This window comes from Pseudomonas sp. MWU12-3103b (assembly GCF_023100615.1).
GTDB lineage: Bacteria > Pseudomonadota > Gammaproteobacteria > Pseudomonadales > Pseudomonadaceae > Aquipseudomonas > Aquipseudomonas putida_A.
The window spans coordinates 172,555-229,674 of sequence record NZ_JALMEY010000009.1; the positions used below are offsets into that span (position 1 = coordinate 172,555).

At 59.4% G+C, this 57,120-nt stretch carries 56 protein-coding genes and 1 tRNA gene (2 of these 57 cut by a window edge); 23 read left to right on the plus strand and 34 right to left on the minus strand.

The window, feature by feature from the left end; translation table 11 throughout:
- The 3 genes from M0808_RS15850 to M0808_RS15860 all read left to right on the plus strand — a co-directional run.
- Positions 1-831, plus strand: partial view of an ATP-binding protein gene (locus M0808_RS15850; RefSeq protein WP_247841810.1) — the final stretch only. Its footprint begins 1,359 nt before the window's first position; the window shows 831 of its 2,190 coding nt (coding positions 1,360-2,190); its start codon lies beyond the left edge, outside the window; the stop codon is at positions 829-831.
- Between the two features lie 59 nt (positions 832-890).
- Positions 891-1,334 (plus strand): TspO/MBR family protein, encoded by a 444-nt coding sequence (locus M0808_RS15855; protein ID WP_247841859.1) that lies wholly within the window; start codon positions 891-893, stop codon positions 1,332-1,334.
- Positions 1,335-1,540: 206 nt separating this feature from the next.
- The gene (locus tag M0808_RS15860) at positions 1,541-3,946 is read left to right on the plus strand and encodes a glucose/quinate/shikimate family membrane-bound PQQ-dependent dehydrogenase (protein ID WP_247841811.1); all 2,406 of its coding nucleotides are present in this window, start codon (positions 1,541-1,543) and stop codon (positions 3,944-3,946) included.
- On the opposite strand, the gene M0808_RS28490 is transcribed toward M0808_RS15860, so the two are convergent.
- Entirely contained in the window at positions 3,931-4,053 is a 123-nt protein-coding gene (locus M0808_RS28490; RefSeq protein ID WP_259699430.1) for a hypothetical protein, read from the minus strand. The genes M0808_RS15860 and M0808_RS28490 overlap by 16 nt on opposite strands.
- Here M0808_RS28490 and M0808_RS15865 point away from each other — a divergent pair.
- Both M0808_RS15865 and M0808_RS15870 read left to right on the plus strand, forming a co-directional pair.
- Entirely contained in the window at positions 4,052-5,338 is a 1,287-nt protein-coding gene (locus M0808_RS15865; RefSeq protein ID WP_139053978.1) for a carbohydrate porin, read from the plus strand. The genes M0808_RS28490 and M0808_RS15865 overlap by 2 nt on opposite strands.
- Positions 5,339-5,502: 164 nt before the next feature.
- Positions 5,503-6,405 carry a bestrophin family ion channel gene (locus tag M0808_RS15870; protein WP_247841812.1) on the plus strand — a complete coding sequence of 301 codons (903 nt, stop codon included), beginning with the start codon at positions 5,503-5,505 and terminating at the stop codon, positions 6,403-6,405.
- Between the two features lie 50 nt (positions 6,406-6,455).
- Here the strand turns inward: M0808_RS15870 and M0808_RS15875 are convergent, their stop codons facing one another.
- Positions 6,456-6,641: a hypothetical protein gene (locus M0808_RS15875; RefSeq protein ID WP_247841813.1), complete on the minus strand. Its 186-nt coding sequence runs from the start codon at positions 6,639-6,641 to the stop codon at positions 6,456-6,458.
- A gap of 349 nt (positions 6,642-6,990) precedes the next feature.
- Between M0808_RS15875 and M0808_RS15880 the strand changes: the two genes are divergently transcribed.
- Entirely contained in the window at positions 6,991-7,260 is a 270-nt protein-coding gene (locus M0808_RS15880) for a hypothetical protein (RefSeq protein ID WP_098964028.1), read from the plus strand.
- Between the two features lie 81 nt (positions 7,261-7,341).
- Here M0808_RS15880 and M0808_RS15885 read toward each other — a convergent pair whose 3' ends face one another.
- The 4 genes from M0808_RS15885 to M0808_RS15900 all read right to left on the minus strand — a co-directional run bounded on the left by M0808_RS15885 (position 7,342) and on the right by M0808_RS15900 (position 11,021).
- Entirely contained in the window at positions 7,342-8,013 is a 672-nt protein-coding gene (locus M0808_RS15885) for a lipopolysaccharide kinase InaA family protein (RefSeq protein ID WP_247841814.1), read from the minus strand.
- Between the two features lie 418 nt (positions 8,014-8,431).
- The gene (locus M0808_RS15890; RefSeq protein ID WP_247841815.1) at positions 8,432-9,499 is read right to left on the minus strand and encodes an alkene reductase; all 1,068 of its coding nucleotides are present in this window, start codon (positions 9,497-9,499) and stop codon (positions 8,432-8,434) included.
- Between the two features lie 576 nt (positions 9,500-10,075).
- Positions 10,076-10,459: a helix-turn-helix domain-containing protein gene (locus tag M0808_RS15895; RefSeq protein WP_027611764.1), complete on the minus strand. Its 384-nt coding sequence runs from the start codon at positions 10,457-10,459 to the stop codon at positions 10,076-10,078.
- Positions 10,460-10,544: 85 nt separating this feature from the next.
- Entirely contained in the window at positions 10,545-11,021 is a 477-nt protein-coding gene (locus M0808_RS15900) for a GNAT family N-acetyltransferase (RefSeq protein WP_247841816.1), read from the minus strand.
- A gap of 412 nt (positions 11,022-11,433) precedes the next feature.
- Between M0808_RS15900 and gabP the strand changes: the two genes are divergently transcribed.
- Together gabP and M0808_RS15910 are read left to right on the plus strand one after the other, a co-directional pair.
- Positions 11,434-12,834 carry a GABA permease gene (gene gabP, locus M0808_RS15905; RefSeq protein ID WP_103367075.1) on the plus strand — a complete coding sequence of 467 codons (1,401 nt, stop codon included), beginning with the start codon at positions 11,434-11,436 and terminating at the stop codon, positions 12,832-12,834.
- An 87-nt stretch (positions 12,835-12,921) separates the two neighbouring features.
- Positions 12,922-14,013 carry a GlxA family transcriptional regulator gene (locus tag M0808_RS15910; protein ID WP_247841817.1) on the plus strand — a complete coding sequence of 364 codons (1,092 nt, stop codon included), beginning with the start codon at positions 12,922-12,924 and terminating at the stop codon, positions 14,011-14,013.
- A 60-nt stretch (positions 14,014-14,073) separates the two neighbouring features.
- On the opposite strand, the gene M0808_RS15915 is transcribed toward M0808_RS15910, so the two are convergent.
- From M0808_RS15915 to M0808_RS15950, 8 genes are all read right to left on the minus strand, one after another.
- On the minus strand, positions 14,074-15,933 hold the full coding sequence (locus M0808_RS15915; RefSeq protein ID WP_115989767.1) for an ABC transporter ATP-binding protein: 1,860 nt from the start codon (positions 15,931-15,933) through the stop codon (positions 14,074-14,076).
- 106 nt (positions 15,934-16,039) lie between these two features.
- Positions 16,040-17,650 carry a gamma-glutamyltransferase family protein gene (locus M0808_RS15920; RefSeq protein WP_247841818.1) on the minus strand — a complete coding sequence of 537 codons (1,611 nt, stop codon included), beginning with the start codon at positions 17,648-17,650 and terminating at the stop codon, positions 16,040-16,042.
- Positions 17,651-17,820: 170 nt separating this feature from the next.
- On the minus strand, positions 17,821-18,600 hold the full coding sequence (locus M0808_RS15925; RefSeq protein ID WP_247841819.1) for an amino acid ABC transporter ATP-binding protein: 780 nt from the start codon (positions 18,598-18,600) through the stop codon (positions 17,821-17,823).
- A gap of 2 nt (positions 18,601-18,602) precedes the next feature.
- Complete coding sequence (locus M0808_RS15930; protein WP_139053970.1) at positions 18,603-19,379, minus strand: amino acid ABC transporter permease; 777 nt, start codon at positions 19,377-19,379, stop codon at positions 18,603-18,605.
- An 11-nt stretch (positions 19,380-19,390) separates the two neighbouring features.
- On the minus strand, positions 19,391-20,197 hold the full coding sequence (locus M0808_RS15935; protein ID WP_247841820.1) for an ABC transporter substrate-binding protein: 807 nt from the start codon (positions 20,195-20,197) through the stop codon (positions 19,391-19,393).
- Positions 20,198-20,276: 79 nt separating this feature from the next.
- On the minus strand, positions 20,277-20,945 hold the full coding sequence (locus M0808_RS15940) for a GntR family transcriptional regulator (RefSeq protein ID WP_098964038.1): 669 nt from the start codon (positions 20,943-20,945) through the stop codon (positions 20,277-20,279).
- 239 nt (positions 20,946-21,184) lie between these two features.
- A complete protein-coding gene (locus M0808_RS15945) occupies positions 21,185-21,493 on the minus strand; it encodes a plastocyanin/azurin family copper-binding protein (RefSeq protein WP_098964039.1) in 309 nt (102 codons plus the stop codon).
- 14 nt (positions 21,494-21,507) lie between these two features.
- Positions 21,508-22,476 carry a metallophosphoesterase gene (locus M0808_RS15950; RefSeq protein ID WP_247841821.1) on the minus strand — a complete coding sequence of 323 codons (969 nt, stop codon included), beginning with the start codon at positions 22,474-22,476 and terminating at the stop codon, positions 21,508-21,510.
- A gap of 153 nt (positions 22,477-22,629) precedes the next feature.
- On the opposite strand from M0808_RS15950, the gene M0808_RS15955 reads away from it, so the two are divergent.
- The 3 genes from M0808_RS15955 (at position 22,630) to M0808_RS15965 (ending at position 26,635) form a co-directional block, all read left to right on the plus strand.
- The gene (locus M0808_RS15955) at positions 22,630-23,142 is read left to right on the plus strand and encodes a sigma-70 family RNA polymerase sigma factor (protein ID WP_247841822.1); all 513 of its coding nucleotides are present in this window, start codon (positions 22,630-22,632) and stop codon (positions 23,140-23,142) included.
- Entirely contained in the window at positions 23,135-23,875 is a 741-nt protein-coding gene (locus M0808_RS15960) for an anti-sigma factor (RefSeq protein ID WP_247841823.1), read from the plus strand. Before M0808_RS15955 ends, M0808_RS15960 begins: the two co-directional genes overlap by 8 nt.
- A gap of 138 nt (positions 23,876-24,013) precedes the next feature.
- On the plus strand, positions 24,014-26,635 hold the full coding sequence (locus M0808_RS15965; RefSeq protein WP_247841824.1) for an EAL domain-containing protein: 2,622 nt from the start codon (positions 24,014-24,016) through the stop codon (positions 26,633-26,635).
- Positions 26,636-26,664: 29 nt separating this feature from the next.
- On the opposite strand, the gene M0808_RS15970 is transcribed toward M0808_RS15965, so the two are convergent.
- On the minus strand, positions 26,665-27,633 hold the full coding sequence (locus tag M0808_RS15970) for an ABC transporter substrate-binding protein (RefSeq protein ID WP_247841825.1): 969 nt from the start codon (positions 27,631-27,633) through the stop codon (positions 26,665-26,667).
- Between the two features lie 86 nt (positions 27,634-27,719).
- Positions 27,720-28,532 carry a phytanoyl-CoA dioxygenase family protein gene (locus tag M0808_RS15975; RefSeq protein ID WP_134786415.1) on the minus strand — a complete coding sequence of 271 codons (813 nt, stop codon included), beginning with the start codon at positions 28,530-28,532 and terminating at the stop codon, positions 27,720-27,722.
- A 109-nt stretch (positions 28,533-28,641) separates the two neighbouring features.
- On the opposite strand from M0808_RS15975, the gene M0808_RS15980 reads away from it, so the two are divergent.
- On the plus strand, positions 28,642-29,556 hold the full coding sequence (locus M0808_RS15980; protein WP_134786416.1) for a LysR family transcriptional regulator: 915 nt from the start codon (positions 28,642-28,644) through the stop codon (positions 29,554-29,556).
- Between the two features lie 379 nt (positions 29,557-29,935).
- Positions 29,936-31,246, plus strand: coding sequence for a glycosyltransferase family 39 protein (locus M0808_RS15985; RefSeq protein WP_348773046.1), 1,311 nt, complete (start codon positions 29,936-29,938; stop codon positions 31,244-31,246).
- A 190-nt stretch (positions 31,247-31,436) separates the two neighbouring features.
- On the opposite strand, the gene M0808_RS15990 is transcribed toward M0808_RS15985, so the two are convergent.
- Complete coding sequence (locus tag M0808_RS15990; RefSeq protein ID WP_204894616.1) at positions 31,437-32,084, minus strand: hydrolase; 648 nt, start codon at positions 32,082-32,084, stop codon at positions 31,437-31,439.
- 179 nt (positions 32,085-32,263) lie between these two features.
- Here M0808_RS15990 and M0808_RS15995 point away from each other — a divergent pair, with 179 nt between their 5' ends.
- Complete coding sequence (locus tag M0808_RS15995) at positions 32,264-33,181, plus strand: LysR family transcriptional regulator (RefSeq protein WP_139053964.1); 918 nt, start codon at positions 32,264-32,266, stop codon at positions 33,179-33,181.
- A gap of 221 nt (positions 33,182-33,402) precedes the next feature.
- On the plus strand, positions 33,403-33,621 hold the full coding sequence (locus tag M0808_RS16000; protein ID WP_098964050.1) for a hypothetical protein: 219 nt from the start codon (positions 33,403-33,405) through the stop codon (positions 33,619-33,621).
- Positions 33,622-33,931: 310 nt separating this feature from the next.
- Here M0808_RS16000 and M0808_RS16005 read toward each other — a convergent pair whose 3' ends face one another.
- From M0808_RS16005 to M0808_RS16040, 8 genes are all read right to left on the minus strand, one after another.
- Positions 33,932-35,179, minus strand: coding sequence for an MFS transporter (locus M0808_RS16005; RefSeq protein ID WP_247841827.1), 1,248 nt, complete (start codon positions 35,177-35,179; stop codon positions 33,932-33,934).
- A gap of 63 nt (positions 35,180-35,242) precedes the next feature.
- Positions 35,243-35,602, minus strand: coding sequence for a hypothetical protein (locus M0808_RS16010; RefSeq protein ID WP_166495709.1), 360 nt, complete (start codon positions 35,600-35,602; stop codon positions 35,243-35,245).
- A 734-nt stretch (positions 35,603-36,336) separates the two neighbouring features.
- Positions 36,337-37,683, minus strand: a complete 1,347-nt coding sequence (locus M0808_RS16015; RefSeq protein WP_247841828.1) for a glutamine synthetase family protein — start codon at positions 37,681-37,683, stop codon at positions 36,337-36,339.
- Between the two features lie 21 nt (positions 37,684-37,704).
- On the minus strand, positions 37,705-38,262 hold the full coding sequence (locus tag M0808_RS16020) for a cupin domain-containing protein (protein WP_247841829.1): 558 nt from the start codon (positions 38,260-38,262) through the stop codon (positions 37,705-37,707).
- Between the two features lie 13 nt (positions 38,263-38,275).
- Positions 38,276-39,565 (minus strand): FAD-binding oxidoreductase, encoded by a 1,290-nt coding sequence (locus tag M0808_RS16025; protein WP_247841830.1) that lies wholly within the window; start codon positions 39,563-39,565, stop codon positions 38,276-38,278.
- A 93-nt stretch (positions 39,566-39,658) separates the two neighbouring features.
- Positions 39,659-40,843 (minus strand): DUF2252 family protein, encoded by a 1,185-nt coding sequence (locus tag M0808_RS16030; protein ID WP_247841831.1) that lies wholly within the window; start codon positions 40,841-40,843, stop codon positions 39,659-39,661.
- A gap of 62 nt (positions 40,844-40,905) precedes the next feature.
- Positions 40,906-42,234 (minus strand): ATP-binding protein, encoded by a 1,329-nt coding sequence (locus M0808_RS16035; RefSeq protein ID WP_247841832.1) that lies wholly within the window; start codon positions 42,232-42,234, stop codon positions 40,906-40,908.
- Positions 42,231-42,974: a response regulator gene (locus M0808_RS16040; RefSeq protein WP_247841833.1), complete on the minus strand. Its 744-nt coding sequence runs from the start codon at positions 42,972-42,974 to the stop codon at positions 42,231-42,233. Before M0808_RS16040 ends, M0808_RS16035 begins: the two co-directional genes overlap by 4 nt.
- A 131-nt stretch (positions 42,975-43,105) precedes the next feature.
- Here M0808_RS16040 and M0808_RS16045 point away from each other — a divergent pair, with 131 nt between their 5' ends.
- Positions 43,106-43,429, plus strand: a complete 324-nt coding sequence (locus M0808_RS16045; protein ID WP_247841834.1) for a hypothetical protein — start codon at positions 43,106-43,108, stop codon at positions 43,427-43,429.
- 35 nt (positions 43,430-43,464) lie between these two features.
- The gene (locus M0808_RS16050) at positions 43,465-44,136 is read left to right on the plus strand and encodes a DUF3313 domain-containing protein (RefSeq protein WP_247841835.1); all 672 of its coding nucleotides are present in this window, start codon (positions 43,465-43,467) and stop codon (positions 44,134-44,136) included.
- Between the two features lie 85 nt (positions 44,137-44,221).
- Here the strand turns inward: M0808_RS16050 and M0808_RS16055 are convergent, their stop codons facing one another.
- Both M0808_RS16055 and M0808_RS16060 read right to left on the minus strand, forming a co-directional pair.
- Positions 44,222-44,818 (minus strand): amino acid transporter, encoded by a 597-nt coding sequence (locus tag M0808_RS16055; RefSeq protein ID WP_247841836.1) that lies wholly within the window; start codon positions 44,816-44,818, stop codon positions 44,222-44,224.
- A 15-nt stretch (positions 44,819-44,833) separates the two neighbouring features.
- Positions 44,834-45,460, minus strand: a complete 627-nt coding sequence (locus M0808_RS16060) for a TetR/AcrR family transcriptional regulator (RefSeq protein ID WP_247841837.1) — start codon at positions 45,458-45,460, stop codon at positions 44,834-44,836.
- A 159-nt stretch (positions 45,461-45,619) separates the two neighbouring features.
- Between M0808_RS16060 and M0808_RS16065 the strand changes: the two genes are divergently transcribed.
- The 6 genes from M0808_RS16065 to M0808_RS16090 all read left to right on the plus strand — a co-directional run bounded on the left by M0808_RS16065 (position 45,620) and on the right by M0808_RS16090 (position 50,640).
- A complete protein-coding gene (locus tag M0808_RS16065) occupies positions 45,620-47,002 on the plus strand; it encodes an aspartate aminotransferase family protein (protein WP_247841838.1) in 1,383 nt (460 codons plus the stop codon).
- Between the two features lie 201 nt (positions 47,003-47,203).
- Complete coding sequence (locus tag M0808_RS16070; RefSeq protein ID WP_247841839.1) at positions 47,204-48,496, plus strand: OprD family porin; 1,293 nt, start codon at positions 47,204-47,206, stop codon at positions 48,494-48,496.
- Between the two features lie 6 nt (positions 48,497-48,502).
- Positions 48,503-48,667 carry a hypothetical protein gene (locus tag M0808_RS16075; protein ID WP_247841862.1) on the plus strand — a complete coding sequence of 55 codons (165 nt, stop codon included), beginning with the start codon at positions 48,503-48,505 and terminating at the stop codon, positions 48,665-48,667.
- 277 nt (positions 48,668-48,944) lie between these two features.
- Positions 48,945-49,604: a hypothetical protein gene (locus tag M0808_RS16080; protein WP_247841840.1), complete on the plus strand. Its 660-nt coding sequence runs from the start codon at positions 48,945-48,947 to the stop codon at positions 49,602-49,604.
- Positions 49,601-50,122, plus strand: a complete 522-nt coding sequence (locus tag M0808_RS16085) for a hypothetical protein (protein WP_247841841.1) — start codon at positions 49,601-49,603, stop codon at positions 50,120-50,122. The genes M0808_RS16080 and M0808_RS16085 overlap by 4 nt, the downstream gene beginning before the upstream one ends.
- Entirely contained in the window at positions 50,119-50,640 is a 522-nt protein-coding gene (locus M0808_RS16090) for a hypothetical protein (protein WP_247841842.1), read from the plus strand. The genes M0808_RS16085 and M0808_RS16090 overlap by 4 nt, the downstream gene beginning before the upstream one ends.
- 49 nt (positions 50,641-50,689) lie before the next feature.
- Here the strand turns inward: M0808_RS16090 and M0808_RS16095 are convergent.
- From M0808_RS16095 to fdnG, 7 genes are all read right to left on the minus strand, one after another.
- Positions 50,690-50,785: transfer RNA gene (locus M0808_RS16095), tRNA-Sec, on the minus strand.
- Positions 50,786-50,792: 7 nt separating this feature from the next.
- A complete protein-coding gene (gene selB, locus M0808_RS16100; protein ID WP_247841860.1) occupies positions 50,793-52,709 on the minus strand; it encodes a selenocysteine-specific translation elongation factor in 1,917 nt (638 codons plus the stop codon).
- Positions 52,706-54,118 (minus strand): L-seryl-tRNA(Sec) selenium transferase, encoded by a 1,413-nt coding sequence (gene selA, locus M0808_RS16105; RefSeq protein ID WP_247841843.1) that lies wholly within the window; start codon positions 54,116-54,118, stop codon positions 52,706-52,708. The genes selB and selA overlap by 4 nt, the downstream gene beginning before the upstream one ends.
- Positions 54,119-54,308: 190 nt before the next feature.
- Entirely contained in the window at positions 54,309-55,235 is a 927-nt protein-coding gene (gene fdhE, locus M0808_RS16110; protein WP_247841844.1) for a formate dehydrogenase accessory protein FdhE, read from the minus strand.
- A gap of 3 nt (positions 55,236-55,238) precedes the next feature.
- Complete coding sequence (locus M0808_RS16115; RefSeq protein WP_003224974.1) at positions 55,239-55,904, minus strand: formate dehydrogenase subunit gamma; 666 nt, start codon at positions 55,902-55,904, stop codon at positions 55,239-55,241.
- On the minus strand, positions 55,901-56,836 hold the full coding sequence (fdxH, locus tag M0808_RS16120) for a formate dehydrogenase subunit beta (protein WP_247841845.1): 936 nt from the start codon (positions 56,834-56,836) through the stop codon (positions 55,901-55,903). Before fdxH ends, M0808_RS16115 begins: the two co-directional genes overlap by 4 nt.
- Positions 56,837-57,120, minus strand: the end of a protein-coding gene (gene fdnG, locus M0808_RS16125) for a formate dehydrogenase-N subunit alpha (protein ID WP_247841846.1). Its footprint extends 2,782 nt past the window's final position; the window shows 284 of its 3,066 coding nt (coding positions 2,783-3,066); its start codon lies off the right edge, out of view; the stop codon is at positions 56,837-56,839. It lies immediately after the preceding gene.

Consider the following 57,120-nt stretch of genomic DNA (forward strand, 5'->3'; position numbering starts at 1 on the left):
GCCGCACCGGGGCTCTGGCCAACGCTGGTGGACGCCAGCCAATTGGAGAATGCCCTGCTCAACCTGTGCATCAACGCGCGCGATGCGATGCCGGACGGCGGGCGCATCACCATCGAAACGGCCAACCGTGCGCTGGACTGCGAGACGGCGCGCACCCTGGACATGCCCGAGGGCGAATACCTGTGCCTGTGCGTGACCGATACCGGCACCGGCATGACCGCCGATGTCATCGCCAAGGCCTTCGATCCGTTCTTCACCACCAAACCGCTGGGCCAGGGCACCGGGTTGGGGCTGTCGATGATCTACGGTTTCGCCAAGCAGTCCGGTGGCCAGGTGCGCGTGCATTCGCAGGTTGGCAAGGGCACGGAGATGTGCATTTATCTGCCGCGCTACCATGGCGAGCCTGTGCCGAATCAGGATCACAAGGACAACACGCCGGCAGCCTTGCCCAAGTCTGGCGAGACGATTCTGGTGGTGGACGACGAGCCTACGGTGCGTGCGCTGCTGACTGACGTGCTCGGCGATCTCGGCTACACCTTGATAGAGGCCGCTGACAGTGTGGTCGGGCTGAAGATGTTGCGCTCGGACATACACATCGACTTGCTGATCACCGACGTGGGCTTGCCGGGTGGCATGAATGGTCGGCAACTGGCCGATGCCGGCCGGGAAATCCGCCAGAATCTGAAGACCCTGTTCATTACCGGGTACGCAGAAAACGCGGTGATTGGTGCCGGTCAATTGGGCCCGGACATGCAGGTGCTGACCAAGCCGTTTGCCGTCGACACGCTGGTGGCGCGGGTCAGCGACCTGATGGCGATGAAATCCGAATGAGCGACCGTTGCGGCGCTGTAATCCCAGAGAGAGTGGCTGCGGCCAAGGAGTGATAAATGGTGACGTTTCTGATTTTTCTGATCGCGTGCGGCGCTGCGGCGACTACCGGGGTGATTTTCAAACCCGGGCCATGGTACGAAGGGCTCAATAAACCCGGATTTACTCCACCCAATTGGGCGTTTCCGCTGGCCTGGACAATAATCTATCTGTTGCTGGCCTGGGCCGGTTATCGCTTGAGCCTGATTCCTGGCAGTCAGACGGTACTGGCGCTGTGGGCGGCGCAGATTGCCTTGAACACGTTGTGGACGCCGGTGTTCTTCGGCGCGCATCAGGTGGCCGCCGCCATGGTGATTCTGCTGGTGTTGTGGCTGGTGGTCGCGGCGATGGTGTTTCTGGCGTTGCGCCTGGATTTGATCACCGGGTTGATCCTGTTTCCGTATCTGGCCTGGCTGTGTGTGGCGGCGGCGTTGAATTTCTCGATTCTGCGCAATAACCGCGGCTGATGGCGACAGCTGTCATAACTCCCATTTTTTCTGACAAAAAGGCGCTTTTTCAGGCATTCAGAATATCTATCCAGCCCCTTGAAAGCGCAGGTCCCCGCTCAGGACGGGGATTTCGCAATGAACAACAGTTCATTACTGAATTAGTGATTTAACTAGGTAGTTACCTATCTATATAATGCACGCCTCATTTCAACGGGACATTCAACGTGAAGCAGAGTCAACGCCTCTCGGGCATATCAAAATTCATTCTGGTCGGGCTGGGGGTGATTATCGCCCTGCTCGGCCTGGCACTTGCGGCTGGCGGAGTGAAGCTGGTCAGCCTGGGAGGGTCGTGGTACTTCCTCGTGGGCGGTCTGGTGATGGCCGTTTCCGGTCTGCTGATCGCTCGCTTCAAGACGGCCGGCGCCTGGCTGTTTGCAGCGTTTCTGGTGGGCACAGCGATCTGGGCAGTGAGCGATGCCGGGCTGGTGTTCTGGCCGGTGTTCTCGCGTCTGTTCATGTTCAGCGCCGTGGGTCTGGCGGTGACGCTGGTCTATCCGCTGCTCAAGCGTGCCAACGGTGGTGTTCCGGGTCGTGGCGCTTACGCCGTTGCCGCTGTCCTGGCCGTGGGACTGGCGGTGGCTGCCGGCAACATGTTCGTTGCGCACCCGACTGTCGCCGCGACCGGCACTGGTCCGGGCCTGACCCCGGTTGAGCCAGACAAGGCGCAAAAAGACTGGGCGCACTACGGTAATACCGAGGGCGGCAGCCGCTTTGCTGCGCTGGACCAGATCAACCGCAACAACGTCGACAAGCTGAAAGTAGCCTGGACTTACCACACCGGTGACGTCGCCGAGAGCGATGGCAACGGTGCCGAAGACCAGCTCACTCCGCTGCAGATCGGCAACAAAGTGTTCATCTGCACCCCGCACAACAACCTGATCGCGCTGGATGCCGACACCGGCAAAGAGCTGTGGAAGAACGCGATCAACGCCAAATCCAAAGTCTGGCAGCGTTGCCGTGGCATGGCCTATTTCGATGCGACCAAAAGCATCGCTCAGCCAAGCAATTCGAGCATCATCGAAGCCAAACCGGCGCCGGCCGCCAATTGCCAGCGCCGTCTGCTGACCAACACCATCGACGCCCGCCTGATCGCGGTCGATGCCGACACCGGCGAGTTCTGCCAGGGCTTCGGCAACAACGGCCAGGTTGATCTGAAGGCCGGTCTCGGTGACGTGCCGGACAGCTACTACCAGCTCTCCTCCGCTCCGCTGATGGCCGGCACCACTGTGGTGGTCGGTGGTCGTGTAGCCGACAACGTACAGACCGACATGCCGGGCGGCGTGATCCGTGGTTTCGACGTGATCACTGGCGCCATGCGCTGGGCCTTCGACCCGGGCAACCCGCAGGACAAACAGGCCCCGGCCGACGGCAGCACGTATGTGCGCAGCACGCCGAACAGCTGGGCGCCGATGTCCTACGATCCGGCGACTAACACCGTGTTCCTGCCGATGGGCAGCTCGTCCACCGACATCTATGGTGTCGAGCGCAGCAAACTCGATCACACCTACGGCGCCTCGATCCTCGCGCTGGACGCCACCACCGGTGATGAACGCTGGGTATTCCAGACCGTGCACAACGATCTCTGGGACTTCGACCTGCCGATGCAGCCGAGCCTGATCGACTTCACCAAGGACGGCAAAAGCGTTCCGGCGCTGGTCATCGGCACCAAGGCCGGACAGATCTACGTGCTCGATCGTGCCACCGGTAAACCGTTGACCGAGGTTAAAGAAGTCCCGGTCAAAGCCGCGAACATCCCGAACGAACCGTACTCGCCAACCCAGCCGAAATCGGTGGGCATGCCACAGATCGGTGCCCAGCATCTGACTGAGTCGGACATGTGGGGCGCCACCCCGTACGACCAGTTGCTGTGCCGGATCGATTTCAAATCGATGCGTTACGACGGCCTGTACACCGCGCCGGGTACCGATAAATCCCTGAGCTTCCCGGGTTCGCTGGGCGGCATGAACTGGGGCAGCATCTCCACTGACCCGGTGCACGGCTTCATCTTCGTCAACGACATGCGCCTGGGTCTGTGGATTCAGATGATCCCGTCGCAGAACAAGGCGCAGGCCTCGTCCGGTGGTGAAGCGCTGAACACCGGCATGGGCGCGGTACCGCTCAAAGGCACGCCGTATGCGGTAAACAAAAACCGCTTCCTGTCGGTGGCCGGCATTCCGTGCCAGGCTCCGCCGTTCGGCACTCTGACCGCGATCGATATGAAGACCCAGAAAGTCGCGTGGCAGGTTCCGGTCGGCACCGTTGAAGACACAGGTCCCTTGGGCATTCGCATGCACCTGCCGATCAAGATCGGTCTGCCGACCCTCGGCGGCACCCTGTCGACCCAAGGTGGCCTGATCTTTATCGCCGGCACCCAGGACTTCTACCTGCGCGCCTTCAACAGCGCCAATGGCGAAGAAGTGTGGAAAGCGCGTCTGCCGGTTGGCAGTCAGGGTGGCCCGATGACCTTCGTTTCGCCGAAGACCGGCAAGCAGTACATCGTCGTCACCGCCGGTGGTGCACGTCAGTCGACCGATCGCGGCGACTACGTGATGGCTTACGCCTTGCCGTAAACCGCAGCGTCCGTGTTGAACACGGGCGCTTTCTTTTTGCGCGCGGCACCTGAGGGTGCCGCGCCGCTTTCCGATATCGCTACCGCTTTGAGCAGGAAGATCTCCATGTTTGGTTTTACTCGTAACGGCTGGGTCAACGGCGTGCTGTTGGGCCTGACCTGCACCACCCTGCCCGCCTTCGCCGATACCGATTCGAACCTGTTGACCCGCAACACCCTGACCGGTGACTGGGGTGGCCTGCGCCACCAGATGGAACAAGACGGGATCAAGTTCACCGGCGATTACACCGGCGAAATGGCTTACAACGCCGATGGCGGCCTGCATCGCTCCGGCCGTTACTCGCAGAACATCAAGCTTGGCGCGCAGTTCGACCTGAGCAAGTTGTATGGCGTAGAGAACGCCGGCAAGGTTCAGCTGACCATCAACGACCGCCGCGGCAACAGCGCCTCCGAAGATCTGGTTGGCAACCGTCTGCCGATCCAGGAAAACTACGGCGGCCTCTACACCCGCCTGACCGAACTGAGCTATGAGCGCAGTCTGTTCACCCCGGCGCTCAACGTGAAGCTGGGTTACATGGCCATGGGCAACGACCTCGGCGGCCTCGACAGCGGCATTCTGTGCAACTTCATGAACGCCGGTTTCTGCGGCCATCCGCTGAACATGTCCGGCGGCAGCGGCTGGACCAATTACCCGAACGCACACCTGGGCGTGCGGGTGAAATACGACTTGTCGCCATCGTGGCAACTGCGCGTGGCCGCGTTCAACGTCGATCCGGAAAGCAACGGCAACTCCAGCCGCGCCTGGCATCTGGGCCCGAAACACACCACCGGCACCGTGGTGCCGATCGAACTGGTGTACAAGCACGCGGGCCAATTGCCTGGCGAATACAAGCTCGGTTACTACTACGACAGCTCCGACGTGAAACGCATCGGCAGCGACAAGGAAGTCTCCGGCCGTGGCGGTCACTACCTGCTGATCGATCAGGCCGTATGGAGTTCGCCAACGTCCGAGGGCCGCAGCCTGCATGCGTTCGGCCAATACTCGGCGGCCAGCGAAGCGGCTTCGCCGTTCAGCAAGTGGTACGGCACCGGTCTGGTGCTGTACAAACCGTTCGAAGGTCGCCCGCGTGACACCGTCGCTCTGGGCTACGGCCGCGCCGTGCCTAACCCGCGCAGCCGCGACGTACAGCAGGACGCCGCCATGGCCAACGGCACGCAGTTTCCGAACCTGGACAGTGGCGAGCAGTTGATCGAACTCGGCTACGGCTATCAGGCCACGCCGTGGCTGACGCTGCGCCCGAACATGCAATACATCATCGAACCGGGCGCGTTTTCCGGGCAGGACATCGACAATGCGTTGGTGTTTGGCTTGCAGGTGAAAGCTTCGCTCTGACTTCTGGCAGAACTGCAGGCAATAAAAAACCCGGCGTAATGACCGGGTTTTTTATTGCCTGACAATTGTCGTAACCAAGATGCTCAGTCAACACCGAACCTTTACCCCCAAACCTGCGTCGGAGCTAGGGCGTTAACGCTTACCGCTCGCCACGAGGTTTCCGTTTGAAAGCAGCCATCGTCAAAAAATACCGTTTGATCATCAAGACCATGGGCTACGTGGGCTGGTCGCTGTTCTGGTTGTTGCTCTGGGACATCGCCGTCACCGTCGACTTCATGTTGTTCCTCAACGCCAAGATCAACCTGCCGCTGATGCCGCTGACGCTGCTCGGTTCGGCGCTGGTGGTGCTGATCAGTTTCCGCAACAGCAGCGCCTACAACCGTTGGTGGGAAGCGCGAACCCTGTGGGGCATGATGATCAACAGCTCGCGCAGCTTTGCCCGGCAGGTGCTGACGCTGCTGGATGATCCCGACAACGAAGTGAACCCGGTGAAGGCGACGCTGTTGCGCCGCCATGTGGCGTACGTCAATTGCCTCGCCGCGCATCTGCAAGGTCAGCCCTGCCCGGAGGAAGTCCGCGCGTTCATCCCGGCCGATGAATTCGCCCGCAGCGGCACCACCAACAACTTTGCCAACGACATACTCACCGGTTCCGCAGCGCTGCTCGCCCGGGAATACAAAGCCGGGCGCCTGGACAGCATTCGTCTGGCACGGCTGGAATCGACGATGGTCGAGCTGTCCAACAGCCAGGGCGGAATGGAACGGATCGCCAATACCCCGCTGCCCTACCCTTACGTTTACTTCCCGCGCCTGTTTATCTCGCTGTTCTGCCTGATCGTACCGGTGGGGTTGGTGGAATCGCTGGGCTGGTTCACCCCGCTCGCCTCGACCGTGGTGGGCTTCATGCTGCTGGCCATCGAACGCATCGGCACCGATCTGCAAAGCCCGTTTCGCCACAGCGAGCACCAGATCCAGATGGAAGCCCTGTGCGAAACCATCGAGAAAAACCTGCAGTCGATGCAGCGTGATTCGCTGGGGGACGCACGCAGGGTTGAAGAAACGGCTTGAAGAACGATCTGAGGGATGCCAGGGTGTAAAGCCCTGGCGAGTCGCAGGTATTACTTGTTCTTTTTCGCCGGCTTGTCAGCCTTCTTAGCATCCTTGGCCTTTTCCGGCTTGCTATCGGCTTTTTTCGCAGACTTTTTCGGTTCGGCGTCTTTCTTCTTGTCTTTCTTGTCGGAGGACTTGGAAAGCGCCGAAGCTGCCGCTGATTTCTTTTCCGGCGAAGACTTTTTGTCTTTCAAGTCCTTGCTGGCTTTCGAAGCATCGTCTTTTTTGCTTTTTTCTCGTCTTTAGCCACGTTGACCACCTCTCGGAATGTGCCGGTATTGGCACCGGGCCTGTGCGAATGAACACAAGCTGATCGTTAGGCGTGGGCGTTCGGGCGGGGTTCAGATTATTTGACTCGATCCAGCGCCCATGGCGAAGACCGGCCGTTCAACAAGTTGTCAATAGCACAGTTGTGCGACTGTTCTGGAGATAGCGCAGTGATAGGCTTTTCTGGCGTGACATTACGCGAATGCCCGATCTGTTCAGAAGGCAGGTCGGGGCCTATGTATAAGCCCGCTGTCAGCTAACTGAAAGGATTCGAACATGAAAAAGTCCATGACTACTCTGGCCATCGCGGCGACGCTCGCTCTCGCCGCAACGGCCACAAACGCTGCCGTGCATCCAACCACCATCACTGCTCCACAGACGGTCAAGCAGGTGACCGCCTCGATCAACACGCCTTTCGCAACACATAGCAAAGCCGGAGAAATCCAGACGGCCAGCCTGGCCAGAAGTTGCTCTGATGAGCGCTATTCCTGGTGGGAATTCAGTGGCTGGGAAATAATCGCCTGCCTCGGAAGCGGTCAGTGGTAATTATTCAGAGGAGGCTGGTGCGTGACTTATGTGCTGAGCACGCACCACAGCCTGTTCTAACCAATGGCTTTGCACACCTGCTTAAAGGGTTCTACCACTGGCTTGCTCATAACTCGAAAGAAAATGCCGCCACTGCGACTCATCCCAGAAAGAATGCCGTCTGAGCTGCGGAATATCGTGACGCGCCGCGCCCATTGCCGTAGCACGTCCGCGAGATTTCTCCAGGTCAAGCAGCGCCAGTTCGAAATCGAAGTCTGTGTCGGTAATCGACGCCTTGATAAAGATGTGTTTGGAGCGCATGCAACCGTGCTGCCATTTGCCCGAATGCATCCGCGCCAGCATTTGCGCCAAACGTTCAAGAAGTCGCAGATGCTGCGGGGTGGTCAACAGACTTGCAGCGCCCTGGCTATACCAGGTATCCAGATCGATGAAGCCGCCCAGGTCTTTGGTAACCAAGACACCCTGCCATACGCCGTCGACTTTTCTCGCGCCATAAAATACCGGTCTTGGCGCATTCACACCCAGCTCTTCGAGTCTTGAAAGGGCAACGCCTTCACGCAATGCGGTGGGCCTGCCAGTGGGGTAACGGAGACTGCGGAACAAATGGCCGGTCTGGCGCTTTACGAAAAACGTCTTGTCATCCTGAACAACCAACTGGACACCGCTGGTGCCGCTGCGGCGCACATTCGGCGGTTCCACCCACGACCCGGAAGTACCCCACCAGAAATCAAATTCATCGCCTGCCCTGCCCATTGTGCGCTCCATTTATTGTAGAAATCGTTTCGTGCGACGTTTGCATGAGGGTCGCAACAGCAGCTCAGTCTGTTGGTGGACGTTAATAGTTCCCTCGGTTTTCGAGGATTTTAGGGCCAGCTTGGGGCTTTTACGCAACTACGTGAAGAAAATTGGCTAGATATGTTGCAGGCAGACCAGCCTGAAACATCAACAGTAAAATGCAGGCCGGCGAGATTCGCTACGCGGCAATCGTCAATATGGAATTTGGCATGTCTGCTGACGGGCCGGTCATGCCCAAGAAGTTCTCTTTGCAGGCATCGGCAGGTTTGACGGTCGGGTGCCAGAACGAAAATCGCGCTCCGACACCCGTGATAGCGCCATGCTCGGTATCGACCTGATGGTTCACCGCTATTGCCCAGCTAAACGTCGACGCCCCCTAGGCCAGCGGCGGGTAGTCGGTATAGCCCTCTTGCGAACCACTGTAAAAAGTGGAGGCATCCGCAGTAGCCAGCGGCGCATCAAGGAAGAAGCGTTCCGGCAGATCAGGGTTGCTGATGAACAGTGTGCCAAATGTGACTGCATCGGCCAGGCCGGTTTGCAGGGCCTGTTCCGCAGACTTCCGGTCATAACCAACATTCAACACGAAAATCCCTGTGAACCGCTGGCGAGCCCCGGGCGCCAAGGGTTTCGCGCCTTCCGGCAGAGTCCCAGGTTCCATGAAATGCAGAATTCCAACGTTTCTACTTTCCAGCGCTTCTACCGCGTACATGTAGGTCTGCTCGAGATTGGAGTCGCCCATGTCATTGTACGGAATGCGCGGCGACAGCCTGACCGAGATACGGGCCGGCCCGAAGACTCTGATCGCGGCGTCCGTGGCTTCAAGCAAGAACCTCGCCCGCTTCTCAATGGTACCGCCGTATTCGTCGGTGCGTTTGTTTGAGCCGTCTTCCAGAAACTGCGCTGGCAGATAACCATTGGCACCGTGTATCTCTACACCATCAAAGCCCGCATCTTTCGCGGCCTGTGCAGCTTTTTCGTAGTCCGCAATGGTGGACTTGATTTCATCAATGGTCAGTTCGCGTGGGGTCACCGAGGGTTTGATGCCTTCTGGCGTGAACGCTTGGCTATTGAAGGGGACTGACGATGGCGCGACCGGGAGTTCTCCACCATGAAAATCAGGATGAGATGCTCTACCGGTGTGCCAAAGCTGGGCGAAAATGAGGCCGCCGGCTTCATGAACTGCCTGAGTTACCTTCTTCCAGCCCGCAATCTGTTCAGGCGTATAGATCCCTGGGGTATTCGTCCAGCCGACGGCCTGGGCGCTGATCTGGGTGCCTTCGGTAAAAATAAGGCCCGCCGATGCGCGCTGTGCGTAATAGGTCGCAGTCAATTCGTTGGCCACCTGATCCTTGGATCGACCTCTTGTCATTGGCGCCATGAACACCCGATTTCTGAAAGTGAGCTCTTCGTTGTTCAAGGGGGTTAGAAGCTTAAAATTTCCCATACTTTCCTCAGAATAAATTTTATTGAATGTCCGCCCGTGCCTGACGATTTCTCAAGTGCGGCTCGACCAAAGAAATGCTTCTGTCGGATGCTCGATTGGCTGGCTGCAAGCCGCCGGCAAGAGTGGCGAACGAAGGGTCCGGTTCGGACCGCTTCCCTCAAATGAGGACAGTCGACAAGGTATCAATAATAAACCTGGCGTCAATTAGGCACCGTTCGTACACCTGGTAGGTCTGAGGATACCTACCGTCAGGAAATGGTCGGCGGCGTATGGGCTGGCGAGCCTATACAGTGGCCTCGCGCGCAAGAGCAGGACGCTCCGCGTTCATGATCGAACGGCCTGAGCAATCGATGTGAAGGTTCGTTTGAAGCAGGTATCGAGATTGATTGCCCGCGGTTGAAAGGCAAAAACCAGCGCACTGCCAACAACAAAAAGTGTTGGCAGAGTTTCATGCTTACATGATCGCGCTGGTTCGATTGAGATCTTCGGTGTTTTTCAAGCCATCGGATGACAAGTCCCGAAGCGCAGCATGAGCGGCCGACAACGCGTTCAAGTAATCCAGTGAAGCAACCTTCCCTACGTACTTGTCGGTCCGATTGCAGCGGCGTCGAACTTCTGCCGGGCAGCATCAACCTCCGGCAACTTGGCGAGCGTCCATTCATGCAGTGCTCGAAAAGGTTGTTGCAGCGTGCGGCCCAGCGGCGTGATTTGGTACTGCACCGCGACTGGCGAAAGCGAAATCACCTCGCGCGATACCAGGCCGTTGCGCTCCAGCCGGCGGAGACATTGCGTGAGCGCTTTTTGGGTGACGCCTTGCAGGCGACGACGGATCGCGTTGAAGCGTTGCGGACCGTCATCAAGCACGGCTAATACCATCATCGACCATTTATCAGCGATCTGCTCGAATAAAGCTCGGCTAGGGCAATCGGACGAGAAGCACAGCGGTTCGAGTTCAAGCATGGCGGTTTCCTTCTGTATACCCAGGCGCTCTAAGGCGCTAGATTGACGCCAAGTTTACTGGATGTACCGAGCCTGAGAACGCTTTCTACCGTTGTTTCGCCGGAACACTCTGACGCACATAATAATTGTCGAATTCACTGCTTTCGGTGAATTGGAAGCCATGGCGGGTATAAAAGCGATTCGAAGCACTTTCTTTGAGAGCGCCAACTTTAACAGGGAGCGCAGCCGCATCCGCCTCTTTGAAAATCTGAGTGAGAACAGCAGCCCCTACACCTGATCCTTGCGCGCTCGGTCTCACATACAAGTGGTCGAGCAAGAGTTCATTGTGGTGATGCTTGACCACTACAAAACCAACCCTCTCTCCAGATACCTCGATATAGCGTGTGTTGCGAGCGTCAAAACCGCCAAGAAACCGCTCACGCGCACGCACCGGATCAAATCGCCCGACACGCTCCAGACTTTCGCGCATGGCCTCAATTCGAATGGCTACAAGATTGTCCAAGTCGCTTGGTTGAGCCGGGACCAAAATGACTGGGGAATTTTGATTGGGTGCGACGGGCATAGGGTGTGCTCTATTTGCCATCCTGGAGGGCCAGTATAGAGAGCCTGGCTTGTGGGGCCCAGTTTGGCTTCACCGTCGAATTCAGGCCCCCATCTCAAAAACGAACATGACTTGGTCAATCTGGATTTTGATTGCCAGAGCCGTGCGTGACCGACAGGTCTCCAATACGACCTCATGGTATTCACATGTCGATATCAGACACGATCATGGCGCAATCAGGCTATTGAATCGGCAGCAAGGCCGGCTAAGGTGCCGTGTCTTCCTATCAAAACAATCCCGGTCAGATCATGGGGTTGATAAGAACTGCGGCGGTTGGACGGGCTTCTCTCGGGAGTTCAGCAGGCAACGATGGTGACCGATCGTGTGCCCGTTCAATTGCTTAAATGTCGATCAGCAGAGAATAAAAATACCGATGATCAGCCCGAACTCCATGGATTCGAGTAGCCAATTGGCGCAGGGCTTCAAGCCTCGTCACGTCACAATGCTGTCCATCGCCGGGATTATCGGCGCCGGTTTGTTCGTTGGTTCAGGACACGCGATTGCCGCAGCAGGGCCGGCGGTGCTGCTCGCCTATCTGTTTTCCGGTTTGCTCGTCGTGCTGGTCATGCGCATGCTCGGCGAGATGGCGGTGGCCAATCCGGACACCGGTTCGTTCTCCACCTACGCCGACCAGGCCATCGGCCGCTGGGCCGGTTTTACCATCGGTTGGCTGTACTGGTGGTTCTGGGTATTGGTGATTCCCATCGAAGCACTGGCGGCCGGGCATGTGCTGCACCAATGGTTTCCGCAGGTCGATGCCTGGCTGTTCGCGTTGGGATCGATCATTGCGCTGGTGGTGACCAACCTGTTCAGCGTGTCCAAGTATGGTGAGTTCGAATTCTGGTTCGCCATGGCCAAGGTTGTGGCGATCATCGGCTTCATCGGGGTCGGTTTTGCCGTGTTGATGGGCTGGGTGCCCGACCGCGAAGTCAGCGGGTTGAGCGGCCTGATGGCCGAGCACGGCGGATTTGCGCCCAACGGCTTGTCGGCGGTGGTCGGCGCTTTCATCACGATCATGTTCAGCTTCATCGGCACGGAAGCGGTGACCATCGCGGCCGCCGAATCGAATAATCCGGCGCAGAACATTGCCAAGGCCACCCGCTCGGTGATCTGGCGCATCGGCGTGTTCTACCTGCTGTCGATCTTCGTGGTCATCTCCGTAGTGCCGTGGAATGATCCGTTGCTGGCCTCGGTGGGCTCGTATCAGCGCGCCCTGGAAATCATGAACATTCCTAACGCCAAGTTCATGGTCGACGTTGTCGTGCTGATCGCCGTGGCCAGTTGCATGAACTCCTCGATCTACATTGCCTCGCGCATGCTGTACTCGCTTGGCCGTCGCGGCGATGCACCGAAAGCGCTGAAGGCGACTTCCGCGGCCGGCGTGCCACGGGCCGCCGTGATCGCCAGCACCGTGCTGGGTGCGTCGATCACCGTGTGGAGCTACTTCATGCCCGCCGGGCTGTTCGAGTTCCTGCTGGCCAGTTCCGGGGCGATTGCCCTTCTGGTGTACCTCGCCATTGCGGTGTCGCAGCTGCGCATGCGGCGGATATTGCAACAGCGCAAGGTCGAGCTGACCTTCCGCATGTGGCTGTTTCCATGGCTGACGTGGCTGGTGATCGGCTTCATCTGCGCGGCGCTGGCGGTCATGATGATCACCCCGCAGCACCGCACCGAAGTCACCACCACCATTGGCCTGGCGCTGGCAATCTCCTTTATTGGCCTGATCACGTCGCGTCACCCTGCCCCGGCGGCACGCGCAACGTCGGTGGGCTAGGCGTTCACGCCGAAGCCGACATTCCCTTGGCGAAGACCTGGGGAATGACCGACGCCTGCATCTCAGACCGATTCCTGTGAGGACACGATGTCATCGACCCCCTCCGTGGCCGACGGTACGACCCAATCCGTCGGGTTTCTGCTGTTGGATAAATTCACCCTCATGTCGCTGGCATCCGCCGTCGAACCACTGCGCATGGCCAATCAATTGTCGGGGCGAACGCTGTATCGCTGGCATACCTTCAGCGCCAATGGTGCGGCTGTTTGGGCCAGCGACGGGGTCCCGATCACGCCGGATGGCTCGTGGAGTAACCCCGGCGTGGCGGACACGGTGATTGTTTGTGGCGGGGTCGGCATCCAGAGCGTGATTACTCGTGAGCACACATCCTGGCTGCAAGCGCTGGCCCGGCAATCCAGACGTTTGGGCGGTGTGTGCACCGGTAGCTGGGCACTCGCCAAAGCCGGATTGCTCGATGGTTATGAGTGCAGCGTGCATTGGGAATTTCTGGCGGCCATGCAGGAAGCTTTTCCACGCGTCAGGGTCAGCACCAGCCTCTTCACCCTCGACCGCAACCGCTTTACCAGTTCCGGAGGAACAGCGCCGCTGGACATGATGCTGCACCTGATCGCCCGCGATCATGGTCGTGAGTTATCCGCCGCCATCTCCGAGATGTTTGTATACGAGCGCATCCGCAACGAGCAGGACCATCAACGCGTACCGCTCAAGCATGTGGTCGGTACACATCAGCCCAAGCTGCAAGAAGTCGTTGCGTTGATGGAGGCCAATCTTGAGGAACCGATCGAGCTGGACAACCTTGCCGAATACGTCGATCTGTCACGCCGACAGCTGGAGCGGCTGTTTCAGAAATACCTGCAATGCACGCCGTCACGCTACTACTTGAGGTTGCGGCTGATTCGCGCGCGACAACTGCTCAAGCAAACCTCGCTGTCGATCGTGGAACTGGCGTATGTCTGCGGATTTGCCTCCACACCGCATTTCTCAAAATGCTATCGCGAGCAGTTTGGGGTGCCGCCGAGCGACGAGCGCTCTGGTTCTGCAATGAGTCGTAAACGGGCAACGCCGCCGTCATCGATCAACACACTGACAACGCTCGATCAGGCGAGAAACGAATCGACGTTTGCCAGTGTTCGGATGATGGCGAGTGCCGATCTGGCTTGAATGAACCGAGGCAAATCGGCCGGGAACACAAAAGATGCCCCGGCCATGTGCCCTGCCCGTTTACGCCTGATCCAAGGCCTCCACCACGCCTTTGTCTTCTCCAAGAAACCCGCCGCTCTGATGCGCCCACAGCCGCGCATACACGCCGTTCTTCTCCAGCAATTCGGAATGGGTGCCCTGCTCGATGATGCGCCCGTCATCCATGACAATCAGCCGGTCCATCGCTGCAATCGTCGACAGCCGATGCGCGATCGCGATCACGGTCTTGCCCTGCATCATGTCATCGAGGCTTTCCTGAATCGCCACTTCGACTTCCGAGTCCAGTGCACTGGTGGCTTCGTCGAGCAGCAGGATCGGCGCGTTCTTCAGCATCACCCGAGCGATCGCCACCCGTTGCCGCTGGCCGCCGGACAGCTTGATCCCGCGTTCACCTACCAGAGTGTCGTAGCCGGTATGGCCCTGACGGTCGCTGAGTTGGCTGATGAACTCGTCAGCCTGCGCATTGGCAGCGGCGCGGCGGATCTGTGCGTCAGTGGCATCGGGCCGGCCGTAGGCAATGTTGTCGCGAATCGAGCGGTGCAGCAGCGAAGTGTCCTGGGTGACCATACCGATCGCGCTGCGCAGGCTGTCCTGGGTTACGTGCGCAATGTTCTGGCCGTCGATACGAATCTCGCCGCTGTCGACGTCATAGAAACGCAGCAGCAGGTTGATCAGCGTCGATTTGCCCGCACCGGAGCGGCCCACCAGACCGATTTTTTCACCGGGACGAATGCTCAGGCTCAGGCCATCGAGCACCTGACGCTCGCCACCGTAGTTGAACTTCACCTTGTCGAACGTCACCGCGCCGCCGGAGGTCACCAGCACGCCAGCATCCGGCGCATCTTGCACTTTGGTGCCTTGGGTCAACGTCGCCATGCCGTCCTGGACGGTACCGATGCTTTCGAACAGCGAGGTCATTTGCCACATGATCCAGTTCGACATGCCATTGATCCGCAACGCCATGGCGGTGATCGCCGCCACCGCACCGGCGCCGACGTCACCCTGGTGCCACAGCCACAGGGCGTAGCCGCCGGCAGACATGATCAACGCCACCACCAAGGCCTGATTGACGATCTCGAACAGGCTGACCAGACGCATCTGGCGAAAGCCGGTCTGCTTGAAATCTTCCATCGCCGCCCGCGCAAAGTGCGCTTCGCGGTTGGAGTGGGAAAACAGCTTCACCGTGGTGATGTTGGTGTACGCGTCGGCGATACGCCCGGTCATCATCGACCGCGCATTGGCCTGCTCCTGACCGACCTTGCCCAGGCGCGGCACGAAGTACCACATGGCCAGACCGAACAGCACGACCCAAGCGAGAAACGGCAGCATCAGCTTCAGCGCAAAACCGCCGGCCAGGGCAATGATCGCGATGAAGTACACGCCAATCCCCGGCAAGATCTCGATCATGGTGAACAGCACGTCGCGTACAGCAAGCGCCGTCTGCATGACTTTGGTCGTGACCCGGCCGGAGAACTCGTCGGAGAAAAACGAAAGGCTCTGCCGCAGCATCAACCGATGGAAATCCCAGCGCAGGCGCAGCGGCAGGTTAATCGCCAGAATCTGGTGCTGGACCATGGTGCGCAACGCCACCAGCCCGACACTCAAGACCATGACGATGCCCATGCCCCACAACACACGGCTCTCCTGTACCGCCGCTTCGCCGCCGGCCTGCCACGTCGAGAGCAGATCGACGACCTGGCCGAGGAAGGAAAACAGCCAGGCTTCATAGATCGACACAGCAGCGCTGAGCAACGCCAGTGCCAGAATGTAGCCGCGAGCGCCGCGAGTGCAGGCCCAGAGAAATTTAGCCAGACCGTTGGGTGGCGGTGGCACCTCGTCAGGCGGGAAAGGGTCGAGTCTTCGTTCAAACACACGAAGCATGATGTTCTCCTGAACGTTCAAGTCAGGGAGATTCTGCCACCGATTGGATCCCGGGAGGTCTTTGTGAAAAAGTGTGTGCTCCCGACCTGACGAGTGCCTGCCGTCTCTACCAGACTGCGATATGCGAATCCGCCCGCGGCTCAGTCCCGCCACACAGTACGCCCGTCACTGGATCACGCAGAATAATCTGTCCTCTGCCGTAATCCGTCAGGTCACTGGCGATCTGCACCTCATGCCCGCGACGCGCCAACGCGTTGGCCAGATCCCTTGAGGCGCCCTGCTCGATGCCGACCTTCATCCCACCCAGCCACTGCCAGCGCGGCGCGTCCAGTGCCGACTGCGGGTTCAGGCCGAAATCCACCAGGTTCATCACCATCTGCACATGGCCCTGCGGCTGCATGTAGCCGCCCATCACACCGAACGGGCCCAACGCCTGACCGTCTTTGGTGAGGAAGCCGGGAATGATCGTGTGAAAGGTCTTTTTGCCCGGCGCCAACGCGTTGGCATGCTCGGGATCCAGGCTGAATTCCTGCCCACGGTTTTGCAGGGCAATGCCGCTGTCAGGCAGCACCACGCCTGAGCCGAAGCCGTGGTAATTGCTCTGAATGAACGACACCATATTGCCCTGCCCGTCCGCCGTGGCCAGGTACACCGTGCCGCTGGCGTGAGGATCACCCGACTTCGGCGGCTGCGCTTGTTCGCCGATCTGAGCGCGGCGGCGGGCGCTGTACTCGTCACTCAACAGATCGGCGACGGCCACGCGCATGTGCAGCGGATCGGTGATGTAGTGCAGGCCATCGCTGTAGGCCAGCTTCATCGCCTCCAGTTGCCGGTGCCAGGTCTGCTGGCTGTCACGGTGATCGAAGTCGAAGCCTTCAAGAATCTTCAGCGCCATCAGCGCAACCAGACCTTGCCCGCTCGGTGGAATTTCCCAGACATCCACGCCCCGGTAATTGACGTGAATCGGCTCGACCCATTGCGCGCGGTAATGCTCCAGATCCGTGGCGCGCAGATAGCCGCCGGTAGCTCGTGAATGCGCGTCCAGGCGTTGCGCCAACGCGCCGCGATACAAACTCTCGCAACGGGTAGCCGCCAATTCTTCAAGGGTTCGCGCCTGCGCCGGGTTACGGAAAATCTCCCCGGCCTTGGGCGCGCGACCGTCAATCAGAAACGTATCGAACCAGGCCTGTAGCACTTCATCACGATGGGGACTGAACTCATCCAGCGCGATCTGCCACTGATGGGCAACCACCGGCGACAGCGGAAAACCGTCTCTGGCCAGACTGATCGCCGGTTGCAGCAGATCGGCGAACGGCAACACGCCAAAGCGTTGCGACAGCTCGGCCCAGGCCGATGGGCAACCGGGCACCGTCACTGGCGTCCAGCCATACAGCGGCATCTGTTCATGGCCGGTCGCCTTGACCGCTTCGATACTTAGCGACGCCGGGGCATGGCCGTTGGCATTGAGGCCATGCAACTGATCCTTGAACCAGACCAGCGCAAACGCATCACCGCCCAGGCCGCAGCCCGTAGGCTCGACCACGGTCAGTGCCGCCGCCGTGGCGATGGCGGCGTCGATTGCATTTCCACCCTTCTGCAGCATCTCGATGCCGGCCTGCGCGGCGAGTGGCTGAGACGCCGCGACCATGCCACGACGGGCGAAGACGCTTTGGCGTTGCGATGGATAGGGATATTCGTGAGCAGAGAATTTCAACATGGCAAAGGCTCTTCAAATCAGCAATTCATTGGCCGGACTTGATCCGGTTCCATTCGCGGGTGATCAGGCGCTGGATGTTTTTCGGCGATCTTCTCGAAGTTCTTCAACGTGTCGGGGCTGCGGCTCCGCGTACAAGCTCGATAAACGCATCGTCAATATCCTTGTGAAGTTCACAGCACGCGGCTGAGAAAGGCCTGGGTACGGGGATGGGTGGGCCGGCTGAAAATCTGCTCCGGCGGGCCTTGTTCGATCAGTTCACCCTGATCGAGCACCACCACCCGGTCGGCCACCTCGCGGGCAAAACCCATTTCATGGGTGACCACGACCATGGTCATGCCCTCCTCGGCCAACTCCTTCATCACTTGCAGAACCTCGCCGACAGTTTCCGGGTCGAGGGCGCTGGTGGGTTCGTCGAACAGCATCGCCTGAGGCTTCATCGCCAGCGCTCGGGCAATGGCGACGCGTTGCTGCTGACCGCCGGAAAGCATCGAGGGGTAATGACTGGCCTTGTCCGCCAGCCCGACTCGCTTGAGCAGTGCGTGCGCCTGCTCCAGCGCGGCCTGGCGCGGCACACCCAACACCTGAATCGGTGCTTCGATGATGTTTTCCAGCGCGGTCATGTGCGGGAACAGGTTGAAGCGCTGGAACACCATGCCAATGTCCCGGCGTTGACGAGCGATGTTGCGTTCCGAGTCGCGCACCAGACTGCCGTCCGCCCGGGTGCGATAACCCATGGGCCGGCCGCTGACGCGAATTTCCCCGCCCTGAATGTCTTCAAGCAGATTGATGCAGCGAATAAACGTGGTCTTGCCCGAGCCCGAAGCGCCGATCAGCACCACCACTTCACCGCGTCGCACTTGCAGCGAGATGCCTTTGAGAATCTGCAGATCACCGAAGGCCTTGTGAATGTTCAGCGCCTCGATGATCAGCTCGTCACTTTGCTGCGCCATGATTAACGCCCCCTCAGCAGTTTCAAAGTGCTGCGACCGAACATCCGGCTGGAGGCCGGCGGTGGCGCAGAAGGTCGGTCGGACTGGCCGAAACGGTTCTCCAGCCAGCGCTGAAAGAAGCCCCACAGCGTGGTGAGCAACAGGAAATAGATCGCCACCACCAAGTACAACTCGAACACCCGAAAGGTCGCCGAGGTGACCATCTGCGTGCTGAGCAACAGCTCTTGCACGCCGATCACGCTGACCAGCGTGGTGTTTTTCAGCATCACGTTGAACTCGTTGCCCAGCGGCGGCACGATCACCCGGAACGCTTGCGGCAGCACGATGCGACGCATCAGTTTGGCGAAGGTCATGCCCAGTGAACGGCCGGCCTCGTACTGGCCCTTGTCCACGGCGCCGATCCCGGCGCGGATGATCTCGGCCATGTACGCACCTTCGTTGAGGCCCAGAGCAATGATCGCCGCCTGAATGTTGCCGGGGATCACCAGCCCGAACAGCTCAATGTCTTCGAAGCGAAAAATCCCGCCCGCCGCCAGCGCGGTGTAGAGGAAAACGATCTGCACCAGCAACGGTGTGCCGCGCATCAGCCACACATAAAAACGCACCGGCAGATGCAGTAAAGGGTTCTTCGACAAGCGCAGCAGCGCGGCGGCCAGCCCCAGCACACAGCCCAGCAACATCGCCAGCAAACTGATCAGGCACGTCAGCCAGAGGCCGGTGAGGTACACGCCGCTGGGCTGCAACAGGTACTGCCAAAACACATCCCAATTGAAGTTCATCAACGCTTACCTCAATCGAGTGTGTCGCTGGAGACGTGCCACTTGTTCAAGAGCTGGTTGTAGCTGCCATCGCTGCGCATGTCGGTGATGATTTGCTGCACGGCGGCGCTCAGTTGCGCATCATCCTTGCGAATGCCCAGACCGGTGAGGATCCGGCTGAAGGCTGGCACGCCTTCCTCGAACAGGTCCGGCGCCATCGCCGCGTAATAGCCGGCGGTTTCTACGGTGGTGCCGTAAGCGTCGACCTGATTGATGCGCAGGGCCTGGAAGGCATCGGTATCGGTGTTGTAGACCACCAGTTTCATCGGCGGCTTGCCGGTCTTGCTCAGGCTTTCATTCTCGGTGTCGAGCAGGGTCTTGATGGTCGAACCGTTGAGCACCGCGATCTTGTGCCCGCTGAGATCCGCAAGGGTTTTCAGCGCCTTCGGATTGCCCTTGGGCACCACCACCGCCTGACTGGAATACATGTAATTGACGATGTCGATAACCTCGCGGCGCTCAGGCTTGTCGAACAACTGATCGACGATCATGTCGCACTGTTTGGCGAGCAGGGCCGGGAGCAATCCGGAGAATGGAATCACCCGCCAATCGACCTTCTTGTCGCCTAGACGTTTGGCGATTTCCAGGCCGAGGTCGACGGTCAGCCCGTTGGGCTTTTGCACTTCATCGAAGGACACCAGTGGCGGCGAATCCATGCCCGAGCAATAGGTGAGTTTGTCGACCTTGACCAGACGCTCCGGCACCGTGGGTGCGGCAAGCGCCCACTGCGAACAGAGGCCCAGGGAGATTGCAGCCAGTAACAGGCGAGACGTATGCATGACCAGACACTCCAGTTCGGTTAGTAACGGGGCAGTACTCAAAGTCAAAACATCGGCGGACTCGTGTTCCGCTCTGTGGTTATTTTTCCGATTGCAGAAACTTGATCAGTTCGGGCACCGTGCCTTCGATGTGCTCGCGCACCACGGCCTCGGCCTTGCTGGCGTCGCCGGCGCGAATCGCATCGAGGATCATCTGGTGTTCCTGGCGCGCACTCAGGGGCTTTTCGATGTGCTGCAGCCAAAGGCGCATCGGCGCTTCGATCAGCGAATAGAGGGCGCTGATCTGCTTCAGCAGTCGTGGGCGATCGCTGAGGCTGCACAGGTATTCATGGAACTTGCGATGGCGGCTGACCCACGCCGCACTCTCCTCGCGGTAGTCGTCCATTTCATCGAGCAGCCGCTCCAGCGCGGTCAACTGACGCTCGCTGATCTTGGGCACAGCGATGCGAATCGCCAGCCCCTCCAGAGCGCTGCGCATCTCGAACACTTCATGCATTTGCTCGACATCCAGACCGCTGACCACTGCGCCGCGGTTGGGCCGCAGCGTCACCAGGCCCTGCGCATCGAGGCGGCGAAAGGCTTCGCGCACCGGCATGCGGCTCATGCCGATTTCACTGGCGATGTCCTCGGCGATCAACCGGTCGCCCTTGCGATAACGACCACCGCAAATGCCTTCCAACAGAAAGTTGTAGGCCTCTTCCTCGGCGGTCATCGGTTGACGCTGATCGTAGGCGGGAGCGAATTGCATGGCAGCACCTTTTGTCTTTTTGTATCCAATTATCCACGGATACAAAAAAAGCACGATGCATGCCAGATTTCTCCGCACCGTGCCAAGCGCTTGATTTGAATGATTTAACAAAACAACAGCGATCAGATCCTGCAGCGCGAAACTTGAGTAGTGCTACCCGATGGCCCATGGCGAGCCCCGCAAAGGTGCAGATTGGTAGCTGAGTAACACTCAACTCAACGGCACCCGTGCGGTATGTATCACTGCGTCACCACCACCTTGCCGATCATCTGCGGATGCAACACACAAAAATATTCAAACTCCCCCGGCGTATCGAACACCCAGGAAAAGCTGTCATTGGTGTCCAGCGCTCCCGAGCGAAATACCTTGTGGGTTTCTGCCACCGTGTGCGGAATCTGATCGTCATTGACCCACGTCACCTTGGTGCCGACGGCCACGGTCAGGTCCTTGGGGGCGAACATGAATTCCTTGATGTCGATCTTCACTTCCGCGGCCCACAGCGGCATTGCCAGCAACAGGCCCATCAGCGCCAACAGTCGCGTTTTCATCGGTTCGCCCTCCGTCACACCAGTGTCGAATCAATCAGTGCCAGCGGATGATCGCCCTGAGTCGCGCGCACGTCGGTGATCCCCAGGTAATTGCGCAATTGATCGGCTGCCACCGTCATCGGCCCCGGCGACGGTGCGGCACCCGGTGCCGGCTGCGGATAGGCCGTGCCACGGGCGGTGTGAAAGGTGATATTGCCTTCGACTTTCTGGATCACCTGATGGATGTGCCCGTTGAGCACCGTCACTGAACCGTACTTGCGCAGCATCGCTATTGCTTGATCGCCATCCTCGGTGCCCCAGCCCCACGGCTGATAAATGGTCCACAGCGGGATGTGCGTGAACACGACGATGGGCGTGCTGCTGCTGACCGCGCGCAAGTCATCCGCCAGCCAGGCCAGTTGATCGGCGCCGAGGGTGGCTTCGTGGCCGGCCTGGAAATTGAACACATTAATCAGCCCAATGAAGTGCACGCCATGGTCATCGAAACTGTACCAACCGTTTCCTTTGGTGCCCTTGCCGTAGCGTTCCAGATAAAGCTTGCCGCCGCCCTCGTCGAGGGTGTCGTGTTCGCCGGGCACGTAATACACGGTGGATGGCAGGCCTTTGAGCAGCTGTGCGGCGGTGTCGAATTCCTCAGGTTTGGACAGGTGGGTGATGTCGCCGGTGTGCAGGATCAGTGACGGCCGTTTGGGCAGTGCGATGACCTTGTCGATCGCCACTTGCAAGGTCTTGACCGGCTCCGGATTGGCTTCCTTGTTGAAGCCGATGTGCGAGTCGCTGATCTGTACGAAGTGAAAGGTGCTGGCCAGCGCTTTTGGATCATTGACGTTGCCCGCCTCGTCCAGCGCAAAGGCTTTGGGAATCCCGCCGCTCAAGGCCCAGAGTACTCCTGCCCCGGCCCACGCCGAGCATTTGAGCAGGGTTCGCCGGTCCGGGTTGAGCGGGCCGTCGGTACGCAGCGGATGTTTTGCTTGAATGTCCATCGGTATGTCCTCGCGGGCGAACTACAGTGAGGTAGCTGACACGAGGTAAACCTGGCCGCGCGAGGCTTTATTCCACGGTAAAAAATAAATCTTTTGCCGCGAATAAAACCTGCCGCAGCACGGTTATAGGGGTGTGACGGTGCGGAACCGACCATGAAGCGATTTGAGGAACTGATTGCGCCCCATCTGGACGCGGCCTACAACCTTGCGCGCTGGCTCACCGGCAACGACAGCGCTGCGCGCGATGTCGTGCAGGAAAGCGCGCTGCGCGCCTTCCGGTTTTTGCAGCGTTTCGCCGATGGCAACGCCAAGGCGTGGTTTCTGACCATCGTGCGCAACGAAAGCTACACCTGGCTCAAGGCCTCGGCCGGACGCCATTGGGTCGCCATCGATGACGACATGGCGACTGACGACGGCCCCCTGAGCCATAGCCAGACCCCGGAATTGCTGGCCATTCACACGGAAAACGCCGCGTTGCTGCAGCAAGCGCTGTGCGCTCTGCCGCCGGCGTTTCGCGAGGTGATTGTGCTCAAGGAACTCGAAGACCTGCCCTACAAGGACATCGCTCTGGTGGTCGATATTCCCATCGGCACCGTCATGTCCAGGCTGGCCCGGGCACGGGCCCTGCTCAAGCTCGAACTACTGAAGTTGCACGATCATGAATGAACTCGACTGCACGGTTTGCCAGACACAGCTGCACGGCTATCTGGATCAGGAACTTGATCCGGCGACAGCTACGCAGGTGGCAGCGCACTTGAGCGCCTGCGCCGAGTGCGCGCGGCTGCATGATCAAGCGAAGTTGCTCAAGGTCAGCGTGAAGCGCCATGCGCCGTACTACCCCGCCCCCGCCTCATTGGCGGCCAGCGTGTTCGCAGCCGACACACCTGCGCCGGGGGTCATCCGGCGCTGGCAAAAATGGCTGGCTCCGGGCTTTTCCGCCGCAGCGCTGGCCCTGGCGATGGTGCTGTATGTCGCTACTCCGGGCAGCGAGCAACCCTTGATCGACGAGGCCGTGTCCAGCCATGTGCGCTCGTTGATGGGCGAACACCTCAACGACGTGGTGTCCTCCGACCGCCACACCGTAAAACCGTGGTTCACCGGCAAACTCGACTTCTCGCCCCCGGTTTCCGACTACTCGGCGCAGGGCTTTCCCTTGCTCGGCGGGCGCCTGGATTACCTGCAACACCAGACCACCGCTGCCCTGAGCTATGGGCATGGCAAACACATCATCAACGTGTTCATCCTGCCTACGAGCGAGGCTGATAAAGCCGTGCAAAGCCAAAGCTTGCGCGGCTTCAATGTGGTGTCGTGGCAGGCCAGTTATATGCGTTTCGTGCTGGTGTCGGATGCGGAGAAAGCTGAGCTGCAGGCGTTGGGGCAGTTGCTCAGAGCGCAATAGCGTGGCCTCAAAGGCAAAATCCTCGCGCATTCACTACGCTTGAGAAATCCGCCGCAGCGCAATCGTCAGCAACAGATTGAACATTGCGCTCGGGCCGCTGTTCCAGATGAGCAAACCCAAGCTACCAAGGACGAGCATATGGACAGTTTCGCTCCTGCCACGCCGGTTCCGCCTCAGCAAAGCGCAATCACCCGCCGCCTGGCGTTTGCGGTCGGCACGCTGTTTATCGTCGGGGTGATTGCCGCTATCGGCACCCTGCTCGGCATTGCCGCTCGCCTGGATCGCGAGGATGTCGAGCAAAACCGTTTCTACACGGCCCGCGCCCTGGAAAACCGCATCAGCAGCTCAAAGAGCTACATCACCAGTTACGCTGACTGGACCACCGCCTATGAGCACCTGCACACCCAGGTCGATACCGACTGGGCGTACACCCAACAGAACATTGGCAAGACGCTGTTCACCACTGACGGTTATGACGGCGTGTTCGTGCTGGATCGGCAGCGCACCAAATACGCCGTGGTGCAGGGACAGCAGGAAGACGCGGACATCGCGCACTGGCTCGCGGTGCCTGCCGCGTCGTTGATTGATCAGGTGCAAAACCAGTCTGATCTGACTGTGCCTGTCAGCACTTACTCGCTGTTCGACGGCTGGCCGGCGCTGGTCACGGCGGCGGCCATTCTGCCCAACGATGAGCGTCCAGTGGGCGATCCGCAACAGACCTCGGTGCTGGTATTCGTCGACAAGCTGACACCGGCCAAACTGCAAGCGCTTGGCGTGGCCTATGGCCTGAACAACCTGACGCTGATGCCGGATGAACAGCTCAGCGGGGAGCAACCACGCGTGCCGCTGGACAGTACCGGTTTCAGCTTGACGGCAGATCTGAAGCGACCCGGGCAGCAATTGTTGTGGTCATTGCTGCCAACGCTCGGCAGCGTGCTGGCCGTGCTGATGCTGTTGACCGCCTATTTCCTGCGTCACGCCGTGCGATCGTCGACCTACGTCGATCAGAGTTTCAGCACGTTGAAGACCTCGAATCAGGCGCTGGAGGCGGCCAACCACGCGCTGGAAGCCAGTGAAGAACGCTTTCGCGCGGTGGCCGAAGCCGCATCGGACTGGATCTGGGAAGTCGACAATCAGCTGCGCCTGACCTATCTCTCGGCGCGCTTCAGCGAGGTGACCGGTTACCCGCAAACCGAGTGGCTGGGGCCAGGCATCGGGCAACTGGTGTCCTGCGATACCACGCCGCTGGAGCTGTGGCTGAAAAAACTCACCGAAGACAGCAATGTTAGCGACCTGCGTTGCACCTACCGCGATCATGCCGGGCAGCAACGTCATTGCCGGTTGTCGGCACGCCCGATCCTCGACAAGCACGCCGTGAGCGGCTATCGCGGCACCGCCAGCGACATCACCGACGAAGTCGCCGCCCATGCGCAGATCCAGCACCTGTCGATGCACGACGCCTTGACCGGCCTGCCCAATCGCAATCAGTTGTCGCGTTATCTGGATGACGCGCTGCTGCTCAAAGAGCATGCCCCGCCACTGTCGTTGCTGGTGATCGATCTGGACAACTTCAAGCCGATCAACGACTCGCTCGGCCATCCGGCCGGTGATGCGGTGTTGCAGGAAGTCGCCAGTCGCCTGCGCGAACGCACCCGTGAGCACGACATCGTCGCCCGCCTGGGCGGTGACGAATTTGTCGTGGTGCTCAATGGCATGGACACTCGGCAAGAGGTCGACCGCTTTTGTACCCGGCTGGTCGAGAGCCTGCATCAACCGATGGTCTTCGAGCACCATCCGCTGCACGTCGGGGCCAGCATCGGTATCGCTCTGAGCCGCCGCCAGGGCTTCGTGCCCAGCGAGTTGATCCGTTGCGCCGACATCGCGCTGTATCAGGCTAAGTCCGAGGGCAAGAACACCTGGTGCTATTTCGAAGCGCACATGAACGACCAGATCCAGACCCGCCGGCAAATGGAAAGCGATCTGCGTGGCGCGTTGAAGAACGACGAATTCATCCTGCATTACCAGCCGCGCTACACCGTCGACGGCAAGCACATCGTCTCGGTCGAGGCATTGGTGCGCTGGCAACACCCGACCAAGGGCCTGCTGGGGCCGGACGTGTTCATCGGCCTGGCGGAACAGACCGACCTGATCGTGGCGCTGGGGCGCTGGGTATTGCGTGAAGCCTGTGAAACCGCACTGAGCTGGCCGTCGGACATTCTGCTCTCGGTCAATCTGTCGCCGGCGCAGTTTGCCCTCAGCGATGTCGTCGAAGACGTGCGCGAAGCACTGATCCAGACCCGTTTCCCGGCCAGTCGCCTGGAACTGGAAATCACCGAAAACGTGATGCTCGTCGACACCGACGGCGCGCTGGCCACGATGAATGCGCTCAAGCAACTCGGGGTGCGCCTAAACATGGACGACTTCGGCACCGGCTATTCGTCCCTCGGCTACCTGCGCGCCTACCCGTTCGACGGGATCAAGATCGACAAACGCTTCATCGCCTCGATCAGCAACGGCGCCAACGATCGCGCCGTGGTTCAGGCGATCATCGGCCTGGGCAAAGCCATGGGCCTGACCGTGACCGCCGAAGGCGTGGAAACCGAGGAGCAACTGGAGATTCTCGGCAAGGATCAATGCAATGAGGTGCAGGGTTATTTCATGAGTCGACCAATAGACAAAACGGCGTTCGCCCGGTTGTTGCAAACCGCCAGAACCGGGCCGGCCGATCATTCGCCGTCGAAGAAAGGTCGCGTCATCTAGCCAAGCGGGCGTCCCTGCCCGGATTCGAACTAAAGCGTCGCGTCGATCTTTTTCGCCGCTGCATCGCTGACCCAGGTGTGCCAGATTTCCGGGTGTTCCTTGAAGAATATCTTCGCCAGTTTCGGCGAGTCGATGTGCTCGTTGGTCATGCGGGCCAGGTTCTGGTTCAGCAGATCGATGGGCAGATTGACCTTTTCCAGTACCCCGACCAGTTCGGGTGCCTGCGCATGGAACACGCTGGACAGGCCGACCTTGATGCTGATCTGTTTATCGACGCCGGGTTTCTCGCCCAGTTTGATCAGATCAACCTGACCCATCAGCGGGGTTGGCGACCAGTAGTAGAACAGGATCGGCTCGCCGCGCTTGTAGCTCGACAGCACCGCCGCATCGAGGGCCGGGCCGGTGCCGGGGCGGAAGTTGGTGTAGCTGGCTTGCAGGCCGTAGCTCTTGAGCATCTCGCTGTTTTCCAGTTCGCAGGTCCAACCGGCCGGGCAGTTGTAGAAACGGCCCTTGCCCGGTTCTTCCGGATCCTTGAACAGCCCGGCGTACTGCGGCAGATCGGCGATGTTTTTCAGGTTCGGCGCTTTGGGCTTGAGGTTGCGTTTGGCATCGCCCTCGACCAGATACCGCGGCACATACCAGCCTTCGGTGGCGCCAATGATCGGCGCACCGACACCCACGACCTTGCCGCTGCTGGCGGCCTTGTTCCAGACCTCGCTGCGCCCGACCCACTCTTCCGCCAACACTTGGATATCGTTGCTGCCCAAGGCGCTTTCCATGGTGATGGAGTTGCCGGGCAGCGTGTCGACGGCACAGCCGTAACCATCCTTGAGCACGATCTGCAGCACCTCGGTGAGCAACATGCCACTTTCCCAATTGAGCCCGGCGAACTTCACCGGTTTGCCCGACTCGCACCAACCGGCGGCCTGGCTCGACGCACTGACGGCCAACAGGCCGATGGAAAACAGGGGGGCCAACAGGCTGTTTGTTCTTTTCACAATCGCACGCTCCAACACAGTGAACAGGATTACGGCGGTGCAGGTGCTCATCACGACGTGACGGGCACCTGTCAGCAATTCACAACTCAGGCTTGCCGATGAATCGTCGGAAACCAGTCTTCGCGCAGTCGTTGACCGGTTTGCATCGCATGCCCCGGATACGGCGGCGAAGTCCGCCCCGGCCGCTCGAAGTAGCGCATGTCATCGCCGAGCCAGCGCAGCGATAGCACCCGGCGACGCTGCGCCGACGCGTTGCCTCGGGCGCCATGCACGGTGCGAAAATCGAACAGCACCGCATCGCCCGGCTGCATCTCCCACTCCAGCACTTGCATGCCCTCCTCCGAATCCGGATCCGGCGCTTCACGATAGCCATCGGCATCGCGGTAGAAGTCACTCTGATCAGCCCAGTGCACCGGTTTGATGCCTTTCTCCCAACGATGCGACCCGGCCAGCAGGCGCAACGTCGACTCGCGAACCGGGTCGACCGGAATCCAGAAACTCACGCTCTGGCTGCCTTCAACGAAGTAATAGGGAATGTCCTGATGCCAAGGCGTGGCTTTCTGCGCGCCTGGCTCCTTGACCAGCACATGATCATGGAAGAACTGTGCCGAGTTTGAACGCATGATCGCAGCGGCGACCGATGCGGCCGGGGACTGTTCGACCATGTGGCGAAATTCCGGGATCCGTTGCCAGTTGCAGTAGTCGTCGAAAAATCCGCCCGGCTGGTCATCTTTTTCAACGTAGCGGCTCGCATACACGCCCGGTTCAGCGAGGTTGCGCTCGATGCCGGCGGCAATCGTGTCGATCCACCCGGAGAACACTCCGCGCAGGCAAACCGCACCATCGCGCTGGAAGGCTTCGATGTCTTTTTCATTAACGGTGTAAGCGCTGGCTGTCATGACCTGAAACTCCCTCACGCAAGAAATAAAAGTAGGCACAGGGCAAATATTCCATGACACTCAGCCAAGAGAAAATAATATGTCTTGATCTGTCACCGAAGAAAATCTTATGAAGTTCAGCCTGCGACAACTGCGTTACGCACTCGCTGCGGCCAAGCACGGCAACCTGACACTGGCGGCCGAGGAACTGCATGTTTCACAGCCCTCGATCTCCACCGCGATTACCGAACTGGAACAGCTTTTCGGCCAGCCGTTGTTCGTTCGTCAACGAGGCCTCGGGGTCTCGCTGACGCCGTTCGGGCGCACGCTGATGACTCAGGCCAAGCGCGTGTTGAGCGAGGCTCGGGCATTCGCCGACATCGGTGCTGACAGCACGGATTTTTCCGGAGAACTGGTGCTCGGCTGCTACGCGGATCTGGCGCCGTATTGCCTGCCCCAGATCCTGCGACGCTTGCAGCAGGAACACCCGCAGGTCACGGTGGACATGCGCGAAGGCGAGTTCGAATATCTCGGCAAGCGTCTGGCCGAGGGCACGCTGGAGTTGGCGTTGACCTACGATCTGGGCTTGCCGGCCAACACCACATGCGTCGAGCTCTGTCAGCTGCGCGCACACGCCCTGCTGCCGGCCGATCATCCGCTGGCCAGTGCGGCCGAGGTCTGCCTGCAAGCACTAAGCGAATGCCCTCTGGTGGTGACGGATCAGATCCACAGCTGGCAGCACGTGCTGGACTTGTTCAACTTCCATGGCTATGCCCCGGCCAGCGTCCAGCACACCCACAGTTTCGAGTTTCAGCGCAGTCTGGTGGCCAACGGATTTGGCGTGGCGTTGACCTATACCCGGCCCTTCGGCGATCACAGTTACGACGGCCAGCCACTGGTCTGCCGCCCCATTCGCGAGCCATTGCCGGTGCAACGCATCGTGCTCGCCCACGACCAGCGTTATCCACTGACACCGCCGGCCGAGGCGTTCAAACAACAGGCGCTGACGTGGTTCAAGGAGCGGCAGCCGTTTGCTACGAGCTGAGCTTAGCGCTGAGGGATACCACGTAACACCAGAAAAAGCAGCGGCGCTGTGATCTGGTTAATCCCCCACACACTAAAGCCCGATAGCACACTCTTTGTTTATGTTTTTTTTGTTGACGTTAACCCGTCTTGTTCAGGGAATGTTTAGGCACGTCATGCTTGAATAGGCCTTACCGTGAACTAGGCTCAAATTCAATCTCGCGAAAATAACAACTTCACTTGCGGCTTTATCTGGCTTCCAGATTGCGGGCGAAAAGAACAACTGCAGCAAAGGATTAACGATGGATCGATATGATGCTCCGCTTGTTGTAGAGCGCACTTGGCAGGCAGTGTTGTTCAAAGGATTGATTACAAGAAATCCATGCCTGAGCATTTTTTTCATGACACTGGCCGTGTTCATGGCATTGCAGTACAAACCCGCTGTCCTGAACTACACAACACGTTTTGTCGACTTTGCCGAGTACATGTTGCTGCACGGCATCACACTGTTCCCGATTGCCGACGACCTCAAGCCTTATCCCGACTATACGGTTCTCAATACCCTGTTGGTCTATCTGGTTTCCTTGCCGTTCGGCCGGGTGTCCATTCTTTCCATGGGTCTTCCGTCCTGCGTGGCCGCTTCGCTGATGCTGGTATTCATTTATCGGCTGGGCGCGTTGCACAGCAAGAAATGGGGCGCGTATGGCGTTCTTTTCAGCCTGCTCACCTGGGCTTTTCTTGACGGCGTCAACTCGCTGGCACTGGATATCTATCCGGCGCTGTTAACGGTGATGTGCTTCTACTTTGCCTATGCGGCCGATGTAAAAAAGGACCCGCGTCGCCTTGCATTTCTGTACCTCGGGTTGGCACTGGGTTTCGCCTTTCGGGGGCCTATTGGCTTGATCGGACCCGCGACTGTCATTGGCGCCTATTACTTGCTGAGCCGGCAGTGGCGCATGTTGCTGCTGTATTCATTGCTCTCGGGCGTGATTCTGACTGTTGGGGTTGCGCTGCTGGCATGGGCCGCCTACTTGCAAGGTGGGCAAGCGTTCCTTGAGGAAGTGCTGAACATGCAGGGCATCGGACGCTTCGGTTCCGACCACGCGCCACGCTATTACTTCTACTTCTCCGCAGGCTTGTTGACCTACGGCATCACGGTGTTTTACGCCATTAATGTAATTCTCAAGAAGTACAAACTGTTCTTCAGCTCGACCCGCGATAAAGACATCGACCTGCTGTTGTATCTGACCGGGTGGCTGTTGGTGCTGCTGGTGCTGTTTACAATCCCCAGCTCGAAGAAAGCGCGCTACATCCTCGCAATCACCCCGGCCATTTCGCTGCTGGCCGCCTACCTTTTCGTCAGCAAGGAAGCCGCCTTGGTCCGCGCCAAAAAAGGCCTGCTGAACTTCTGCCTGAAGTTGCCTCTGCTTGGGTTGGGGATGCTGGTGGCGGTGCTGGTCTACAACAACTTCGCCGATGTTCCGTTACAGCCCAACTACCTGGGCGTAGTCTTGGGATTGTCTGCGCTGCTGAGCTTCTACCATGGCAAACACCAGTACTTCGCCGAGCATCCCTATCGCGAGTTCATGACGCTGTCGTTTGGCGTAGCGGCATTTCTGATACTGGATATGTTTTTCTTCAACCCGATCACCTACCACCTGGAACTCATGATCGAACCCACACCGAAATTTTTGCCGTATTGGTTTTGGTGAAGGCTCTTCCTGACACATGAGTTAGCGACACTACTGTCCAGCTTCCACATGTTGGTATCTGACAGGGTCATGACGCATCCAAGGTACTGAATCGGCGGCAGGGCCTGCACAAAAGCAGTCGTTTGCAGCAAGAAAAAAATAAAGGTGGCGCCCGCTTTCGCGAGCGACACCTTCATCCACTGCCCGCTAATCAGGCCTTCTTGTCCGCTTCTTCCAGCGCTTTTTCAGCGTTGAACCCGTCGAAGTTCTCGAATACGCCCAGAAAGCCCGGCACGGTCACTTCTCGCGCCCAGTCGCGCTGTAGTTCGCAGTACATTTGCACCCGGCTGATGAGCTTCGCGCCCGCCTGTTCCATTCTGCGCAACGCCGCCTCATGCGCGGCGAGCGATGTGCCGCCGACCGCATCGACTGGCACATAAACGTCATAACCTTCCTGGATCGCGTCGAGCACCGGGAATGTCAGGCACGCTTCGGTCCAGAGTGCAGTCATGATGAGCTTCTTGCGCCCGAGCGCCTTGACTGCCTGTTTGAATTGCGTGTCCTCCCAACTGTTGATCGATGTGCGGTCATAGGTCGGCAGATGGCCGATCACCTTTTGCAACTCCTGAATCGGCGGCTTGTTGCGGCCGGTCGCGACATTGACTGTCGAGTGGATGATCGGAAGGTTGTAGTTGACCGCCGCCTTCGCGACGCTGGTTATGTTGAAGACGAGTTCATCACGCGGCATCGAGCGGATCGAAGAAACCTGAACCGGCTGATAATCGATGATGATCAACGCCGAGTTTTCCGGGGTCAGTAGCTGATCGGTATGGGGGTTGCGGAGAGTCTCGCTTGCCATTGGCAAATCCTTTTCATGGGTGACGCACGTTTGTGAATCAGGCCGGAGCCTGTGCGGGTGATGGATTCCGAGACACGTGCGAATGACGCCATGCCCGGAAAATCCATTGTGCTGTTCCCATGTTTGACGCAGTAGTAGCATTGCGCGACGTGCTGTGTCGCGAAAAGAGGAACGCAAGCGTGGACATCGAAGAACTGCAGACCTTCGTGGAAGTGGCTGATGCCGGGGGCATTTCGCAGGCTGCCCTGCGTCTTGGCGTGTCGAAATCGATCGTCAGCCGCCGCCTGGCTCGGCTTGAAACCGAATTGGGTGTGCAATTGCTGGCACGCTCCACGCGCGGGGCGGCGCTTACCGAGGCCGGTGCGACGTTCCGGGACTACGCCGCCAGGGTTTGCACCGAGATCGACATCGCCAAGGAAACGATCCTGCCCGCCGGCGCCCTCCGCGGCCGCTTGCGCGTGGCCGTGCCGCTGTCGTTCGGCCAGAGTCACTTCGCCCCGATGCTGGCAGAAATGGCGCGTCGGCATCCGCAGCTGCACATCCAGACCTGTTACAGCGATCGCTTCGTTGACCTCATTGCCGAGGGGTACGATTGCGCCATCCGGGTGGGCTATATGCAGGACTCCAATCTGATCGCCAGACGGATTGGCCCGGTCTACACCAAGCTCGTCGCGAGCCCCGCCTACATCAACGCGCATGGAGAACCCCAGACGCCGGATGAACTGATTGCCCATCAGGCGCTCATGCAGGGCACCGAAGCCTGGCAATTCATGGATGGCGACAAAGTCATCACGGTTCGTCCGCAAGGCCGCTTCAAGGCCGACAACGGCATCGCCCTGGTCGCCGCCGCGACCGCAGGCCTGGGTGTCGCCTACCTGCCCGATTGCCTCACCCATGAACACGTGGCATCCGGCGCATTGGTGCCGATCATGACAAACCATCCTCCCCCTCCGGCCGGTGCCTACATCATCCGCCCGCCGGGTCCGCACCCTGCGCGCAAAATTCGTGTGCTCACTGAACTGCTGATCGAGTTCTTCGGCGAAACGCCACACCTGGCGGTGCAGCCGCTGTCACATCAGGATGATGCGCTGGCGTGAGGTTGGGCTAAGCGAGAGCGACAGACTTCCTCTTTATCCGCCGTTCGCGCAGGGCCGCTATGGGAAAGCGGTCACTCGCGAGTGTCGCCTTCTGACCGGAAGTTGCCCGATAAAAACTCCAAAGCCAGCTCGGATGATTAAAAATCGCCCCCAAACACGCATTGCCGCATCTGTCCGGCGTCAGTAGGATTCGGTCATCGCTGACATAAATGGATGTGTATATGGAAAGCATGCCGAGACTGGAAATTGAGCGCGTTGCGTATCAAGAGTTTTTAACTCTTTGGGAACGCGGTGTATTCGATAATCAGCGCTTAGGCCAAGCGTTCTATAACCATTTTCGGCTTCATCGTCTGAGCGACCAAACGCGCCTGTTAGGTCTCTATGAAACTGACGGAGACAAGGCCATAACCGCGATCTCCCGCCTGTTCCAAATCAGATAACTTCGAACCCGCGTTTCGCGAGAGCAGGGTCAGCCTTGAAGACCGAGAGGAGATCTAGCGTTTTTACAGACTCTGGGCCAGAAGCGGACGTATTGGCATTTGTGTAGTATCTGCCTCTCTTCCAACCTATATGAGGTGCCCGACGTCTACTCGACACCCCCATCCCCTACAAGAGCTGTCCTAGACCTGCAATTCGCCCTTTACTCGATGGAGCGCCCATCACGGTAAGGTCATGTTTGTATGACGTACACGAGCAACCACAATCCCTTGATATTTTACAATAAACCCTTCCATTTACCTGAAGCCTATGTCATGTAGCCATAACTGCCGCGAGCTTCGGATGTTTATTTTGATAATACAGCTCCACCTCAGCATCATTCTCCAGGAATTGCCATACCTCTTTTGAACGCATGGAGTATAAAACGATAACTGCAAACACTCCCAGATACAGCCATACCAGACTCGCCGTGCCGAATTTAGACATGATAGCGCCAGTCATCACGAATGAAACCGAGCTTCCCAACTGACTAATAACCAACGTGGACGCCATCAATCTTACGCGTGCACCCGAAGGTATAGACACAACTCTTTTATCCATTCCGATCAAGGTAATACAAGCACTGGCCGCCCCCGCGAAAAATAGCCAAGGAATCAATAGCCAAACTTCATCGCTTTGCGTCGTCGCGCAAAGTGAAAAAGTCAGTAACGACCAACATCCAAGATACTTTTTGCGCTGATTTTGTCTTTTAGCAATAATTGGGCTCAAAATTAACAAGCCTGCAATAGCTCCACTCGCGAAGACAGCATTCAACAGACCTGCACTGCCTTCCGCAAGATTGCGAGTATGTATAAGTGTTGGAACCAGCATCGGCACGATCGCCGTGACGGTCAAACCAAGTAGCAGCCCAGAACAGGTCAAAAATTGTTCTGGCGGAAGAATGCATTTAAGTTTAAGCCCAAGAAATATGTCACTAATACGACGTGATGTTGATCTCGGCATTGTGGGGGCTTCACTTATCGGTAGAGCCATTGCTATTACTAAGGCTACCAGTCCCAGTATTGAAGAAAAAAGTAGCGAAATGTCCAATGAATACACCGCAATTACAATGCCCGCTAACAAAGGCCCCGCAACTCTACCCACGGTAACAACGATACGCCGAATGCGAAATGCAGCACTTGTTTGATGTTTATCAACAGTTTCAGCAGGATAGATGCCAAAAAGAGGCTGGACCACTCCAAATGCTGCTACGGCGATAACGTCGATGAGAATCAGGGCGTCAAGCGAATACCAGTTAGAAGCAAATAAGTACCGCAATGCACTGGCAAACAAGATCACAATACAACCTGCCTTAAGAGCAGTACTACGGCGCATCGACTCAACGCGTGGCGCAAAGCACAACATTGAAATTATCGCTGCGAATGCGAGTGCTGTTTCGTAGACAGCCAGTTCAAACAGGCTGCCCCGCTGTACAATAATCAGAGGCAGCGTTGTGTTCCAACATCCGAGGTAGATCCAGAGCAATAACTCCAGGTATAGATACGTTCGAAATGTACTCAATTCATAATTTCCTTCGTATGGGGGCCGCTATAGCTCCCTGCCATGGCGACCCCTTCACACGAATCAGCCTGCTACAAAATGATTGACTTTAAAGCTTTCTGCGCTCACACCGAACTTAGAAAAGAGGTGACCGTGCATTTTATTCTTGTATATATCTCGATTCTTTTCGAAATACTCTCGATCATACCATCTTACGCCGAAAAACATGGTCAACCCCCTTACCACAGTCGCAAGCTGCCAATCGTAGAAAACGGCCTCAACCGGTCGAGCTCCCAATCGCTCATCAGACTCCATTACCGCGACAATGCATAGATCCAATTCTTCCTTGCTTGAAAAAGCAACCTCACAGTTGGTTAGAGCAACTATTGGCTTATCCAGGTTTCGTTCATTGCCGATGACAACTTCGTATGTTTGAGATTCCATTCTTGCTAGCCTCTACGTATTTGATGGGTGATTAACACGCTTATTTTCAGAAGCTTCCAATCCGAGAAGCGGATTGGTCCAACATGGAAACTCTCGGGAGAGATCACTAGAGATATCGCAAGCAGAACAAATACGAAATCACAGTAGTCCGCGAGAGCTACCCTGTCAAATCTACAATTTTGGGGGAAGAGCGTGAGACGACAACTGCTCAATACGAAGTAGCAACCCTTAAACACGAACCGTAGCAGTGTGTTTCACATTCCAGTTGAGCGCCCTGATAATTAATGTTCAACCGAACTGCGCTGTCAAACTATTTTTTTATGCACCATTATGGCAAATAAACCACGACCAACGGAGCCTTTAATTGTGGAGATGTGGCTGCAACAGCATCAAAAAGGAGCGCATATGAATTATTTGGTGCACCTCCATAAAGCAAAAAAAGTGTGAAGAAATAATGGTTAGAGACTGACAACCATCCTTTGAATGACCCCTTCTGGCCGATAGCTGCCAGCCAAAGTCAACTATTTCCAACTCAGCGCAGACACCGCATGGGATGGCGTTGGATTTTCTCCAGACGTCATTCGAAGCCGCTCTTTCGCCATCGTCACGCCCGGTGTTCAAAATACCTGGTGGCTCCATCATCAGTTTGATGAGCGATGGAATTCACCGGTACTGAATTCCATCCGGTCATCGCGGCCGCTGCACCTGACTCAAGTGTGACGCTGAACCAGTGATCACAAATACCAGCGATACTCCCGCGCACTGATCTCCTGCATGAATGCCAGGTGATCCTGACGTTTGTTCTCGCAATACACGTCGACAAACTCGGCGCCCAGTCCCGCACGCAGTTGCGGCTGGTGTTGCAGAGCCCGCACGGCGTCAAGGATTTCCGTCGGGAAATCGATGCCGCTGTTGCGATCGTCGTTGAGGGGCGGGATCGGTTCCTTGCCTGATGCCAGACCATGTTCCAGGCCCACCAGAATCGCCGCCAGCACCAGATACGGGTTGGCATCGGCGCCGGCCAGTCGGTATTCGATGCGCAGGTTTTTCGTGTCCGATTCGGGGATGCGCAGGCAGGCGTCGCGATCTTCGTAACCCCAGCTCGCCTGGGTCGCGGTGTTCACCGTGCCGCTCAGGCGGCGCATGGCGTTCTGGTTCGGGGCGAAGATCGGCATGCTGTGCGGCAGCAGATCCAGGCAGCCGGCCACCGCATGACGCAGTGCTTGCTGGTGATTGGCCGCCAGCAGGTTGTTGCCGGCCGCGTCATACAGGCTGACATGCACGTGCATGCCGCTGCCCGGATGCTCCACGTAGGGTTTGGCCATGAAACTGGCGCGATAACCATGCTTGAGCGCGACTCCACGGGTACTGCGACAGAACAGCGCCGCCCAGTCCGCAGCGCGCAAACCGTCGTCCAGATGACCGAAATTGATTTCGAACTGCCCCGGCCCCAGCTCGGCGGTGATCACCGTGGCGTCGATGCCCTGCGCCCGCGTTGCTTCAACCATTTCGTCGAGCACCGGAGCGAAACGCGACAGGCGTTCGATGTGCATGTTTGGCTGATCATCGGCGTCGTCGGTCAGCTCGTCGCGAGGGAATTGCGGCAGGCCGTCGCGCAGTTTTTTGTCGAACAGATAGAACTCCAGTTCGAAGGCCACCACCGGGTGAATGCCTTTGCCCGCCAATCGATCCAGCACTTTCGCCAGCACTTCGCGGGGTTCGAATTCGATCGGTTTGGCCGTGCCATCGGAGGTAATCAGCATTTGCCCCAGCGGCTGCGCTTCCCAGGTTACAGGCTTGAGTGTGCCCGGCACCAAGCGGCGCACAGCGTCCGGGTCGCCGTCGTTGAAGCAGTAATCGCCAATCTTGAACAGACCGCCCTGCACGCCGAGCAGCACGCAGTTTTGCGGCAGTTTCAGCGCACTGCCCGCCGCGACTTTTTCGAGCATGTCCACCGGATAGCGCTTGCCGTAAAAATGCCCCGGAATGTCCAGGGAAATCAGGTCGACATAACGCACCTCGGGGTAGCGTTGGCGAAACGCGCGCACTTCGGCGAGCAGATCAGAGCAGACAGCGTCCATCTTGGATTTCCTTTGTTGTTGTCAGGTGTAGACCCAGAGCACGCGGGTGAGCTGCCCGGTGCGGTTGCCGTAGCGGCAATGGGTGTGACTGTCAAATTGAAAGCTGTCACCGGCCTTTAAGGTCACCGGCTCGTCGTCGTTGCCCAGCCACAACGTCAGTTCGCCTTCGAGCACGTAACCGCCCTGCTCCGAGCTGTCGCTCATGTGGCGGTCGCCGCTGCTCGCGCCGGGCTCCAGATGACTTTCGAGCATCGAGAACGAGGCACGCATCTGCGGCGACACCAGAATGTCGGTGATGCCGTTGGCGTAATACAGCGTGCGTCGTTCGTCCGGACGGGTGACCCACGGCACTTGTTTGGCTTTGGGCAGGCTGTAGAAATAGGTGGTCGGCACGCCGAGGGTTTCGCTGATCGCGGTGAGGTCGGCCACGGTCGGGCGCGACAAGCCGCGTTCGACTTGCGAGAGAAAACCCACCGAACGGCCGATCTTGTCGGCCAGATCCTTGAGGGTGTACTTCTTGTGCTTGCGCAGGTCGTGGATCAGGATCGCCAGCGCAGCGATTTCTTCTTGCTTGTTCATGGTCAAAATCTCATCAAATGCTGTCGCGCAGCCGATACCAGGCCTTGCCGATGGCTTCCAGCGGTGCGGCGAAGTGCTTGCCGCCGGGGAAACGGCCATTGCTCAGGCCCTGGTACAACGCCAATTCATCCTCTTTGCCGAGAATCGCGTCGGACACCGCACGGGCGGCGGCCAGCGTCGGCAACACGCCGTGCCCCGAATAACCCTGAAGCCAATAACGATTGCCCTCGCCGCCGACATCCGGCGTACGGTTCATGGTCAGATCGATATGCCCGCCCCAAGCGAATTCCACCTCTACACCTTTAAGCTGCGGAAACACGCGTTCGAGAAACGGCCGAGTCGCCGCCGCAATGTCCTTGGGCATGCCACCCAGATAGGTGCAGCCGCCGCCGAACAACAAGCGGTTGTCCGGTGTGCGGCGGAAGTAGTCGAGGACGAACTGGTTGTCGGTCACGCAGACGTTGCTCGGCAGCAACGCCGCGGCTTGCTCCGGGGTCAGTGGCGCGGTGGCGACCTGGTAGGTGCCGACCGGCAGGATGCGACGGGAGAGTTGCGGATCAAGTTCATCAAGATAGGCGTTGCAAGCCAATACCAGCACGTCGGCCTTCACCGAACCGCGCTCGGTATGGACGCGGAAACCGTTGCCCTCCTGCTGATAACTCAACGCTTTGCTTTGCTCATGAATACGCCCGCCGGCCCGCTCGATGGCGGCGGCCAGCCCCAGCGCGAGTTTCAGCGGATTGAGGTGTGCGCCTTCGGCGTCAAACAGCCCGGCCTGATAACGATCGCTGGCGACCCATTGCGGCAAGTCTTCACGAGGGATGAACTGCAGACCGTGATGGCCCCATTTGTGACTGGCTTCGTGTTGCCATTCAGTCAGCAGGCTGACCCGACGCGGCATCACCGACGTCCACAAATGGCCGGGGCGATAGTCGCAATCGAAACCATGCCGTCCGGGCAATTCACGCAGCTCCTGCGCGGCCCAACGCATGCCGTCCCACAGACGCCTGGCGCGCTCATGGCCGAGCGCAGCCTCCAGCGGCGGCATGTCGCACGACCAGCCCAAAATCGCCTGCCCGCCATTACGCCCGGACGCGGCCCACGCCACGCGACTGGCTTCCAGCACGGTGACGCGCTTGCCGGCCAAAGCCAGACGCAATGCGGTGTGCAGCCCACTGAAACCGGCACCGATGATCACCACGTCGGTGTCGTGCGCACCTTCCAGTGCCGGCCGTGTGCTGAGAATATCGGCGCAACTGTGAGCGTAATAACTGGCGACATGCTGCTGGGATTGCTGAAACATTCGGCGCCTCATGAAATTTATTTCTTATAATTTCATGAAAATCTACAGAACAAATTTCATATCGGCAACCGACAACTGTTTCACTCACACGGATCAGTGCTCCAGCGCATAACGCCGGCAATGCTCCAGATAACCTTTCTCATGTTTGCCAACCAACTGCACAACACTGGTCCACAGCCACGACGGTGCATCCAGCGTCTTCGTGCGGCACGCCTGCAGCTCACGCATCCATGAAGCCCGGGTGCTCATGTCCATCTGCCGGGCATGGGCCAGCCCCACGACGCGGGCCAGATAGCCGGCGGCGAGCGTCGCGTCGGTCTGGCTCAACTGATCCAGTTCCAGCTTCATGTCTTGAGGCAGCAGTTCGCGGATGAAGAAGCCATGGTCGAGCACCCGTGTGGCGATCATCCGATTGCCCAGGCCCGGCGAGAGAAAACGCGCACCTTCGACCACACGTTTGCCGTTGTCGCGCGGCATCGCGGCTCGCGCCACTCGTGGTGCGGCGGCAGCAACTGCCTCTTTGATATCCAGCAGGCAATATTCCTGATCGTCGCCCTCGCCCACCCCCAGCAACACCGCATAACGCTTGAGCCCCAGCGAACTGCAGCCTTTGACCCAATAGGCCGAGTCGAGCATTTTCACCCGATCGTCCTTGTTGCGGCCCTTCAATGAGGTCACCAGCGTGTGCAGGTCTGGCGTGGCGCAAAGGGTCTTCAGCGCGCTGCGCTCTTCCCGTGACAGCGACCAGAAATGCTTGCCCAGCGGAATGGTCGGCTTGGTGTTCTCGATGCGTTCCTGCGCCAGATGCTTCCACGTGCGCTGTACGGCGCTGCGCATCCCGGCCTTTACTTGTGCGGGTCTTGGCGGCTCTTTATCGACGTCGTCTTCAAAGGCCTGCTCGTAGCCGCGCATCATCTCTTCCAACATGCGCGCGGTGGCGACGCCGGGCAGGTCCGAGCCTCGGGCGGCAGTGGCCAGGGACAGCGCCAGGCGTACCAGATCATGCGCCGGATTGCCGATCACCGTTTGATCAAGGTCGCGGATGTGAATGTCGATGCGCCCTTTCAGGTCGCCGGTCGGTCCGAGATTGCCGGCGTGACAATCGCCGCAGATCCACACCGCCGGCCCCTTCGGTAAGTTGCGGCCCGGTTGGCTGTGCAGCCACTCATAAAACTGCACCGTACTGCCACGGACATAGGCGTGGGCGGAGCGGGCCATTTTCAGATTGCGCAGTTGTGACAGCGGTTCAAGACGTGCGGAGGGCCGTGGGGTTTTCATGGACGCTTCTTGCAGTGAATGTGTCCTGTTGACCGCCCGTCACGAGCAAATGTTTCAAAGTATTACAAAGGCAACTCAACCCGCGCCAGCAAGCCACCGCTGCTGCGATTGCTCAAACTCAGTTCGCCGCCCTGCTCGCGCACGATGGCCCGCGCCGCCGACAGCCCGAGCCCGACACCACCGGTATCCCGGTTGCGCGAGGTTTCCAGGCGGAAAAACGGGTCGAACACCCGCTGCAACGACGCTTCGGGAATCCCCGGCCCATTGTCGCTGACGTCGATGCACACGCTGTAGCCGTCGCTGCTCAGGGCAATGGCCGGTTGCTGCGCGTACTTTTCGGCGTTTTCCAGCAGATTGACGATCACCCGTTTGATCCCCAGCGGCCGGCCCTCGTAGACCAGATGCGCCGGGCCGTTGAAATCGATGGCAATGTTCTGGTCGCGGTAGTCGTCGATGATCGTCTGCAACAGTTCCGACAGGTCGAACGCGGTGCTTTGCTCCGGCTGAGTGTCTTCCCGAAAGAACGCCAGTGCCGCGTTGATCATCGACTGCATTTCTTCGATGTCGCGGATCAGTTTGCCCTGATGATCAAGGTCTTCCATGAACTCGCTGCGCAGGCGCATCCGGGTCAACGGTGCGCGCAAGTCGTGGGAAATCGACGCGAGCATGTGCGTGCGTTCGCTGATGTAGTGCTGAATCTGCGCCTGCATGGTGTTGAAGGCGATGATCGCCTGGCGGATTTCGTCCGGGCCTTCGACTTTGATTGGCGGTGCGCGCAGATCACCGCCAAAACGCCGGGCGGCGCTGGCAAAGCGTTGCAGTGGCTTGGCCAGTTGCTGCGTGGCCAGCCAGGCCACCAGCACGGTGGCAATCAGGCCCAGAGCGATGATGATCGCGATGCGTGTGCCGATGTCCAGGCCCCAGGAGCGCTCGGGCGAAGAGAACAGCAACCAGCTGGCATCCGGCAATTGAATCAACGCTGCATAGCGTGCCAGCGGACTGCCGCTCGGCCAGTCAGCGGGATTGAACACCCGAATGTCTCGCTCATCGCCCAACAACTGATGCAACCCCGACGTCTTGTTGGCGATGAGCTGCGTACCACCCGCTGGCAATCCGAGTTCGTCGCGTTGCGCACTCCAGGTCACCTCCTGCGTCGGGCCGGTTGCCGCGTGCGCCAGTTTCGGGCGTAAAGGCGCGGGTGCTGCCTCGATGACCTTGACGGTCGCGGCGATCTGCTCCAGCAACCCGGTGCGTTCAATCGGTGGCCGCGCCCAGGTCCCGGCCACCTCCACGAACAGGAAATTGAGTGCCAGCGACGCGAGCATGGCCGCGACGATGGTCAGGGCGATCCGCCGACTCAGCGGATCACGGCGCAGGAATCGACGGATCATGTGCGACTGACCTTGGCGGTGAACATATAACCGCCGTTGCGCACGGTGCGGATCAGGTCCGGGCGCTTACTGTCCGGCTCGATCTTGCGGCGCAAGCGGCTGACCTGCACGTCGATGCTGCGATCAAAGGCGTCGTGGCCCTGACCGCGAGACAGGTCGATCAATTGCTCGCGGGTGAGGATGCGCTGCGGGTGTTCGAGAAACACCACCAGCAGATCGAACTCGCCACCGGACAGCGGAATCATCACGTTTTCCGGGGAGCGCAGCTCGCGACAGGTGATGTCCAGATGCCAACCGGCGAAGGCGATCACCGGCCGTGACGGCTCGCTCGCGGGGCTGACCTGCTCACCGGCGCGGCGCTGCACGGCGCGCAGGCGAGCCAGCAATTCACGCGGGGCGAACGGTTTGGTGACGTAGTCGTCGGCGCCCAGTTCGAGGCCGACAATCCGGTCGCTCAATTCGCCCATGGCGGTCAGCATGATGATCGGAATGCCCATCTGCGCCCGCACTTTCTGGCACAGGCTCAGGCCACCTTCGCCGGGCAGCATCAGGTCGAGAATGATCGTGTCCGGGCGCTGCTGGGCAATTGCCGCCCACATCGCTGCGCCGTCGGCGGCGACATCGACCTCGTAGGCGTGCTGGACGAAGAACTTCTTCAGCAGGGCAAGAATTTCCACGTCATCGTCGACGATCAGCAGTCTGCTCACGGGCACAGGATCCTCAGGCCAAAAAGAACGCATCTAAAACTATTCTGGCCGGCGGGTCATATATTTCAATCGAGCAACATTCCGTCGTCCCGGACATCAAGCGGACATTCTGCGGCAAAACCCCTCAGGCACCCTGCACGCCATCGACAACCGGGGGGCTTTCAATGAGCGCATTGCACAACCGTTATACCGCCGAGGGCCACGACGCCCGCTATCCGTTGATTCTCAGCCAGCGCACCAGCGCGCCTGAGCAGGATACGCCGCTGTTATTTCAGGAGTTTTGCCTGGGCCTGTCAGATGATCAAAGCCGAATCGTCCTGCGCCGCTATTTCGAGCAGTACGGCCCCAGCGATTCGCAATGGGTGGAGTACGCGCATTCGATACCGACCGCCGACCTCATCCAGTGGATCATGAGCCACGGCCAACTGCACATCGAATGCTCGGACAACACCCCGCCGCTCTCCTCCCCAATCACTGCCCGCGCTTGAACGACGCGGGGCAAAAGCGCAAAACAAGGATTCGCATGATCAGAAGCCATTGCTTGATGTCGGTACTGTGTACGGCGTCCCTGAGCCTTTCGGCCTGCAGCAGCAAAACCGTCGAACCGCAGAAGTACACCGGATTTCTGCACGATTACAGCGTGCTCAGCGAGCGCCAGTCGCCATCTGGGCAGACGGTGATGGGTTGGGTCAGCCCGGCGCTGGCGCGGGGGCGTTACACCCAGGCCTATCTGGCGCCCAGCCAGTTCTACCCGAGCGCCGCGCCGACCGAGCGGATCCCGCTGAGCACGCTGTCCGGCGTCACCGACTACTACGACGCCGCGCTCAGGCTGGAACTGGGCAAGGTCATGCGCCTGATGCCGCAACCTGGCCCGAACACCCTGACCGTCAGACCGGCAATCACCCGCGTCGCCGCCAGCACCCAGGACCTGCGCTTTTATGAATGGCTCCCGGTGACCCTGGTTGCCGCCGGCGTGAGCACCGCCAGCGGCATCCGTGACCAGGACAGTGAAATCACCACCGAAGTCTCGTTCGAAGACGGCTCCACCGGCGAAGTGGTCGCCGAAGTCGTGCGCAAGGGCATCGGGCTACCGCTGGAAAACGACAAACAGGTGCTGACCGCCGATGACGTCAAAGGCGTGCTGGATGGTTGGGCCAGTGATCTGGGCAAGTCGTACGCGGCGATTCGCAGGTGACCCCACTCCTGTTTTATTGCGCAAAACGCCTGAAGGCCGCATCGATAAACCGGTCTGGTTTGCTGCCTGACCGGGGCTTGTTTCATCAGAGCCTGCGCAACCAGTCATGCTCGGGATGCAACAGCGTCAGATGCCGGGCCAGCCACTGCAGCTCTTCAGAAGACAGATGCGGCAGAGCTCTACTGAAGTCCCTGTGATCTTTTTCCCGAGTGTTTTTGGCTTTGAACAACAGCGTTGCTGCCGGACGCAAATAGGCAATGCCGGACGGGCTGCGGAAGACCATTTCACTGCGCGGAAAACAAATCGCCGGGGCTCTTTTATAAACCCAGGCGTCCGGGTTTCCGGGCTCGATCATCACGTCCACGCGCCAGGCAAGGGCAACCTTGTCATAACCCCAGATCTGGAAAACGTCGCTCGCGGGTAAGCTGTCCACCGGCAGGAATTCGAATGTACCGTCTTTGACGGAGTAGAAATCGAGATCCCCCAGCGCTTGCCGGAAACAGAAGAAATCATCGCGCAGGACGGTGAACTCCAGATCGCTGTGCGCACGGGTTTGTCGGCCCAGCCATAAATCCAGCGCCCATCCGCCAACCACGCACCACGGGCGCGAGATGTGTTTCAGCCGTTGCGCCAGTTCTTCCGGCGTCCACGGTTGCCATTCTTGCTGATCAGGAACGGTCATGCGCTCTGCTTCTCGTCACTTGGCTTTCGATTCCGCGCCGTTGCTCAAAATGCCGTGGCAGATCAAACCCAACACACTGCGCATATGCCGGGCATGCGCTTGCCGATTGGGTGCCGCCTCGGTCGCCAGCCGAATAAACGCCATATTCGCGTACTGGTTGAACAACGTCGCCGCCACGTCCAGATCTACCGTCGCCCGCACCTTGCCCTGCGCCTGAAAATGCCCGAGCAGCGTCTTGGTCTCTTCGATCACCGCCGCATTCCACGGACTCAACGCCTGAGCCAGTTCACCCGTGAGCAGAAACGGCGCCAATTCCCGCCACAACGAGGCCGGCATCGCTTGCAGTTGATAGTCGGTCATCAAGCCTTCGAACTCGCACAGCGCCTCCAGCGGATCGCTGTCGTCATCCAGATTGGCCCGCGCCTCGCGCATCGCCTGCTCGTCCGGCTGTTTGAGCAAGGCCAGCAGAATCTCCTGTTTGCCACCGAAATAATTGACCACCGTCGGCGCGGAAACCCCGGCCTGGACCGCGATCTGGTCCAGCGTGGTGGCCGCAAAACCGTTGGTCTTGAACAACTCCAGCGCTGCCTGCGCGATGACTTCCCTGCGCTGTTCCTTTTGCCGTTCTCTGAGCCCGCTCATGGTGCTGATGTCCTGTCTTGCTGATCGGCGTCAGCCTACGGATTTCTTTTTTAACCGACAAATATTTTCTTTACAAAAATATTTTTAAGTGACAAATATTAACCGTGCACCGCTGGAATGAACGCGCACCCACTTGCCCCGTTTCTCTGGAGAACCGCCATGTCCGCCGAATTCGATCCGACCCGCAGCACCCGCGATTATCAGGCCGCCGACGCCGCCCACCACATTCACGCGTTCGTCGACCAGAAAGCCCTCAACGAGGAAGGCCCGCGGGTGATGGTCAGCGGTGATCGCCTAACACTGTGGGACAACGACGGCAATCGCTACCTGGACGGCATGTCCGGCCTGTGGTGCACCAACCTCGGTTACGGGCGCAAGGACCTGGCCGCTGCCGCGACCGCGCAGCTGCAACAACTGCCCTACTACAACATGTTCTTCCACACCACTCACCCGCAGGTGATCGAGCTCTCCGAGCTGTTGTTCAGCCTGCTGCCCCAGCACTACAGCCACGCGATCTACACCAACTCCGGCTCGGAAGCCAACGAAGTGCTGATCCGCACCGTGCGCAAGTTCTGGCAGGTGATGGGCCAGCCTGAGAAGAAAATCATGATCGGCCGCTGGAACGGCTACCACGGCTCGACCCTGGCCGCGACGGCGCTGGGCGGCATGAAATTCATGCACGAAATGGGCGGCACCATCCCTGATGTCGCACACATCGACGAACCGTACTGGTTCGCCCACGAAGGCAACCTCAGCCCGGAAGAATTCGGCCTGCGCGCCGCACAGCACCTGGAAGACAAGATCCTCGAACTGGGCGCCGACAAGGTCGCCGCGTTCGTCGCCGAACCGTTTCAGGGTGCCGGCGGCATGATCATTCCGCCCGCCACCTATTGGCCGGAAATCCAGCGCATCTGCCGCAAATACGATGTGCTGCTGTGCGCCGACGAAGTCATCGGCGGTTTCGGCCGCACCGGCGAATGGTTCGCGCACCAGACCTTCGGTTTTGAACCGGACACCCTGTCGATCGCCAAAGGCCTGACCTCCGGCTACATCCCCATGGGTGGGTTGATCCTGTCGCGACGCATGGCCGAGGCGTTGGTGGAAAAAGGCGGCGTGTTCGCTCACGGCCTGACCTACTCCGGGCACCCGGTGGCGGCTGCGGTGGCGATTGCCAACCTCAAGGCGCTGCGCGATGAAGGCGTGGTCACTCAGGTGAAAAACGACACTGGTCCTTATCTGCAGAACTGCCTGCGTGAGGTGTTCGGCAACCATCCGCTGGTGGGTGAGGTTCAGGGCGTGGGGCTGGTGGCGGCATTGCAGTTCGCCGAAGACAAAGTCACCCGCAAGCGTTTCGCCAACGAGAACGACATCGCCTGGCGCTGCCGCACCATTGGTTTTGAGGAAGGCCTGATCATTCGTTCAACGCTGGGCCGGATGATCATGGCCCCCGCATTGATCGCCACGCGCGCAGAGCTGGATGAACTGGTCGACAAGACACGCATCGCCGTGGATCGCACGGCTCGCGAGTATGGCCGCCTGTAACCCATATCCCCTGTAGGAGTGAGCCTGCTCGCGATAGCGGCGTGTCATTCACATCGATCTAAACTGACCGACCGCTATCGCGAGCAGGCTCACTCCTACAAGGGAAATCAGGTATGCCTTGAACTCAGCACATCGGCTCAATCCAGCCCGGTTGATCCTGCCCATCATCAGCAGACCTTCCCTGATTGTCGGTCTCTCTCGATGGCTTCCTCAACATCACACTTTGCATTGTTGGCACTGCTTTGCGCAGCGAGCGACAGTGCGTTGGCCAATGACTTCTTCGACGACGCCAAAACCGAAGTGCTCAGCCGCAACTTCTTCCTGAGCAACGACTACCGCTCGCCCTCTCCCTCCGGCAAAAACTATAAACAGGAATGGGCCCAGGGTTTTATTGGCACGTTCACTTCCGGATACACGCCGGGGTACGTCGGATTCGGCATCGATGCCCATGCCTTTCTCGGCCTGAAACTCGATGGCGGCAAAGGACATTCCGGCACGGGTCTGTTGCCGGTCGACAGCAATGGTCGCAGCGAACCGAACTACTCCAGCGCGGGCGGCGCGTTCAAACTGAAAGCTTCGCGCACCACCCTCGCGTTCGGCGAGATGACCGTGGAAACGCCGGTGTTCGACACCTCGGACAAGCGCCTGCAACCGGAATACGCCACAGGTTTGCTAGTGAACAGTCGTGAAATCGACAACGTTAACTTCACAGCCGGCCACTTCACCGCATTCAAGAATCAGGACAGCTCTTCGAGCCACGGCGACTTTTCCGGTTACGGCGCCACTACCGAGGCTGGCGGAATCAGTTTTCTCGGCGCCGATCTGTTCGGCGACAGTCCGGTGGGTGGATCGCTTTACGCCTCGGATCTGACTGACACCTGGCACCAGTACTACGCCAATCTGCACTTCAAACAGTCCGGCCTGTTGCTCGATGCCAACCTCTACCACACCCGCGATACCGGTCGGGCGCTGGCCGGCGCCATCGACAACACCGCGTTCAGCCTGTCCGGCAAGTACAGTTTCGGCCCGCACGCGGTCATGCTCGGCTGGCAACGCATCAATGGCGACACGCCGTTCGATTTCGTGGGCGGTGACTCGATCTACCTCGCCAACTCGATCAAATACGCCGACTTCAACGGCGCCGGCGAACGCTCCTGGCAAGCACGCTACGACCTCGACCTTGGCGCTTTCGGCATCCCTGGCCTGACCTTCATGACCCGCTACGTCTCCGGCGACCACATCGACGGCACTCACGCGCCCAAGGGCGGCGCGTACAACCCGTTCGATGCCGAGACTGGCGACTATCAGCCGCAGCAAGGCGCTGGCGGCAAACATTGGGAACGGGATATCGATCTGAAATACATCGTGCAATCGGGCACGGCGAAGGACCTGTCGGTGCAGCTGTCGCATGTCTCGCACCGGGCCAACGAGGCGCAGGCCGGCGATGATATCGACCGAATTTATGTGGTGATTCAGTACCCGCTGGTTTTTTGATAGCTCGTGATTAAACCCAGCCTGAGGCCCGATGTCGCCCTACGAATCCATCGACTGGAAAAACTCCACGAAGCCGCCGACAACGAAGCCCTGCTGGGCATTCAGCAAGTCGTGATGCTCGGCGAACTGACCGTCAACCGCGCCCTCGACAACCTCGACCCACCCGCCTGAAACCCCGATCCCCTGTGGGAGCGAGCCTGCTCGCGAAAGCGGCCGATCAGCCGACTTTGAGTTAATGACACACCGGCCATCACCAGCAGGCTGGCTCCAACCAGGGGATCGAGTGACATTTTGAACATTGCGTGATTCGCGGACGGAAGCCGACCTGCGTTATTGGCTAGCCAAATGCCACTACATCACTTAGTCTGCGCGCCCCGCAAAAACGTTCGGCCAGGAGGGCTTTGATTGGCCTTCGCAACTGAACGTCATCAATAACGCAGATTCAGGGATGTTCATGTTTCATGTCTTCAAAATAGTGGTCGCCGGCCTGCTGGCCTCGCTGCTCAGTGGTTGTATCACCGAAAGCGCGTCATGGGTCAGCGAACCATTGCAGGCCAAGGCCAATGAGCCTGTGGCTTATCTGATCGGGTCTATCGGGCCGCGCTCGCTCAAACTGTCTCCGGCGGATAACCAACGCCTGTTTATACGCAAACGTGGCTCCCAGTACGGCGCTGCCGGTATCTGGAAAATGGCCGGTGCCTATTCAACGCCGCAGGATATTCAGGACGCTAACGGTGCCGCGAGTGTCTTCGTCCTTGCTTTGAAACCGGGCGACTACGAGTTCTACGATTTCCAGTTCTTCTCTGCGCGATACACACCGGGGCTTGGCACCGTTTACAGTTCGATGGAAGCGCGTGAGAAATTCAACCTGCCGCTACGTCTTGAAGCCGGAAAAGCCTATTACATGGGCGAATATCGCTCGCTCTGCCTCAACGGCATCGGCTGCACCTTCCTCTGGCGCGATCAGCGCGCCCGTGACGCCGCGATCGCCCAGCGCCAGGTTCCCGGACTACCGCCTCTGCAATCGCTGAAGCTCGATCTGAAAAGCGCCGAACCCTATATTTTTGCCGATACCCCGCCGGGTGTTGCCGCGGACATCAAACCATGAAAAAAATCACCACGCTTGCCACCGTCGCTCTGCTGGCCGGTTGTACCGCCACCAACACCTTGCCAGAGCGCACACTGGCCGACGGACAGGATTATCTGGCACCGATCCACGTCATGATCGACGACCCTCTGCAGTCTTCGTCGTTGCGCAATCATCTGCGCGAAACTGGCGTATTTCGCAACGTCGAAACCGGGTCCGGCCAAAACGATGCGTACAACGTCCAAGTCAAATTGAACATGCAACGCGAGTTCCCGCCGTTCCCGGTGGTGTTGTTGAGTTGTGCCACACTGTTCGTGCTGCCGCTTTCGAAGGAATACGACACGCAGGCCGAGTTCTCGGTGTATCAAGGCGACAAGCGCCTCAAGCAGTACACCTATCGCAATAACACCCAGAAATACACCTGGTTGCTCGACCAGGGTGGCGAGCTGGAAGGACAGAACCTCAGCCGTATTGCACGGGCCTTTGCCCAGGACGTTCAACATGACCGGCTGATCCCTGTCGTGGGAAGTGCCCAATGAAGCTGGCCTTGATCAAGAACGGCGCCCTGCTCAGTGCGCTAATGGCACTCGGCGGTTGCGCCAACACCCTGCCGCCTCTCGATTATCACGCTACGCAAGCCTATGTGCCGGTGACGTTGAGCCTGGGCCCGGCCAATACCCGGCACGAAGAATATCGTCAGCGTGAAACCATTTCTGCATTGAAAGACTCCGGTGCGTTTTCCATGCTCGACGGCGGTTACACCCGCAACGGCTACAGCCTGCTGATTACCCAGCCGTGGTCGGGCGAAACCCATTATCTGGCCATGTTCAATGTTCTGACCCTGTTCACCCTCCCAGTGCCTTATCACTACCAGGACAACTTGCGCAGCTCGGTCTTCAAGGACGGTAAACTGCTCAAGACCTATAACTATTCCCGCGAAGGCTGGAGCGTGTTGGCTTGGTACGTGCCGATCCCGGACAACAAGAACAAGCAGCAGATGCTGGATCAGTTTCTGGGAGAGTTGGAGAAGGACAAGCTGATTCCCTATCAGCCTTGACCGTTGCGCCGCGACAGCAAGCATCACTGCGGCGAGGACGGGAATTTATTGGCGGAAGGCAGCCGGAGTCGAACCTGCCCGGGAACGGATGCCGTCCCCAACCGGGTTTGAAGCCCGGCCGCGCCACCGGGCGCGATTGCCTTCCTTTGAACTCAGGGTGCGTCGGCACTGGCCAGCGCGTTGTCATGGCGGATCACTCGGGATTCGCCGATGCGTCGGGTCAGGCCGAGGCGGTCGAAGTATTCCAGGTACTGAATACAGCGTTTGCGTCCCAAGCCTAGCGCATCACGGAAGGTTGTCACCTGGATCGACGGATTTTCCTGTTCCAGTTGCAACAGAATGTTGGCCATGCGCCGCAGTTGCCCGTCAGACAGAAACAGATCGCGCACCACTTGGTGCATCAATCCCAAGCGCGCCAGTTTGCGCAACAGCAGGCGCACCATCGCATCTTCCACGCCCAACACTTTGGCGACATCACGTACCCACGGCGGATCAAACCCGGCCTGCTCGAACAGCGGCTGCATGCGCTGCCACAGGGTTTCGTCTTCAGCACTCAAACGCACCTGATGATCGGGCAAATGCAACCACGGCCCGCTGGCGTTGATCGATCCGGCGGCGCGCAGTTCTTCCAGCAGGCTGACGAAGGTCGAACGTTCCAGCGCCAAACCGCTGAAGCGGCGCAGGCGGTCGCGATCCGGTCCCATCTGGTCCGGTTCCAGCTCATGCAATTTCGCCAGTTGCTCCAGCAGGGTGAACTTCAACTGCCCCCAGCGCTGCAAGTTGAACAGCACCGGGCCTTGGCGGGTGTCGATCAGGCGCACGTTGGCCGGTAGCGCCCAGTCTTCACGCGGGCGATTGAACTGGCGCTCAATTCGTTGCGGATCGAGGCCGCCAGCGCTGTGGTCGAGCAACAGCGGCAGCGCTTGTTCAAGACTATCGCTGCCCACCAGCGCTTGCAGTTGTGCCAGCCGCTCCGGGCTGCGACGTTGACGGGCCGGGGCGAACGGGTCAAGCACCTGGCCACCGCCGAGGGTGCGTTGCGCGCTGTGGTCACGCAGGATCAGGCGATCGCCCTTCACCGCGTGCACCGGGGCGTTGATCAGCAATTGCGCGAACATGCGCTGACCGGGACTCAAGCGCGGGCCTTCGAGCAACGCCACGCGGGCGATGACGTCTTGCGTACCGAGGTGCACATGCACCGGGTGAAAGTGCTCGAAGGTGCGCTCACCGGGCAGCAGTTGAAATTCGATATCGACCCGTTGCGTCGGTGCGTGCAGCCATTCGGCCAACAGCCATTGGCCGCGATGGATCTGCTCCAGGGTCAATCGATCGCCACTGATGTTCAGCGCCACCCGTTGCCCGGCGAAGGCCTGCTCGGCGGGCTGGTTTTGCGCGTGCAGTCCTCGCACCCGCACCGATTTCCCGGACGGCCCGAGGGCCAGTTTGTCCCCGACACCCACCGTGCCCGACAACGCCGTGCCGGTGACCACAATCCCGGCCCCGGCAACGCTGAACGCGCGGTCGATGGCCAGGCGCAAACCACCGTCGCGACTGCGCTCATGCACTTCGCCTTGGATCTGCAGCAAGCTCTGGCGCAGTTCATCGACGCCCTGCCCGGTCACGCTCGACACCGCCAGCGTCGTCGCATCGGCGAATGGCCCGGCTTCGAGCAGATCGAGAACCTGGCGCTGCACCTCCTCCACCCTGCCCGCTTCAACCCGATCGCATTTGGTGATCGCCACCAGCGCCCGGGGAATGCCCAGCAATTGGACAATCGCCAGATGCTCGCGGGTCTGCGGCATCACCCCGTCATCCGCCGCCACCACCAGCAACACCAGATCGATGCCCTGCGCGCCGGCGAGCATGTTGTGGGTGAATTTCTCGTGGCCCGGCACATCGATGAATCCGGTCAGCCCGGCACCGGCTTCCAGCTCCGCGTAGAGATAACCGAGGTCGATGGTCATTCCGCGCTCGCGCTCCTGCGGGCGGCGGTCGCCGGTTTGCCCGGTCAGCGCTTGCAGCAGCGAGGTCTTGCCGTGGTCGATGTGCCCGGCGGTGCCGACGATCACGACTCGACCTGCAACTGCGGCAACTGCGCCAGCCACGTCGGCTCGTCGTCGAGTTGGCGTAGATCGAGCCACAGCGCGTCGTCGTCAATTCGACCCAGCACCGGAATCGGCAAATTGCGCAACGCAGCTTCCAGATTCAGCAGACAACGCCCGCGCAAACGCTTGGACACTTGCGGGCGCAAGCACAGCGCCGCACTCGGCAACCGCGCCACCGGTTGGCTGCCGCTGCCGATCATGCCCAAGGCCTGCACGGCGCTGACCTGCCACGGTTCGCCCAAGACTTCGGCCATCGCCGGTTGCAAACGGCAAGCCTGGGCGAGAATGTCGGCTTGGGGGCGAGTCAACAGCCGCAAACTCGGCAGACGTTCGGCGAGGCGATCCGGGTCGCGATACAGACCGAGCACCGCTTCCAGCGCGGCCAGGGTCAACTTGTCGACCCGCAAAGCACGCTTCAACGGATTTTTCTTGATCTTCGCGATCAAGTCTTTGCGCCCGACAATCAACCCGGCCTGCGGCCCGCCGAGCAATTTGTCACCGCTGAAGGTGACGATGTCCGCACCATCGAGCAGCGCCTGGCGCACTGTGGGTTCCGCCGGCAGACCCCAGCGGGTCAAGTCCAGCAGACTGCCGCTGCCCAGATCCTCCAGCAGCGGCAAGCCGTGCCGATGGGCCAGCTCGGCCAGTTCGGCGGTGGGCACCCGGGCGGTAAAGCCTTCGATGCTGTAGTTGCTCGCATGCACGCGCATGATCAAACCACTGCGCGGGCTGATCGCTGCTTCGTAGTCGCGGGCGTGGGTGCGGTTGGTGGTGCCGACTTCATGCAGGCGCACGCCGGCGCGGGCCATGATGTCGGGGATGCGGAACGCGCCACCGATTTCGATCAGTTCGCCGCGCGAGATGATGCCTTCCTTGCGCGCGCCGAGGCTGTTCAGCGTCAGCAACACCGCAGCGGCATTGTTGTTGACCACGGTGACGGCTTCGGCGCCGGTCAGTTCGCGGATCAGGCCTTCGATCAGGTCATCACGATCACCGCGTTTGCCACTGGCCAGATCGAATTCCAGATTGAGCGGGTAACGTGCGGCCATCTGCACCGCGTCGATGGCCTCTTCGGGCAGCAAGGCGCGACCGAGGTTGGTGTGCAGCACCGTGCCGGTCAGGTTGAACACTCGCCGAACGTTGCTGCGCTGTTGCTGGGTCAGGCGCTCGCCGACGCGGCCGGCGAGCACTTCGGGGCTGATTTCAATGGCAGACAGTTGACCTTGCAACACGCTGAGCCGCAGCTCATCAAGCAACTGCCGCAAGCCGCTCAGCAACGCCTCACGGCCATAACGCTCGGCCAGCGGCAGACAGGCCGGGTGACGCAACAAACCATCAATGGAAGGCAACCGCAGGGCAACACTCGAAGACATCAGCCACTCCCGAAAACAAGACTCTCCGGCATGACCTGACGCAACGCGTCTAAATACAGCACACCGGCCCCCAATTGTGGGAGCGGGCTTGCTCGCGAATGCGGTGAGTCAGCCACAAATGATCTGACTGACACGGCCCCTTCGGGAGCAAGCCCCTCTCACAAGTTTTTCAGGAGTGTAGACGCTCTGGTCATTCGTCTCCCGGCGCCAGCATCAGATTCGGTGCCAGACGCTGAAAACCGTCCTGCGCCAGACGCATGTCGAGCAGCAGGCTGCTGAGATCCGCCGACAACGCTTCGCCTTCGGCATCGTTCTCCAGATACACCAGTTTCAGGTAGCTGTTGCAGCTGGGGCACACCTCCGCGCGAATCGGCGCCTGATTGGCGGCGTGGCGATCGTCCTCCAGGCTCAGGTAATCGAGGCCTTTACTCGACTCGCAATACACGCACTTGACCCGCACCACGTGCCATTCGCAGGCGCACAACGAACACACCAGATAGCGCAGGCCGTTGTGTTTGCCGCGATGGCGGATCACCCCGGCCATCGCCGGTGAACCACAGCCCGGGCACTGGCTGAGGCTGTCGCCGGGTTTCAGTTGCAGGTTCGGTGCGCTGAGCAGCCAGTGGCTCCACGCCGCTTGCAACCCGGCGCCGAGAAACGGCACCAACTGTGCCGGCACCATCGAAAATTGACCGCTGACCAACGCCACCGCCCACGCACGCAACTGGCCGGCACTGGCGCCGCGCAGTGTCGCGAGCGCGTCGACTACGGCGGGTTGATCGGGCGCCACGTAACGTTGCAATAAAGCATCCAGATAAGCCCGCCAAACGTCTTCGCGAACCAGTGTGTCGGCAGCAAACGGCGGCAACCCATGCAACTGACAGGCTTCGATCCTTTGCTTATCAAACGGTGCCGTCAGCGGTGGATCGTCGAAAACCTGCTGCTGAGCCCGGCACAATCCGGCGATCAGCCGCAGGTAATCGGCCAGCGGATGCCCCTGAGCCAATTGCTCCAGACGCTGGGCGCGCAGGGTGAACAGATTGTGCGGCGGCAGGTGCAGAAACGGCGGCGAACTGGCCGCCGCTTCGATTTCCCCGGGTTCAAGAATGGTTGCCAAAAGTCAGCCCTTTTTGGTGATCGGTCGCTCCGGCACGTCCGGATTGCGTTCATCGCGGGTGATGTCGCGATACCACAGTTCGTGGTGTTTCCTCGCCCAGGCGCGGCTGACCCAGCCATGCAGCATCGCGTCCACCGAACCCTTGATCCACAGGCCGGCGTAGATGTGCACGATGATGCTGAGGATCAGCACAAACCCGGCCAGTGCATGCAGGAGCATGGCCCAGCGAATCACGGTGATGCCGAAGTACGCGCTGAAATAAGCACGCCAGATCACCAGCCCGGTGAACAGCAAACCGAGCATGCACAGCAGTAAAGTCCAGAACAGCATCTTCTGCCCGGCGTTGTACTTGCCCACCGGCGGCACGCTTTCTTCATCGTTGACCAGCACCCGGTCGATGCGGCGCATCCACTTCCAGTCGTTGTCGATGAAGAAGTTCGCGCGCCAGAAGCGGAATACCAGGCCGAGGAACAACACGAACATCAGCACGCCCATGAATGGGTGCAGAATCCGCGTCCACGGCCCGCCGCCGAACAGGTGGGTCAACCAGAACATCGACGGATGAAACAACGCCAGCCCGGACAGCCCGGCCATGAAGAACAGAATCGCCACCAGCCAGTGATTGGTGCGCTGGTTGGCGGTGTAGCGCAGGATCGTCTTGTTGCTCATGGCCGGTCCTCCCCGCGTGGATCGAAAGTGTGCACCGCCGGATCGACAACGTGCACCGAAGTATCCGGTGGCGCCGGATGGTCATCCTCTTCGGTGCGATTCGGCCCGATGCGCACATAGTGGAAGAAACCGGCGAGCACCGCCGCACCCATCGCCAGCAGGCCCAGCGGTTTGCTGATGCCTTTCCACAAGCCCACCAGCGGGCTGATGGCCGGCGCCTCTGGCAACCCGGCGTAGATCTTTGGTGTGTCGGCGTGGTGCAACACATACATCACGTGAGTGCCGCCGACGCCTTCCGGGTCATACAGCCCGGCGTTGTCGAAGCCACGGCTTTTCAGGTCGACGATGCGTTCGGCGGCGTGTTCCTTCATGTCTTCCTTGCTGCCGAAGACGATGGCCCCGGTCGGACAGGTTTTCACGCACGCCGGTTCCAGCCCTACCGCGACGCGGTCAGAACACAAGGTGCATTTGTAGGCCTTGTGATCCTTCTGCGAAATCCGCGGAATGTTGAACGGGCAACCGGTGATGCAATAACCGCAGCCGATGCAGTGATCCTGATCGAAATCGACGATGCCGTTGGCGTGCTTGATGATCGCCCCGGGACTGGGGCATGCCGCGAGGCACCCAGGTTCGGCGCAATGCATGCAGCCGTCCTTGCGGATCAGCCACTCCAGGTTGCCGGCGTCGGTTTCGTGTTCAGTGAAGCGCATCAAGGTCCAGGTTTCTGCGCTCAGGTCCTGCGGGTTGTCGTAGGTGCCATGGTTGTGGCCGACCTCGTCGCGCAGCTCGTTCCATTCCGAGCAGGCGACCTGGCAGGCCTTGCAACCAATGCATTTGGTGGTATCGATCAGTTTGGCCACGGCCTCCTGATTCCTCACCGAGGGCGGCACCGTGGTGGTGGCCGAGCGGGCAATGATGTCTTGGCTGGCCATTTACAGTTTCTCCACGTTGACCAGGAATGACTTGGATTCCGGGGTCTGTGTGTTGCCATCGCCGAGGAACGGCACCAGGGTGTTGGTCAGGTAACCGTGACGCGTCTGGCCGGTGAATCCCCAGTGCAGCGGGATACCGATCTGATGCACCACCTGGCCGTTGACCTGCAGCGGCCGGATGCGTTTGGTCACCACCGCCACCGCCTCGATGAACCCGCGCTTGCAGCTGACCCGCACCCGATCTCCGGCGGCGATGCCCTTCTCCTTCGCCAGCACTTCGCCGA

What these genes read in the sequence shown, in the direction of transcription:
- M0808_RS16060 (WP_247841837.1), bottom strand. Translation starts at nt 45,460, where the DNA reads ATGAGCGGGCTCAGAGAACGGCAAAAGGAACAGCGCAGGGAAGTCATC.
- M0808_RS15920 (WP_247841818.1), bottom strand. Translation starts at nt 17,650, where the DNA reads ATGTTGAAATTCTCTGCTCACGAATATCCCTATCCATCGCAACGCCAA.
- M0808_RS16000 (WP_098964050.1), top strand. Translation starts at nt 33,403, where the DNA reads ATGGAAAGCATGCCGAGACTGGAAATTGAGCGCGTTGCGTATCAAGAG.
- M0808_RS16055 (WP_247841836.1), bottom strand. Translation starts at nt 44,818, where the DNA reads ATGACCGTTCCTGATCAGCAAGAATGGCAACCGTGGACGCCGGAAGAA.
- M0808_RS15990 (WP_204894616.1), bottom strand. Translation starts at nt 32,084, where the DNA reads ATGGCAAGCGAGACTCTCCGCAACCCCCATACCGATCAGCTACTGACC.
- M0808_RS15895 (WP_027611764.1), bottom strand. Translation starts at nt 10,459, where the DNA reads ATGCTTGAACTCGAACCGCTGTGCTTCTCGTCCGATTGCCCTAGCCGA.
- M0808_RS16115 (WP_003224974.1), bottom strand. Translation starts at nt 55,904, where the DNA reads ATGAGCAACAAGACGATCCTGCGCTACACCGCCAACCAGCGCACCAAT.
- selA (WP_247841843.1), bottom strand. Translation starts at nt 54,118, where the DNA reads ATGTCTTCGAGTGTTGCCCTGCGGTTGCCTTCCATTGATGGTTTGTTG.
- M0808_RS15910 (WP_247841817.1), top strand. Translation starts at nt 12,922, where the DNA reads ATGTCATCGACCCCCTCCGTGGCCGACGGTACGACCCAATCCGTCGGG.
- M0808_RS15945 (WP_098964039.1), bottom strand. Translation starts at nt 21,493, where the DNA reads ATGAAAACGCGACTGTTGGCGCTGATGGGCCTGTTGCTGGCAATGCCG.
- M0808_RS15965 (WP_247841824.1), top strand. Translation starts at nt 24,014, where the DNA reads ATGGACAGTTTCGCTCCTGCCACGCCGGTTCCGCCTCAGCAAAGCGCA.
- M0808_RS15925 (WP_247841819.1), bottom strand. Translation starts at nt 18,600, where the DNA reads ATGGCGCAGCAAAGTGACGAGCTGATCATCGAGGCGCTGAACATTCAC.
- M0808_RS16030 (WP_247841831.1), bottom strand. Translation starts at nt 40,843, where the DNA reads ATGAAAACCCCACGGCCCTCCGCACGTCTTGAACCGCTGTCACAACTG.
- M0808_RS16020 (WP_247841829.1), bottom strand. Translation starts at nt 38,262, where the DNA reads ATGAACAAGCAAGAAGAAATCGCTGCGCTGGCGATCCTGATCCACGAC.
- M0808_RS15940 (WP_098964038.1), bottom strand. Translation starts at nt 20,945, where the DNA reads ATGCAATTCGCTCCCGCCTACGATCAGCGTCAACCGATGACCGCCGAG.
- M0808_RS15915 (WP_115989767.1), bottom strand. Translation starts at nt 15,933, where the DNA reads ATGCTTCGTGTGTTTGAACGAAGACTCGACCCTTTCCCGCCTGACGAG.
- gabP (WP_103367075.1), top strand. Translation starts at nt 11,434, where the DNA reads ATGATCAGCCCGAACTCCATGGATTCGAGTAGCCAATTGGCGCAGGGC.
- M0808_RS15985 (WP_348773046.1), top strand. Translation starts at nt 29,936, where the DNA reads ATGACACTGGCCGTGTTCATGGCATTGCAGTACAAACCCGCTGTCCTG.
- M0808_RS15885 (WP_247841814.1), bottom strand. Translation starts at nt 8,013, where the DNA reads ATGGGCAGGGCAGGCGATGAATTTGATTTCTGGTGGGGTACTTCCGGG.
- M0808_RS16045 (WP_247841834.1), top strand. Translation starts at nt 43,106, where the DNA reads ATGAGCGCATTGCACAACCGTTATACCGCCGAGGGCCACGACGCCCGC.
- M0808_RS16050 (WP_247841835.1), top strand. Translation starts at nt 43,465, where the DNA reads ATGATCAGAAGCCATTGCTTGATGTCGGTACTGTGTACGGCGTCCCTG.
- fdxH (WP_247841845.1), bottom strand. Translation starts at nt 56,836, where the DNA reads ATGGCCAGCCAAGACATCATTGCCCGCTCGGCCACCACCACGGTGCCG.
- M0808_RS16085 (WP_247841841.1), top strand. Translation starts at nt 49,601, where the DNA reads ATGAAAAAAATCACCACGCTTGCCACCGTCGCTCTGCTGGCCGGTTGT.
- M0808_RS28490 (WP_259699430.1), bottom strand. Translation starts at nt 4,053, where the DNA reads ATGGAGATCTTCCTGCTCAAAGCGGTAGCGATATCGGAAAGCGGCGCG.
- M0808_RS16015 (WP_247841828.1), bottom strand. Translation starts at nt 37,683, where the DNA reads ATGGACGCTGTCTGCTCTGATCTGCTCGCCGAAGTGCGCGCGTTTCGC.
- M0808_RS15950 (WP_247841821.1), bottom strand. Translation starts at nt 22,476, where the DNA reads ATGGACATTCAAGCAAAACATCCGCTGCGTACCGACGGCCCGCTCAAC.
- M0808_RS16070 (WP_247841839.1), top strand. Translation starts at nt 47,204, where the DNA reads ATGGCTTCCTCAACATCACACTTTGCATTGTTGGCACTGCTTTGCGCA.
- M0808_RS16040 (WP_247841833.1), bottom strand. Translation starts at nt 42,974, where the DNA reads ATGCGTTCTTTTTGGCCTGAGGATCCTGTGCCCGTGAGCAGACTGCTG.
- M0808_RS15880 (WP_098964028.1), top strand. Translation starts at nt 6,991, where the DNA reads ATGAAAAAGTCCATGACTACTCTGGCCATCGCGGCGACGCTCGCTCTC.
- M0808_RS15890 (WP_247841815.1), bottom strand. Translation starts at nt 9,499, where the DNA reads ATGGGAAATTTTAAGCTTCTAACCCCCTTGAACAACGAAGAGCTCACT.
- M0808_RS15865 (WP_139053978.1), top strand. Translation starts at nt 4,052, where the DNA reads ATGTTTGGTTTTACTCGTAACGGCTGGGTCAACGGCGTGCTGTTGGGC.
- M0808_RS16080 (WP_247841840.1), top strand. Translation starts at nt 48,945, where the DNA reads ATGTTCATGTTTCATGTCTTCAAAATAGTGGTCGCCGGCCTGCTGGCC.
- M0808_RS15935 (WP_247841820.1), bottom strand. Translation starts at nt 20,197, where the DNA reads ATGCATACGTCTCGCCTGTTACTGGCTGCAATCTCCCTGGGCCTCTGT.
- M0808_RS15955 (WP_247841822.1), top strand. Translation starts at nt 22,630, where the DNA reads ATGAAGCGATTTGAGGAACTGATTGCGCCCCATCTGGACGCGGCCTAC.
- M0808_RS16065 (WP_247841838.1), top strand. Translation starts at nt 45,620, where the DNA reads ATGTCCGCCGAATTCGATCCGACCCGCAGCACCCGCGATTATCAGGCC.
- M0808_RS16010 (WP_166495709.1), bottom strand. Translation starts at nt 35,602, where the DNA reads ATGGAATCTCAAACATACGAAGTTGTCATCGGCAATGAACGAAACCTG.
- M0808_RS16025 (WP_247841830.1), bottom strand. Translation starts at nt 39,565, where the DNA reads ATGTTTCAGCAATCCCAGCAGCATGTCGCCAGTTATTACGCTCACAGT.
- M0808_RS15900 (WP_247841816.1), bottom strand. Translation starts at nt 11,021, where the DNA reads ATGCCCGTCGCACCCAATCAAAATTCCCCAGTCATTTTGGTCCCGGCT.
- M0808_RS16090 (WP_247841842.1), top strand. Translation starts at nt 50,119, where the DNA reads ATGAAGCTGGCCTTGATCAAGAACGGCGCCCTGCTCAGTGCGCTAATG.
- M0808_RS15960 (WP_247841823.1), top strand. Translation starts at nt 23,135, where the DNA reads ATGAATGAACTCGACTGCACGGTTTGCCAGACACAGCTGCACGGCTAT.
- M0808_RS15980 (WP_134786416.1), top strand. Translation starts at nt 28,642, where the DNA reads ATGAAGTTCAGCCTGCGACAACTGCGTTACGCACTCGCTGCGGCCAAG.
- M0808_RS15930 (WP_139053970.1), bottom strand. Translation starts at nt 19,379, where the DNA reads ATGAACTTCAATTGGGATGTGTTTTGGCAGTACCTGTTGCAGCCCAGC.
- M0808_RS15975 (WP_134786415.1), bottom strand. Translation starts at nt 28,532, where the DNA reads ATGACAGCCAGCGCTTACACCGTTAATGAAAAAGACATCGAAGCCTTC.
- M0808_RS16035 (WP_247841832.1), bottom strand. Translation starts at nt 42,234, where the DNA reads ATGATCCGTCGATTCCTGCGCCGTGATCCGCTGAGTCGGCGGATCGCC.